Below are 57,671 nucleotides of genomic sequence, written 5' to 3' on the forward strand. Positions count from 1 at the left end.
CTTACCCGACTAAATAAGCTATCCATATGGACAGCTTATTATATTTTTTTGCTTAGCGTGTTTTATTTCAAAAATACTGGCGTTACCTCAAGAAATGGATGGAAAATAAAAATCATTGGAATCGAAAGCTTTTAAAATCTCATTCCTAATTTGAAATGTAAAAATAATGAAATAGTATGGTAGCGGGAAGAAAGTAGTAAAATTAAGCATCCGAGTAGGAGTATAGAGTGTTAACATGTTACAATACAGCTAAGAACACGCAATAAAGGAGAGTTTTTTACGTGAAGATTAAAGCAATTGAACCGACGCCAAGTCCAAATACAATGAAAGTTATTTTGAATGAAGTATTACCATCAGGAGCGCGTAATAATTATACAAATGAAAATAAAGAACAAGCACCAGTACAAGTGCAAGAAATTTTGAAAATTGAAGGCATTAAAGGTGTGTATCATGTAGCAGACTTTTTAGCAGTGGAGCGAAATGCAAAGTATGACTGGAAAGTTTTATTACAACAAGTTCGTGCTGTTTTTGGCGAAGAAGTAGTGGAAGAAAGTGAAGAACAACAACTTGCTCATTTTGGGGAAGTGAAAGTGTTTGTTCAAATGTTCTTTACTATTCCAATGCAAGTAAAGTTAACAGATGGAACATCGGAAGAACGTGTTGGCTTACCAGAGCGTTTTAAAGAATCAATTATGAAGGTACAAATGTCTGCACCAAACGTTGTAAAAGAGCGAAAATGGGTAGAACAAAGTACACGTTACGGTAATTTTGAAGAAATCGGGAAAGAAGTAGTAGAAGAGATTGTTGCTGCTTATTCAGAAGAACGTGTAAATGAAACGGTTAAAGAATTATTAAACCAGGCAGGTGCTGTTGAAGTAACGATTCAAAAGCGTGAGCCATATAAAGTAACAGAAGAGATGATGAAAGATGCTGACTGGAAAAACCGTTTTGCAGCATTAGAACAAATGGATCCTGCTGAAGAAGATATTCCAGTGTTGAAGATGGCGTTAGATGATGAAAAAGTTTCGATTCGTCGTTTAGCAACAGCGTATTTAGGTATGGTAAAAGGTGATGGAGTATTGCCATTATTATATAAGGCGTTATTAGATCGTTCAGTAAGTGTTCGCCGTACAGCAGGCGATTGTTTATCAGACGTAGGTGATCCAGCAGCGATGTTCGTTATGATTAAATCTCTGAAAGATTCAAGTAAATTAGTACGCTGGCGTGCAGCGATGTTCTTATTTGAGCTTGGAGATGAAAGTGCGATTCCAGCATTAAAAGCAGCGCAAGATGATCCAGAGTTTGAAGTAGCGATGCAAGCGCGTCTAGCATTAGAGCGTATTGAAGGCGGAGAAGAAGCAAAAGGTTCTGTATGGAAACAAATGACGGAGTCTCGTAAAGGGGAATAATGTATGATTGTTTTCTATGATAGTTGGTGTCCGATGTGTACGGCGGTTGCAGAACGTACGAAAAAATTAGATAAAAAAGGTAAGATGAAATTTGTTTCATTTCGAGATGAAGATGTAGTTGAGAAGTATGAGCTTTCTCAAGAACTACAAAGTAAGATGGAACAAAGAATGTATATTTTTAAAAATAATAAATGGTATGACGGCATTCAGAGCATAGATGTATTAGCAAAGGCCGTTCCATCTTATTGGTTTGCCGTTCCTTTTATAAAGCTATCTATCGTACTTGGTTTTGGAAGTAAAGTATACGATTATATCGCTAACAATAGAAAACTTGTCCCAGTTGGACATTGTCGCGGTGGGGTTTGTGAAATCCCTACAAAAAAATGAAATCATCGTAATCTTTCTTTTGCACCTAGTAATAGAGCGTGATATGATGAATTTGGAATGAAAGTTGAAGGAGAGATTACAAGATGTCAAATGCTTATGAAGAATACATGCGCCAAATGGTAATCCCAATGCGCCAAGAGTTAGTGCGTTCTGGGTTTGAAGAGTTAACTACAGAAGAAGCTGTAACAGAATTTATGGAAAATACATCAGGTACAACTTTAGTAGTTGTAAATTCTGTTTGTGGCTGTGCAGCTGGTTTAGCACGTCCATCAGCAGGTCAAGCGGTTGTTCGTGCTGAAAAACAACCTGATCATCTTGTAACTGTATTCGCAGGTCAAGATAAAGATGCTACTGCAAAAATGCGTGAATATTTCGGAGAAATTCCGCCATCTTCACCATCAATGGCATTATTAAAAGGAAAAGAAGTTGTTCACTTCATTCACCGTCATGAAATTGAAGGTGCAACTATGGACGAAATTATTACGAACTTAGAGCAAGCTTTCGAAAAGAATTGCTAAAAGAAGGGGGAGAGTAAATCTCCCTCTTTTCTTTATATAGAGGTGAAACAATGATAGTAACAACAGCAGGAAGAACAAATAAAGAAATGGCAGCATATGCAAAAAAGGTAGCGGAAGAATTAAATCGTTCTTTCATTATGCGTAATGATATACCAGTACATAAACTGCATGAGCAGTATGAAGAAGATGTACTTGTCGTAGGAAAGAATCGATTAGCTATTTATCCGAAAGGTACGGAAGAATCGTTTTTCTTTCATCCGAACTCAGCAATGTTTCGTGTGAAAAGATTAATGCGCGGAGAACACGATCCGTTTGTGCAAGCTGCTAAATTAGAGAGCGGAATGACAGTATTAGATTGTACGCTCGGTATGGCATCAGATAGTATTGTAGCTAGTTATGTTGTCGGTGAAAGTGGAAACGTAACAGGACTTGAAGGCAATGAATACATGGCTTATATCATGAGAAATGGTTTGAAAACATGGTCTTCATCTGTTTCTGAAATTGATGAAGCAATGCAAAGAATCCAAGTAAAGCAAACGGAGCATTTTTCATTTTTAGCGCAATGTGAAGACGATAGTTACGATGTCGTTTACCTTGATCCTATGTTTGAAGAAACTGTCATAGAATCTGACGGAATTAAAGGATTAAAACACTTCGCTTTGTATCATGATATTACTGATGAAACAATTGCGGAGGCGAAGCGAGTGGCGAGAAAGCGTGTCGTATTAAAAGATCATTTCCGTAGTTCTAGATTTGAAAAACACAATTTTCACGTATACAAAAGAAAAAGTGCTAAGTTTCACTTTGGTGTAATTGACCCTTGCTAATTGTTTGAAAAGATGTATAATAAGCAATAATTAATTAAATTTACTGTCTGTGATGAAGAGAGTAGTCTTTTTTAGAAGGAAAGCGAGCTGGGGATGGTGTGAGCCTAGTACGGAAGAAAAAGATGAAGCGCACTTCGGAGATGCTTCTTGAACGAATAGTAGAGAAAGCCGAGGCCCCCTGTCCTCGTTATAAACGGGAAAGTGGTTCGTAACGAACAACAAGGGTGGTACCACGGGTTAAAACTCGTCTCTTTTTTAGAGACGAGTTTTTTGTGTTTTAAAAAATAAGGAGGTTATATCATGGATTATAAAACGCAGTTTGCGAAAAGTTTATTCAATATTTTTACGAGTGAATTAACGCAAAATCAAATTTTAGATTTAATCGAAACACCGAAACAAGATGAATTTGGAGATGCAGCGTTCCCATGCTTTTTACTAACAAAACAGTATAAAAAGTCACCAGCTATTATCGCAAAGGAAGTTGCTGAAAAATTAAATGATCCGTTCTTTACGAAAGTAGAAGCTGTTGGTCCTTATGTAAATGTATTTTTTAATCGTGAAACTGTAAGTGATGCAGTATTAAAAACGGTTTTAGCTAAGAAAGAAGAGTACGGTCAAAACCACTTTGGATGTGAAAAAACGGTAGTTATCGATTATTCCTCTCCTAATATCGCAAAACCTTTTTCGATGGGGCATTTACGTTCTACAATGATAGGGAATTCGCTGAAACATATCGCTGAAAAATGTGGCTATGAAGTTGTAGGAATCAATTATATTGGAGATTGGGGAACACAGTTTGGAAAGTTAATTACCGCATATAAAAAATGGGGAAATGAAGCAGTAGTTAAAGAGGATCCAATACGTGAATTATTTAAACTATATGTTCAGTTTCATGTAGAAGTAAAAGAGAATGAAGAACTAGAAGAAAAAGGTCGTGCTTGGTTTAAAAAACTAGAAGAAGGTGATGAAGAAGCGGTAGAGCTTTGGAATTGGTTCCGTCACGAGTCCCTTAAAGAATTTTCTCGCATTTATGAACTTCTCGGTGTAGAATTTACTAATTTTCAAGGAGAAGCTTTTTATAATAACTTAATGGAAGATTTTATTGGGATTTTAGAAGAACATGAGTTGCTTGAAGAATCAGAAGGCGCATTAGTCGTTAATTTAGAAGAAGAAGGAATGCCGCCTTGTTTAATTAGAAAATCAGATGGTGCGACGATTTATGCAACCCGTGACTTAACAGCAGCTTTATATCGTCAAAACACTTATGGGTTTGATAAAGCGCTATATGTTGTTGGCCCAGAACAAAGCTTACATTTCAATCAATTTTTCACTGTATTAAAAAAAATTGGCTATACTTGGGTTGATGGTATGGAACACGTACCGTTTGGCTTCATTTTAAAAGACGGCAAGAAAATGTCGACACGTAAAGGAAGAGTTATTCTACTCGAAGAAGTACTTGAAGAAGCAATCGAACTTGCAAAACAAAATATTGAAGAGAAAAATCCAAACTTAAAACAGAAAGAAGAAGTAGCAAAGCAAGTTGGTGTTGGTGCAGTCATCTTCCATGATTTAAAAAATGAGCGTATGCATAATATCGAATTCTCATTAGAAAATATGCTGAAATTTGAGGGAGAAACAGGACCGTATGTACAGTACACACATGCACGTGCTTGCTCTATTTTAAGAAAAGAAAGTGTAGAATTTGAAACGTGTACGTTTACCTTAAAAGATGATCATAGCTGGAGCGTTGTAAAATTACTTAATAAATTCCCACAAGTAATTGAAGTAGCCTTCAACAAAAATGAGCCATCGGTTATTTCGAAATACGTATTAGATGTAGCACAATCGTTTAATAAATATTATGGAAATGTGCGTATATTAGAAGAGAGTGAAGAGAAAGACAGTAGACTCGCATTAGCTTATGCTGTGACGGTTGTATTAAAAGAAGGATTACGTTTACTTGGGGTGGAGGCTCCTGAGGAGATGTAGCATAAAAGGTGTATGTATCATTACAGATATGTACGCCTTTTTTATTTTGTATAGGAACGGTGTAAGCGGTAATTTCACTTTATTAAAACTAATTTTTGAGAGAATTATTTAAAGTGTAGGAATGTTTTTGTTAAATGGAGAATTGTAAAGTGTGTATATAAAAGGAGGCGTTAGACGTTGGAAACATACGATTGGAACAGTAAACTAGCGTATTTAAAAAACACGAGAGATTTATATTACAATAATGATTATGTAAGCTTTCTAGTGAATTCAGTTTGGAAGATTTCTGAGCCAGTACATATTGTTGATTATGGCTGTGGATATGGTTATTTAGGGTTAGTTTTGTTGCCGTTACTTCCAGTTGGATCAAAGTATACAGGCATCGATAGCGGAGCAGCATTAATAGCTGAAGCAAGAGAGTTGTTTCGTTCACTTCCATATGAATCAGAATTTATGGAGGGGGATGCTACAGAAATTGAATTGAACAATAAATATGATATAGCAATCTGCCATGCTTTCTTATTACATATGACTACTCCAGAAACGATGCTACAAAAAATGATACATTCAATTAAAAAGGGAGGTAAAATAATTTGTTTTGAACCGCATTGGATGTCAAATATGTCTTCCTATGTATTAAATGGAGAGAATCAATCAGAAATCATCCAGTTAGGTGTCTTGCAGAAATTATTTGAAAGTGACATGAAGAGAAACGATAAAGACGGTAATATCGGCATGAAAATACCAGTGTATTTAAGTGAATTAGGTGTGAAAAATATTGAGTGTAGAGTGAGCGATAAAGTGAATTTTTTAGATTCAAATATGCATTACAATGATAAAAACAATTTGTATCAATCATTAAAAGAAGAGGGGATTGCGGGAAATCCGGGGAATAAACAGCAATTTATAGAACGTTTAATGGTAAGAGGATTAACATATGAGGAAGCGTTAGTACAATATGATGCAGAACTGCGGTTTTTTAACGCATTTCATATACACTCTTCATTAGTGTACGCTCCTAATATGAAAATTACATTTGGTGATATAGAATGTTAAAAAGTGTGATATGAGGATTGTCGTGTAATTTCGGTAAATCGATATCCACCATCTAATCGTGGATATAATTTCATGTATGGATTTTAGCTTCTAAAAGATAAAATCTTCATGTTACGTTATTTCATATAATCAAACAAAATCTGGAGAAAAACAATTAGTTTTACTATATTTTATTATAAATTTGAATAATATTAATTAATACCAGCGATTATAGGAGATTTTAGTTGAATACATACAATATGATGTGTAAAATCTAAGCAAGTAGCAGTATAAATATAAATTCGAGGTGAATGCATGCTAGATTTTAAGCAGTTAGAAGCGTGTTTGAAAGATAAGAGATTTGTAGATGGATTACAGGAAATAAATAATGAAATTTCATATATAAAAGAAACGAATACTTTATCCTATGTGAAGAATTGGCTTGCTAATATTCCTTCACATAAGGAGTTTGATATATTAATTCGCCTTACTGATGAAGGGCTTATGCACCAATATAGTTCATTCCTCATTCGCTACGCTTATAAAAAATTCCCAAATTTGAGAACGCTCTCTTTATATTGTGATGAGTTAATTGATGAGCGGAAAATTCTTGAAGCAGAGCAGTTGTTAAAATCTTCTTTAGAAGAGTTAGATAAAGAAGAAATAGATGCAGATTTTTTAGCGAAAACATATTTTACGTTAGTACGATGTCTTTTAGAAATGAAACGAATCGAAGAAGCGTTAATGTATATGCAAAAAGCAGAGGAGTACAGTACACGCGCAGTCTTTGATAAATGGGGCTACGTTTATATGCATACAGGTGAATGGGAGAAAGCGGAAGAGCAATTTATTGCTGGTAAGCAGCATGAAGATTGTGAAGAGTTATCTACCTATTTATTATCACAATTGTATGCGAATAAAGGGGAACAAAAACGTGCGCTACAGTTAATTGATGATGCAATTGTAAAGTTCCCACAAGTACCATATTTTCATTTTGAGAAGGTAAAGTATTTATTAGATTTAGAGCAATATGAAGAGATGTTAGCGGTAATAGATAACATAAATACGCAGCTGCCATATCATGCTTATAACACTTACTTTGTACATTTACGTGCAGAAGCGCTTTATAAAATGAATAAATTTGCAGATTTACAAAGGCTATTAAAAGAAGAAAAGAGTTTAAAAGAGTCTTTATATCATAATTTAGAAAAAAATCCAGATGGAAAAAAGGTTCACTTGCCGATAGTTCCAGTTGTACAAAAGGATAATTATTGTGTTCCGACAAGTTTAGAAATGATGTTGCGTATATGGGGAGAGAAACGTACACAAGATGAAATAGCAGAGTTTATTTTTGATATGGCAGGATCGAAATTTTCAGATACTGTTTCTTATTTAGAGGAATTAGGTTATGAATATCGTTATTTTAAAGGGAATGAAGAGAATTATAAGAGACTACTGGGCGAAGGAGTTCCTGTTTTATTAAGTATAGATATTGAGCATGCTTCACATGTACAAGTGCTATCTGGATATGATGATACATTGCAAGCTTTCTATGTTCAAGATCCAAACTTTATAGAGCCAGTTCTTGTGGAATATAGTAAATTGCAAGAGAAATATCGTTATACAGGATGTTTAGCAATCACGTTTGTTCCGAAAGAAAAGAAGGAGCAACTAGCATTTCTAAGTGAGGAAGAAAATCGTTATTTTAAATCTATTTTTTCTCTTACGGATCATTTAGATGAACATGATAAAGAGGGAATTAGTAACTTAGTACAATTTTTAAAAGAAACAATCGATAATTCAAATACGTGGTTATATACGATAAAGCACTTAGATGTTGAAGTAGATAAAGAATTTATTTTATATTGTATCGAAAAGTTAATGGAAAAGTTTCCGAACTCGGATTTTGTTAAATTGCATGGTGCACAGTGTTTTATTCGTCTTCAGGAAGTAGAGAAAGCGGAGCAAATGCTGACAAGTGTTGAGAAGAAAAATAATCGTGCTTTATATCATTTGATAAATGGAAGATATGCTTTTGAGCAGGAAAGGTATATAGAAGCAATTTCAAGTTTTCGTTCATCATTACAGTTAGACGCAGATCAGCCGATTGCTTGGAGTTTTCTCGCTTTATCCTATATGTATATCGATCAATCTGAAAAAGCATTGCAGTACTCTCAAGTTGCGTTAGAGCGTAGTCCTGAAAGATTCACTTTAACGAATCACGGTTTAATATTAATAGATTTAGAAAGATATGAAGAAGCATATGAAATCTTTAATGACTTGTTAAAAGAGTATAAATATGAGGCGCATGTATGGTATGAACGAGCGAGATGTGCACATCAATTAGGAAAATTATATTTAGCAATAAAAGGGCTTAAAGTAGCGATTCATTTGGATAGTAATGCACCTTACATTTATACGAAACTTTCGGAAATATACGAATCTGATTTGAAGGATGAGGAAAGTACGAAAGAAATTTTATTAAACGGTATTGAGAATTGTGATGATAAAGCACCTCTTTACGTAAAATTAGGTGACTATCATTTTCAAAATGATAGCTTGAAAGAAGCAGAAGTATTGTATAAGCGTGCTTTAGAAGAAAATGATGAGGATGTTTATTCTCACTTCGGACTTACACAAGTTTATATGGCAAGAGAACAATACAAGGAAGCAAAAGAATATATTCATGGTCTTGAAAAACAAATTGAAAAGAGCCAAGATTTCCTCATGAATGCAGGAATGGTGTTATGGGATGCTGAACTTGAACTTGGTGGAAATGAAGAAGGGTTTAAAGTAGCACTGTCTAAGTTAGAAAATGGTATAAAGAAAAGCGATTATAATGTAGCAAGTGCGTTAGATGAATATGTCAATCGAATTAAAGGAACGGTGTTTGTACAACGAGGTATAGCGTATTTAAGAACGTTACAAAAGGAAAGAAATGAAGTAAGTGAGTATGGTTGTTATACAGGTATTTTATATGAATCTATCGGGCAGTACGACCAAGCGATGAAAAGATACAATAAGGCAATAGAACAAAAGAAAACGGCATTACCATATTACCGAATTGGTGAATCACTTATGGCACTCGGGCAATTGGCAGAAGCAAAACAGGCGTATGAAACATGCTTAGAGCTTGATGGAAATTTCATAGGTGTACATTTACAACTTGCAGAAATATACGAAAAAGAAGGCAATAGTTCAAAAGAACAACATCATATGGTTCAGGCGATGAAAGAAGAGCCGGTGCATATTAATATGGAATATTTGGCACAGCTTTCAGTAGATATGAATCTTCAGGAAGAGCTTCTTATGGAATTGGAACAATTAACGGATGAAGTACCTGAAATATGGCGATTAGATGCGATTGCATATGTGCATGGTGCGATGAATGAAATAGATAAAGAACAGGCACGAATTGAAGAAGCGCTACAATTAGATGAAGGTCATACAGAAGTTTTATATCATTATGCAAAAGTATTAGTGAAACAAAGAAATGTAAAAGCAATTGAAGTTGCAATGAAAGTAATACAAAAAGATTTTGATAATGAACGTATATTTGATGTTTATGTAAAAGCGGTAGAGCAACATAAAAAATTGTCTAGCATACGAGATTTTCTTCATACATTAAAGGTGAAAAAAGCAGAAAGAAGTACAGCATTCATGTATGCTGCAGCTGCGGTTACGGAAATATGGATTGAACGTCAGTTGCATGAACAGCCGAAACGATCTATCATTACGAGAGCTTTTTATCGTATGAAAAATCGTGCGAGAGAAATTTCAATGGTTACTATGATAATTGATTTATATGAAATCTCTTTAAAGTTAAATCCGAAAAATAGTATGGCAGCACAGCGATTTGCGCTATTTTACGAGAATGTAGAGATGAATAAAGAAGCAATAGAGATTCTGCACACGTCACTAGAAAATAAATGGGATTATGAAGTAGCGAAGCAACTTGTAAATCTTTTCATTGAGTGTGAGGAAGATGAGATGTTAAGAGATGCTTTGGAATTAACGAAGCAAATGGTTCGAGAACTACCGGATGATTACGATACTCTTCTTTTACAAGCACAAGTATTCTTTAAAGCTGGGGAAGAAGGAAAAGCAGAAAAGATTTATTTACAATTAACGGAGAAAACACCGTTTGTAAGTAGAGGATTCCTTGCTTTAGGAGAAATGTACCAAAGCCAAGGGAAGTTTGAAGAAGCAATTCATGTATTAGAAGGTGCTTCTATACATCATCCAAATGAAACGGAAATTCTGCTGTCTTTAGCATCTTCGTATCACGGAATTGGTCAAACGATAAAGGCAGAACAAATAACGAGTGAAGTATTAACAATTGATTCGAGTCATTTGTTAGCAAGATATGATCATGCTTGTTATTTAGCGATGTTAAACAGAAATGAAGAGGCGAAAGAAGAGCTTTCGATTGTACTTCGTGAGGATGAATCGGGATTTTTTGCTGAACTTATCGAGGAAGATAAAGATTTAGCAGGATTACGGGAATTTGAAAAGTAATAGTATATGTATTTAAATAGTGAAAAAAGGGTATAAATGAAAATATATTTCGAATTAGTTGACAATTAGTTACCAAATGGCATAGAATAGCTGTTAACAAAGTATACAAATCTGAAGACGAGAAAGAGTAAAATAGTGAGCTGTTCTCCAGAGAGCCGGTATATTGCTGAAAGCCGGTGTGCAGACGTTATTTGAAAATCATCTCCGAGGAGCCGAGGCTGAAAGTGAGTAAGCTCGGACGGATGTCTACCGTTACAAAGAACACGTATGATAGTACGTTGCTAAGTGCTATTAGTGAAAAAAGCTAATAGAATTAGGGTGGTATCGCGGGTAAACCCGTCCCTACTTTATAGGGATGGGTTTTTTGTGTGCTTTAAAATATTCAAAGGAGTGATTGTATATGGAAAAAGTAGATGTAAAAGAATCAGCTGTAGGAAGAGAAACGCGAATTCGCAAACAGTGGAACGAACAAAATATTTTCGAACAATCAATTCAGAATCGAGAAGGCGCACAGTCTTTCGTGTTTTATGAAGGACCACCAACGGCGAACGGACTACCGCATGTAGGTCATGCACTTGGACGAACAATTAAAGATTTAGTAGCAAGATATAAAACGATGGCTGGTTATAAAGTGTTAAGAAAAGCGGGATGGGATACACATGGTTTACCTGTAGAATTAGGCGTTGAGAAGCAACTTGGTATTTCTGGTAAACATGAAATTGAAGAATATGGTATTGAACCATTTATTCAAAAGTGTAAAGAGAGTGTATTCACATATGAGAAGCAGTGGCGTGAATTTACTGAAAGTATTGGTTATTGGGTAGATATGGATGATCCATATGTTACTTTAGAGAATCCATATATCGAAAGTGTATGGCATATTTTAGGGACGATTCATGAAAAAGGATTGTTATATAAAGGGCATAGAGTTTCGCCATACTGTCCAAGCTGCCAAACTTCATTGAGCTCACATGAGGTTGCACAAGGGTATAAAACAGTAAAAGATTTAAGTGCAACAGTGAAGTTTAAAGTGAAAGATAGTGAAAATGAGTATTTCTTAGGCTGGACAACAACGCCTTGGACACTTCCAGCAAATGTTGCGCTTGCTGTACATCCAAATATGGAATATGTTAAAGCAAAACAAGAAGGTCATGTATACATTGTTGCGAAAGAACGTGTACAAGAAGTATTAAAAGAAAACTATGAAGTATTATCTGTTCATAAAGGCGAAGAATTATTAAATACATCTTATACAGCGCCATTTCCGATGAAAGAAGTTACCAATGGTTACCGCGTTATCGCAGCAGATTTTGTAACGGCAGATAGTGGTACAGGACTTGTCCATATTGCTCCAGCATATGGAGAGGACGATTATAGAGTTGTTCAAAGTGAAGGATTGTCATTTTTACATGTTGTAGATGAAAAAGGTGAGTATACAGAAGCGGTACCATTTTTGAAAGGTAAATTTGTAAAAGATTGTGACGTTGACATTGTTCGTTATTTAGCGAAAGAAGGTTTACTATACCATAAAGAAAAATATGAACATAGCTATCCACATTGCTGGCGTTGTGATTCACCACTACTTTATTATGCAGGAGAAAGTTGGTTAATCCGAACAACGGCAATTAAGGATACATTTTTACAAAATAATGATTCAGTTACTTGGTATCCGGATCACATGAAACATGGACGCTTTGGTAAGTTTTTAGAAAATATGGTGGACTGGAATATTAGCCGAAATAGATATTGGGGAACGCCATTAAACGTATGGGAATGTGAAAGTTGTGATCATCAGTTTGCGCCGAAAAGCATTGCCGAATTAAGAAAGCATAGTACGAAAGAAACACCGGAAGATTTAGAATTGCATAAGCCTTATGTAGATGAAGTGCAAGTCTGCTGCGAAAAATGCGGAGGCACAATGAATCGTACACCAGAAGTAATTGATGTTTGGTTTGATAGTGGTTCCATGCCATTTGCACAATATCATTACCCATTTGAAAATAAAGAGTTATTTGAAGAGCAGTTTCCAGCTGATGTTATTGCAGAAGGAATTGATCAAACACGCGGCTGGTTTTATAGTTTATTAGCAGTATCAGCACTATATACAGGAAAAGTACCGTATAAACGAGTGTTATCACTAGGGCATGTTTTAGATGAAGAAGGGCAGAAAATGTCTAAAAGTAAAGGGAATGCACTAGACCCAGTTGATTTAGTAGATAAGTTTGGTGCAGATGCGCTAAGATGGGCTTTACTCGTTGATAGTGCCCCGTGGAATGCGAAGCGTTTTTCTGAAAGAACAGTACTGGAAGCGAAATCTAAATTTGTAGATACATTAGTCAATGTGTATAGCTTCTACGTTTTATATGCAAATTTAGATGAGTATAATCCGAAAGAAACGTATGATGTAAAGCGTACGAAATTAGACGAATGGGTATTATCAAGATTGCATAGTACAACGAAAAAAGTGAGAACTGCACTTGATGATTATCAATTTACGAATGCAGCTCGTGAAATTGCAGCACTTGTAGATGAAGTGAGTAACTGGTATGTAAGGCGCTCACGTAATCGTTTCTGGGAATCTGGTATGAACGCTGAGAAAGCTGCTGCGTATGAGACACTTCATGAAGTACTTGTAACAATTAGTAAATTAATTGCACCATTCACACCGTTTGTCGCGGAAGACATTCATCTTAATTTAGAAGGAAGTAGCGTTCATTTAGCTGATTATCCAGTTGTAAATGAATCACTACTTCAACCGAAATTAGAAGCGGAAATGGATGCTGTTTTACAAGTTGTTGAACTTGGAAGAAGTAACCGTAATCAGCATTCTTTAAAAGTAAAACAGCCGCTAGCAGAACTTGTATTACTTGAGCATAACGAGAATGATATGGATTGGGAATCTTATCGTGATATCGTTATGGATGAGTTAAATGTAAAAGCGTTCCATGTTGAACTCGATGAAACAAAATACACATCATATCAATTGAAGCTCAATTTTAAAACAGCAGGGCCGAAATTCGGTAAAAATGTGAATGCAGTGAATGGTTGGCTAAAACAATTATCACAAGAAGAAGTACAAAACTTTGTATCAACAGAAAGAGCAGTTTACGAAGCAACACCAGGAGAAGAAGTAGTTGTAACTGCTGAAGATGTGTTAGTTGAGAAAGTTGCAAAATCAGGATTCTCTAATACGACTAACGGACAATATACAGTTATGTTAGATACGAATGTAACGGAAGAATTGTTACAAGAAGGAGTAGCGCGTGAATTCATTCGTGCGGTTCAAGAATATCGTAAACAGTTGAATTTACCAGTTAATTTACGAGTCGATGTTATTCTCGATACAGAAGAAGAACTACAACGAACGTTAACGAACCATAAAGATTTATTGGAAGAAAACTTACTCGTTAAACAGTTTACATTTGGTCACTTAACGAACGAAGACGATGAACTTTCTTTAGGTGAAACAAAACTTAGAATTAAATTAAGTGCAGCTAATTAAAGAAAAAAGGAAGTTGGAATGATTCCAACTTCCTTTTTCGTATGGAGGTAAATTAACTAGCTAATTTCCTCATAATCCATTCAATAGGTCCTCTAGAAAATTTCTTTCTCCATAATACGCTAAATAAAATACTGAAAATGAAAAATGCAGTAGCAAATAATAAAACGAAAAGTAGTGTTTGATGTTCCATTCTATTGAATAGAATTAATGCTCCAATACCGATAAATACATGACTTACATAATGAGTTAATGTTAATTGTCCTGTTTGTACAATGGAAGTAACAAACCAATTATTTTCATATTTTTCAGCGATATAGAGGCAAATTATTAATATAGCAATAGCAGATCCTGTTGCAGATAAAATGTACAATACATTTGGTAAAATGGGTCCTGTATTAAACAAAAAGGTAGCAGCTTCTTTGCCGATGTATGGAATAAAGAAGTTTGTAAGTCCTTTTGATAAAAGTTCTGTCAATATTGTGATTGTAATACCTAGTAAGAGTAATCTTTCTTTAATTTTTTTATTATGAAGATCTAATCTGCCAATTATCATACCGATTAAGAAGAACGAAAACCAAGGGAAAAAAGGGTGATAACCATTAAAGAATAGATTGCGAAGAAAACCGTTTACTGTCCAGAAGTCTACATAGTTTATAAATGGAGTAGGGCCTTCCCAACCTTCGAAGGTATTGAAAGTAAGTTGAAGAGATTGTGCGATGAGTAGGATAATGATAGAAAGTGAGAGTAATAGTTTTTTTCGTACTGTAATGAGTAAGGCAGCAACGAAAAGGTAAACACCATAGTAGTGTAATATATCCCCAGTCCACTCCATTACGTATAAAAGTAATCCTAAAATAAATAAGAATAGTGCCCGTTTCCATATGATCTTTCGGCTATTAGAAATTTTTATTTTTTCATTACTAGCAACAGAGGATCTAGTCATTAAAGATATGCCAATTCCAGCAAGTATAACAAACAAGGCAGAAGCTCTACCTTCAAAAAGTGACATGAAGGTTATTAAAAATGGGGGACCATTTCCTTCTGCACCTGTTATCACCATAAAATTAACAAGCAGCATACCAAACATCGCCAAGGCCCTAGCAAAGTCTAAGCCGATAATTCGTTTTTTAGTATTCAATTCAATCCCTTCTTTCAAAAATACTGTTTACAGCTTCCATCCATATTTGTTTATAATCTATATCCACATGTAACATCATAAAATTCCCGACATTATCAAGCACTAATGCTAACATATGAGCTTTTGAAACTAGATTTTTATTTTCAATCAATTGAAGCTCATTTGCTTTTGTAAGGATTGATTCAAATCCTTGTAAATATTCTGTTTGCACAGTTAGTAATCGATCTTTGTACATATCATTTCTTGAAGATAGTAATACATATTCTTGCAACACACGATTAAAATAAGGATCGTTCTGCTGTTCATCAATTATTTTGAATCCAATTTCAATACATTTTTTAATAAAATTTTCTTTCGTAAACTCTTCTGTATGGAAGAAGGAAGAAAACTGCATCGCAGCACATAATTCTGTGAAAATACATTCGATTAATGCATCTTTAGATTTAAAGTAATAATAAATGGACGGTTTAGCAATTCCGACTTCTTCAGCAATCATTGAATAGGTCGTTTTGGCAATACCATTTTCGGCAAACAGTCGATAGCTTGCTTCCATAATTGAAGAGAGTGTTTCTTCACTTTTGCTCATAATAAAGCCTCCTAAAAAAAGGTTATATACATCGTATCATTCATTAATATTTTTTTCAACCTACCGTTAGGTAAAAAACAACCTATTTTTTTACACAGTATTTTAAAAGTCTTAAAGGTAAAGGAATTGATGTTGAAATATATTTCTAAAGTATTGTGTTCACTTTACACATAAATATTGAGAAAATTTCACTCACTCTAAATGGAAAGGTAATAGAATTATTCATAGAGAAATACTCGTAGATTCAATTTTTATCCCTCCATTTTGTGGGGAGTGATTGCCGAGTGGTAACGGGATAAGGTTGAGCTACTTTATTAGGGGGAGTGGTTCTATGTTTAATAAAAAAATGGTGGCAATGGCGATGACTGTGCCATTAGTAATGGGGACGATTTCTACGGTTTCGGCGTTGGAAAAACAACAGCAAGTAAAGCTAGAAGCTTATTCGCCGCAGAAAAAAGCAACTGAATATTTAAAAGAAAATGCATCGCAGTATGGATTGAAAACAGACCTTTCAGACTTGCAATATATTTCTACAACAGAAACGTCAGTAGCTTCATATGTTAGATTCCAACAAGTAGTAAATGGTGCACCCGTATTTTCAAAACAAATTACGGTTACTCTTAACGGAGAGGGAAAAGGGGTACTTGCTGTTTCTGATTATCAGTCTGTTACAGGTGTGAAGGAAATCACGACAAAAATTAGTGAAAAAGATGCAATACAAAAATCAATGGCGTATGTTGGAGAAGCAAGCGAGCAAAACTTATGGGCTCCTACAGAGAAAGAGTTCGGATATATTATTGAAGAGGGAATTGCTCGTCCAGTATATAAAGTTGTAGTCCATTCTAATAATCCATTTGGTGCATGGGAAACATTTATTGATGCAGAAAATGGAAAACTAATTAAAAAGGTTGATATAAACCGAAAAGCTGAAGGGTCAGGGAAAGTATTTTTACCTAACCCGGTCGTATCTAGCGGTAGTAAAGTAGGATTAAAAGATAATAATGATGCAGATTCAGCAGCCCTAACGAACCAATTGAAGACTGTTACGTTAAAAGGTTTAGATGGAACAGGATTTTTAATTGGCGAGTATGTAACGATTTCTTCAAAAGCAAAAACAAAATCTGCAAACTTACAATTTAACTATACACGTGCAAATGATAGCTTTGAAGATGTGATGTCTTATTATCATATCGATACATTACAGCGTTATATTCAAGGGTTGGGTTTTAAAAATATTAATAACCGTTCGATAAAAGTGAATGTTAATGGTACAACTGATGATAACTCATTCTATTCTCCATCAACGAAAGCTTTAACTTTTGGTACTGGCGGAGTAGATGACGCGGAAGATGCTGGCATTATCGCACATGAATACGGGCATTCGATTCAAGATAATCAAGTACCTGGTTTTGGTAGCTCAGAAGAAGGCGGAGCAATGGGAGAAGGATTTGGTGACTTCTTAGGCGCTACTTACGAAGATGCAGTATCGACTACGGGATACGGAAAAGCATGTGTTGGAGAATGGGATGCAACAGCTTATTCTAGTTCAGATCCAACATGCTTACGCCGATTAGATAATAACAAAGTATATCCGAAAGATATAACGAATGAAGTGCATGATGATGGTGAAATTTGGGCACAAGGCCAATACGAGATGGCAAACGCATTTGGACGTGATGTAGCAACGAAAATTATTTTACAATCGCACTGGTCATTAACACCAAACTCTAAATTCAGTGATGGAGCAAAAGCGATTAAGCAAGCAGATGCTCTTTTATATGGTGGACAACATGCTGCTGATATTGATCGCATTTGGGCAGCGAGAGGAATTAGTACGAATTAATATAAAAAGTCGTGGCATTCATAAGCCACGACTTTTTAATTTGCTTATGAACTGGTACTAGTAAATAAAGCTATATCAATGATAGTGTGAATATATCCGTATTCCCTTTACTTTTTAGCTTCTTTAAAAACAAAATGCTCTTTAAATTTTCTAGATTCAACTTTTTGACCATTCCGCATCGAGCGGAATGGGTGTTCTTGCCACGTAATAATAACATCAACCTCATCTGCTTTTGTAGCAACAGGTAAATTAGCGTGTTCAAATCCAGCTTTTCCGCTTGCTAAACGACTTTCCTTTAAGGAAAAGAGTTCATATTTTGTTTTTGTCTTGGGCTCGTTGCGGAAGACTTCAACTTGTACATTATACACTTCATTTTTCCCAAGATTTTTCACGGAGAAGAAATAGTTTTGAAATTCATCTTTTTTAGCTTGAAGCATATTCTTGTTTGTTTTTTTCGGTTTATCAATATTCACTTGCCATTGATCAGAGTTTTGAGAGATTGGTAAAGATTTTGGTGAATAGGCGTACGTTTCGTTTACTACAATGAGGCAAAACAAAAGGAGAAAGAAACTAATTGCTTTTTGCATATACACACCTCGCTTTAAATTTGTTTATTAATATGCGTGAAAAATACAGTTTTTATGTAATAAAATGGAAAAGGTGATAATTTGATTCAAATACAATTAAATAAACTGGAAGAGGTAGTAAATGGTGAAGGATTACAAGAATCATTTCATTATATAGAGATGCAAGGCGTCTGTATTGACTCTAAAAAAATTAAGAAAGGGAATTTGTTTGTTCCAATTATTAGGGTGAAAGATGGGCACGATTATGTAAAAGAAGCGATGGAAAAAGGTGCGGCTGCTTCTTTATGGAAAAAGTCTTACGGTGATCCTCCAAAAGGAATACCGCTAATTTTTGTAGATGACACATTACTTGCACTGCAAAAATTAGCACAATATTACCGAAAGACAAGTAATGTGAAAGTTATCGGAATTACTGGTAGTAATGGAAAGACCACCGTAAAAGATATAATAGGCACGATTTTAAGTACAACTTATCGTGTGTATAAAACGAGGGGGAATTTAAATAGTCAAATCGGTTTGCCACTAACGATTTTAGAAATGAAACAGGATACAGAGTTTTTAATACTTGAAATGGGAATGAGCGAAACGGGACAAATTCGAAACTTGTCACAAATAGCACAGCCGGATGTAGCGATTATTACAATGATTGGGCAGTCTCATTTAGAAATGCTTGGATCAAGAGAAGAGATTGCAAAGGCTAAATTAGAAATGATATATGGATTAAAAGATGAAGGACTGTTCTTATATAATGGTGATGAGCCATTGCTTTCCAAAAATAATAATATGCTAGGTATAAAATGTAAGTCGTTTGGTGAAAAAGATACAAATGATTTGTTCCCAGTAAACGTGCAATTAGATGAACATGGTGTTCATTTTACATTAAATAATTTAACAAAAGTCCAGTATGATGTTCCTTTACATGGAAAACATAATATTTTAAATGCAATCGTTGGAATAGCCGTAGGACAATTTTATAAAGTTCCTACAGAAAAAATACAAAAAGCATTGCAGCAAATAAATATTACTCATATGCGCTTTCAATTTCTAACTGCTAAAACAGGTTTTACGATTATTAACGATGCATGGAATGCCAGTCCATCTTCTATGAAGGCTGCAATTGAAACGTTACAGAAATTAAATGCTTATGAGAAAAAAATTATAGTAGTTGGGGATATGTTAGAGTTGGGGAAGGAAACTGAAACGTATCATAGAGAAATTGGTAAAATGTTAAATCAAGAGAGCATTCAATATGTATTTACGTATGGAGGGTTAGCTGAAATAGTAGCAGAAGAAGCAATGAAGACATATGCTACAGGACAAGTGCAGTCATATAATAATAAAACAAAAATAGCAGAGGAAGTATTGAAAATTATAACGAAAAAAGATGTTGTATTATTGAAAGGTTCACGTGGAATGGCTTTAGAGGAGATTGTACAAAAGTGGATATAAAAAATCAGAATATACTTAAAAAAAGACTTGCGTTTTACAAAATAAGGAGTTAGAATACTCTGTAAATATAAAAAGTGAGGATCAGGAAAAGTACATGATGCAAAGGTCTACAGAGAGCAGCCGGTTGCTGGGAAGGTTGCGATACCGCATGATGGAAAGACACCTGTGAGTGTTGCTTTGAACGTGATAATTAGTAAAAGCAAACGGTACCTACCGTTATCAGGGCTAAGATGGTCAGTATGACAATTTGGGTGGTACCGCGGAAAAAAATCCGTCCCTATTTATAGGGGCGGATTTTTGTATTCTTTGAAAGGGGGTGAGTGACCGTGGATGATGACGATGACAACAATAACGTAAATAAATATAAAATTACTGGAGGGAAAAATAATGGATTCAATAATGAAGCGTTCACTCATAAAAGAATGTACAAAGCAAAGTGGAAAGGTTGTATTACTTCAAGGATGGGTAAAAAAAATTCGGCACCTTGGAAATGTTAGTTTTTTATTATTACGGGACAGAACAGGAGTAATTCAATGTGTATTAGAAAATGAATTGGCCGGATATAAAGTTGATGTAGAAAGTGTTGTCCATGTAATCGGTGAAATAGTCGAGACGACGAAAACGGAATTGGGTGTTGAAGTACTTGCTCATGAAGTGAAAGTAATAAACGGTGCAGAACCACTTCCGTTTGAAATAAATAAAAAGAAGTTACAAGTGGGCTTAGATCAATTATTGAATGAGCGGGTACTCTCATTAAGACATGAGCGAACTGCAGCGATTTTTAAAGTGAAATCTACACTCGTTCAGAGCTTTAGTGAATTTCTAATAGAGAACGATTTCACACGTATATTTACGCCGAAAATTGTTTCGCAAGGGGCAGAAGGAGGAGCAAATGTTTTTAAGCTTCCATACTTCCAAAAAGAAGCTTATTTAGCACAATCACCACAGTTCTACAAACAAATGATGGTAGCGGGTGGGTTAGAACGAGTTTTTGAAATTGCACCTGTATATAGAGCGGAACATCATAATTCTTCCCGTCATTTGAATGAATATATATCGTTAGACGTAGAACTTGGTTTTATTCATGATTTTTATGAAGTGATGCAACTAGAAACGGATGTTTTACGATATATGTTTCAACAAGTAGCAAAAAAATGTGAAATAGAACTACAACTATTACAAATAGAAGTACCTGTTATTACTGAAATACCTAAAATTACATTGTTAGAAGCACAAGAAATTTTGAAAAGTAAGTATCGTAAAGAATCTCCTGTAGGGGATTTAGATACAGAAGGTGAAAAGTTACTAGGGAAATATGTAAAGGAAACATATAATAGTGAATTTGTTTTCATTACACATTATCCGAAAGAAGCGAGACCGATGTATACGATGCAAAATAAAGAGAATCCAGCTATTACTGATTCATTCGACTTATTATATAAAGGGTTAGAAATAACGTCAGGGGCACAGCGAATTCATAATTATGAAATGTTACTCGCTTCGTTTAAAGAAAAAGGATTACACCCAGAGAAATTTCAATCTTATTTAAATACATTCCGATACGGTTGTCCTCCGCATGGAGGTTTCGGAATTGGGTTAGAAAGGATTGTATATAAACTATTAGAATTAACAAATGTACGAGAGGCGAGTGCTTTTCCGAGAGATTGTACTCGTCTTATACCGTAAAACGAATCTTCGCGATTATCGCGAAGATTCGTTTATGCGGGATTGGTTCAACTAATAATCAGTGGGGATGAAGAAACCCCCCACTGATTAAAGTTTCACTTTATTGTTACAGTTAGTTTGAAAAGGGAAAAATATCGACTCTTTCTTTCCTTTTTTCTTTTGCTAATAAACTTAGTAAAAGTGAATTATCAATATGAACCATTTCATTTTTTAATGGGTTTTGCATTCCAGATAACATCATATATACAGCTAAAGTAACGATAGTAAAAAAATAAAACAGGGCCGAATGAATCCTTTTCGACAAAAAAATCAATATATCCCTTGACAGTTACAAATATAACCGATATACTTCATATTAATTTCAAAAGAAAATATATTCTAAATATTAAAATGTGTTGAATAGGAGTAGTAAGGTCGTATATTTGTACAGAGAGCTATGGGTTGGTGTGACATAGTCAAATGACATCCTGAACTCGCCTAGGAGCAGTAAGGTGGAACGGAATTACATTCTTAGTAAATCTTAACGGTTAACCTTCGATATTAGGTTTGTAATCAAACGATTACTACTAAGGTGGATTCATAATGGAATCAATAAGGGTGGTACCGCGTTAAGTAAATGGCTTAGCGTCTCTTTATATAGAGATGCTAGGCCATTTTTTTATTATATGGAAGAAGAAATGGAGGGTTTATTTAGATAGGTTTATAAAATTTATTTATTAATATAAAAAGATTTAATTAGGAGGAAAATGAGATGAAACAGACGGAGCAATGGACTTCGAAATTAGGTTTTATAATGGCGGCAGCAGGATCTGCAATTGGACTTGGTGCGATATGGAAGTTTCCTTATATCGCTGGGAAGAGTGGGGGAGGAGCGTTCTTTTTAATCTTTATATTATTTACTGTTTTAATTGGACTACCGCTACTTATAGCTGAATTTATGATTGGACGCAGTACGCAGAAACAAGCAGTTGGAGCATTTAAAAGCATCGCACCAAATACAGGATGGCACTGGATAGGACGCCTTGGCGTTGGAACGTGTTTTATACTACTTTCGTTTTATAGTGTTGTAGGTGGATGGGTATTAATTTATTTATTCAGAGGAATAACTGGACAACTGATTACTCCAGGACAAAATTACGGTGCGTTATTTACTGAAACAATTGGGAATCCCACTTGGGCTATTATGGGACATCTCGCTTTTATGTTCATTACGATATGGGTTGTATCAAAAGGTGTACAAAACGGAATTGAAAAAGCAAGTAAATATATGTTGCCAGCGTTGTTCGTTTTATTTGTCGCTCTTATTATTCGTTCGTTAACACTTGATGATGCAATGAAAGGTGTGAAGTTTTTCTTACAACCAGATTTCTCAAAGATTACTTCAGAAAGTATTTTGTTCGCAATGGGGCAATCATTCTTTGCGATTAGTATCGGGATTTCAATTATGGTTACGTATAGTTCCTATTTAAATAAAAAAGAAAGTTTACCAAAATCAGCAATAACAATTGTTGGATTGAATTTATTTGTTTCTTTATTTGCAGGTCTTGCTATTTTCCCAGCGGTATTCTCATTAGGAATGGAACCAACAGAAGGGCCTGGACTATTATTTATCGTATTACCATCAGTATTTAGTCAAATTCCACTTGGTGGATTGTTCTTAACAGTATTTCTTGCGCTATTTACATTTGCAACATTAACATCAGCGTTTTCTCTACTAGAGACTGTTGTTTCAGCATTAGCAAATGGTGAACAAGAAAAAAGAAATAAGCTATCATGGATTATCGGTTTCTGCATTTTCTTAGTAGGCATACCATCTGCGTTATCATTTGGAGTATGGAGTGATATTACGATTTTTGGAAAGAATATTTTTGATGCAGTAGATTTCTTATCTAGTAATATATTAATGCCACTTGGAGCGCTATTTATTAGTATTTTCGTATCATTCAAGATGGAAAAGAAAGTATTAGAAGCAGAGTTTTTTGTGGGTGGAAATTATGGAAAGAAAGTATTTACTTGTTGGGCATTTTTACTTCGATTTGTAGCACCACTTGCAATAATTATCGTCTTTTTAAATGTAATAGGGATTATTTAACATTAAATGTTATAATATTCAGTGAAATGAGGTGGTGATTATAAAGGGGAATTTGATAGAAGCAGGGAAATACATGAATATTAGAGGGAAAAAGCTATACGTTGAAACGCATGGAAATCCTAAAAATAAAGCAGTTTTATACTTGCATGGTGGACCAGGAGAAAGTTGCTATGATTTTTCATTTCATCAAGCAGAAAGATTAAAAAATTCCTTATATGTGATTATGATAGATCAAAGAGGAGTTTGTCGTTCAGAAGTAATTTCCGAAGAAGAACCTTTTGAACTAATGGATTTAGTTGAAGACGCTGAAGAACTAAGAAAAGCATTACAAATTGAGAAATGGTCTGTAATTGGACATTCTTTCGGTGGATATGTAGCGTTGTTATATGCGTCGATATATCCAAGTTCAATAGAGAAAATAATATTTGAAGGGCCAACTTTCGACTTTGCATTAACAAGTAGAGCTTTGCTACAAAAGACAGGGTATTTATTAAAAAAGTATGAAAAAGAAGAAGTAGCAGAAGAGTGCATCGCTTATTCATCTAGCGATGCTAGTTCAGAAGAGTTGTTAGAAGCTTATATAAGGTTAAGCGCTGAATTAGAAGAAAAAAGATTGGAGATTTACAATTATAAGGAAGATGAAACAGACTATAGTTTATATAGTGATGAAGAGTGGGAAGTATTTTCCAATCGCTCCAAAATTCATTTTGATAGATTAAAATTAGAGGGCGCATGTCATATGTCATTACTATCTAAAATAAGAAATGTACAGAATCCAATGTTATTAATTGTGGGAAAACAAGATGTAGTAACGTGTGAAAAACAAATTGCAACATTTAATAAAGATGCTCAAAATGGTAAGTGTATCGTATTTGAAGAGAGTGGTCATTCACCTCATTATGAGGAAGCAGATAGATTTGCAGAAACAGTCATGCATTTTTTGAAATGAAGAAAAGGGTGCTTCTATAAATGAGAAGCACCCTTTCTAAATTTCTGGATAAACGATTGTTATGTTAGGCCATTTATTTTGCCAATTCTTTTTTATAACTCTATTTTTGTATATATGTATACGTTCTTTTGTTTCAAGAAAATGAGCTGTCGGTTTCACTTGTAATGCAAGTACATCTTCGATTCCGCATGGAGATGTTAATATAATATTGTTTTGTTCATCTAATGTAACTCCTAATGCCGTTGCTGTTTCAGGAAATTTAGAAATAGCATCAACAGAAGAAGAATATGGCGGCATGCTATTCATTACATGCATACGAGCTTGATTTTTTACTGACCAAGGGATAGTGGCATCCATATTCATTAGTTTCGTTTCTAATAACTTTTCATATGTTTCGTCTTTATGCAGACAATCGTAATAAATAACATCTACATCAGGCGTATCTGTTCTTATTTCGTAGTCATGTAAAGTATCCCAAATTTTAGAACGAACAAAGCCGGCACAAACCCACCAATCAGATAGCTCTAGTGATTTTGCTATTTGTAATACATTCATCATCCATTCGTCGTTTTCTATTAAGCGAATGATATCTAGTTCTGTTTGTACAGTCATTTGTTATCTCACCTGCTTTTTTTAGAGAGTGAATTTAATTCATAAGCTTTATAATCCATGTGATCCAGTAAGCACCTGGTATGAATAACAGTTGAGCTAGTAATGTACCAAAAAGTCTAGAAATCATTAGCCAAGCATACATTTTACTCATTGCTTCAGCACCTTCTTCTGATTGAAGAGCTCGCTCTGTTAAAAGAGCAATACGTGGATCTAGTAGCACTGTTAATAAAATAGTAGCAAAACCATTAATAAGACCAGAAGCTGTAGTGGCTTTTGTTGCGAAAGCTGGAATTAAAAAAGAAGCATATAGTGCGGAAAGAACCCCCGCTGTATAAATTGCAGTAGCGAACATGTTAATAAGCATTATACGCTTTGGAATACCGCCGATACGCAGTCTATGAATCATTTCTAACTTTGGAAAGCGGACATATTTTTTTGTGTACTTTAATTTTTGAATGTTATTCGTTTTCATCATTCGAATGAAAGAACCGTCTGTTTCAAAGTTTTGAATGACATATCCAAATAGTTTTGTCAAAGTTGGATACAGTATAATCGCAAGCAATGTACCGATAGAAGCAGATAATAGTACAAGACGTATAATATGCTCTAAATCAATAGAAGGATCTAGTTTTGCTTCGTCCACAATCCCGCCAAGTAAAAAGGCTTGTAGTAAGTTTGACGTTCTTGAAATGAGTAATACGATTCCTACGACGGATAATGCGACAGCAATCTTCTTTAAACGAACCCCCGCTAATCGAATACTATATGAGCTTGTTTCAACTGCGTGGATGACAATTGTGAAAGCCATTATAAAGATTAATGTAATTGACATTTGTTTCACCAGTTTCTATTAAAATAATTGTAACTTTTTCACTTTATCATATCTATCGTATTTTGTAACTGAAAGTATATGACATAGGAAAAATGATTTTTCAGAAAAGTGAATAATGATAGTATAATAGAGGGGGAAGTAGGAAAAGACGTTATCAGTTACTTATAGAATAAAATGAGTGGGGGAATGAAATATGTATAAAACATTTCTATTTGATTTAGATGGAACCTTAACGGATCCGAAAGAAGGGATTGTAAATTCAGTTTTGTACGCGTTAAAAAAAATAGAAATTGAAGAAGTACATGTAAGTGAGTTAGATTCATTTATAGGTCCTCCTATTCAGCAATCATTCATAGAGAGATATAATATGAGTGAAGGAGAGGTTGAACGTGCAGTTTTTTACTTCCGTGAGTATTTAAAGCAGCGTGGATTGTTTGAAAATAATGTATACGAGGGGATTCCGAAGCTCTTGCAACAATTAAAAAGTTCAGGGAATCGTATATTTGTAGCAACTTCAAAGCCTACTGTATTTGCGAAACAAGTACTAGAACATTTTCAATTAACGAATTATTTCGAAGATATCATTGGAAGTAATTTAGATGGTACAAGAATAAAAAAAGAAGAAATAATTGCTCATATTTTACAAACAAATGAAGAACTAAATAAAGAAGAAATGATAATGATTGGTGATAGAAAGCACGATATAATAGGTGCACATCAGAATGAAATTGCTTCAATCGGTGTTTTATATGGCTATGGCTGTGAAAAAGAACTGACTGAAGTTAGTGCGACTCACATAGCGAAAGATGTTGAGGAACTGCATCATTTTTGTGTAGAAAAAAATTTAATACAGCAGTAAATATAGATTCTAGCAATCCCTTTATAACGTATGACGATGAATTCGTTTCTGTTTAAAGGGATTTTTCATATGTAATCGAATACTTATAATTAGACATTTTTAGCATAAAAAATTTGTATGAATAAGAGGAGGGATGTCAGAATCAAAAGATTAGTAGAGTTTTATCAATAAAAGTTAGAATTTTCTGTCTAAAGGAGGGGTAAAATTGGAGTTAGTTATTATATTATTAGCACTGAGTTTACTTATGTTCGTAGCATATAGAGGTTTTTCTGTTATTTTATTCGCACCGATATTTGCATTATTTGCAGTATTTTTGACAGAACCTAGTTATGTATTACCTTTCTTTTCTAATATCTTTATGGAGAAAATGGTTGGATTTATAAAGTTATATTTCCCTGTGTTTTTACTAGGAGCAATATTTGGAAAAGTAGTAGAGATGTCAGGAATTGCGGATTCTATTGCAAAAACGATTATAGAGTTAGTTGGTGAAAAACGTACTATATTAGCGATTGTATTAATGGGTGCTATTTTAACGTATAGTGGTGTTAGTGTGTATGTAGTAGTGTTTGCCGTATATCCCTTCGCAGCTAAATTGTTTCGACAAGCTAATATTCCAAAGCGTCTCATCCCTGGAACGATTGTTCTTGGGGCAGTAACGTTTACAATGGATGCTCTCCCTGGATCACCACAAATTCAAAATGTAATACCTACAACATTTTTTAAAACGGATATTTATGCTGCACCGATACTTGGGATTGTAGGAGCAATTTTTGTTCTTACATTAGGTTTACTATATTTAGAGAGTAGACGTAAGAAGGCAAAAGCGGCAGGTGAAGGATATTTTGGTTTTAATGATGGAAATACTGAAATGGCAGCATCTTTGCAAGTAGAACAAAAAAACATGCCATTAATTAATAGCATTGAAATCACAAGAGCACAACAACTTATTGCTTTTATCCCACTTATTTTAGTAGGTGTAATGAATAAAGTTTTTACTATTATGATACCGAAGTGGTATCCAAGCGGTTTTGATTTTTCTGCAATCGGCATGAAAGCATTTGGAAAAGTAGAATTAAGTGCAGTAGTAGGAATTTGGTCTGTAGAATTGGCACTTATTATAGGGATCTTAACAACGTTATTATTATATTGGAAACGAGTAGTAACAGGTTTCCAAGCTGGATTGAATACAAGTATTGGTGGAGCGCTACTTGCAACAATGAATACAGGAGCTGAGTTTGGATTCGGTGGTGTCATAGCAGCACTTCCAGGCTTCGCAATTATGAGAGATGGCATCTCTGCTACTTTCACAAATCCGTTAGTGAATGGTGCAGTAACGACGAATATTTTAGCTGGAATTACAGGATCTGCATCAGGAGGAATGGGGATCGTTTTAAGTGCGATGGGAGATAAGTTTATTGCAGCGGCCAATCAATTTGATATTCCATTAGAAGTTATGCACCGTATCGTATCAATGGCATCAGGAGGAATGGACACACTGCCACATAACGGTGCAATTATTACTATCCTTACAGTGACAGGATTAACTCATAAACAATCCTATAAAGATATATTTGCTATTACAATTTTGAAAACGGTTGCTGTATTTTTAGTTATCGCATTCTATACTTTAACAGGACTCTATTAACAATTCGAATCGTAAAGATTTATCAAATCAATAATTTATATCATAAAATATTAATTAGGGTAAGAAGGGGTGGAGTACTTGCAAGAAGTTGCTGAGTTTCGTATGCCGAAGTCTGTATTATATGGAAGAAATTCGCTTGAAAAACTGGGGGAACAATCAAAAAAGTTAGGGAAAAAAGCTTTTATAGTTACTGATACAATAATGGAGAAATTAGGTTATGTTGAAAGTTGTATAAAACAACTAAATAAGAAAGGTATTACTGTCAGTACATATAATAAAGTAAATGCTGAGCCTACAAATATACATGTGTTAGAAGCGCTATCTCTTTGTAAAGAAGAAAAGTGTGATTTTATTATCGGTATTGGTGGTGGAAGTTGTATTGATGCTGCGAAAGCAGTAGCGGTTTTATATACAAATGGTGGAGAAGTTGAGGATTACGTCCAAAAGGATATTGAACTAGAAAACAATCCACTACCACTTATTGCAATTCCAACAACCTCTGGCACTGGATCGGAAGTTACAAGTGTAGCAGTAATTACGAATAAAAAAACAGATGTAAAAATGATGATGAAGCATCCTAGTTTTATACCGCAAGTAGCAATTATAGATCCGGTTTTGACAAGTTCGGTACCACCGCAAATTACGGCAGCAACAGGAATAGATGCATTATGCCATGCGATTGAAGCGTATATTTCTAAAGTTTCACAACCACTTACAGATGTACTTGCTCTTTCAGCTATTGAAAGTATTATGAAATATTTACGTATAGTATATGAAGATGGACATAATATGGAGGCAAGAGAAGCGATGATGATTGCTTCCTTACAAGCTGGAATTGCATTTTCTAATGCATCAGTTACATTAGTTCATGGAATGTCAAGGCCAGTGGGAGCGTTATTTCATGTACCACATGGAATATCAAATGCCATACTATTACCTACAGTGTTAGAGTTTACAAAAACAAGTGCAGTGAAAAGGTTAGCAAAAATTGGACGTAGTTTAAATAAGGATTTGTATTCGGATTCTGATGAGGAAGTAGCAGATTACACACTTGGGGAAATAAAAAAACTTTGCTTTGATCTTCGTATTCCAAATTTAAAAGAATACGGAATCGATGAAATTGAATTTGAAAATGCTATTTCTAAAATGGCATCAGATGCAATTGAAAGTGGTAGCCCAGGAAATAATCCACGAGTACCTTCGTATGATGAAATTAAACAGTTGTATCGAGAATGTTTTAATTATCAATATGAAGAATCTATAAAAATATCAGATTATTGATTTCTGAATATTCTATAAAAATTTCCTTGGAAATGAATGTAGAATAAATCTTTATTATTGATATCTAATTTAGTTAAAACAAGACTTTATATTCCAAACTTAAAGTCTTGTTTTATTATGTATAATGTACATAATAAAACGTTGTTATTAGTTTTATAAAAATAGTTTAGGTAGGTGTTTATATGAAAACAATAGGTCTTATAGGTGGTATGAGCTGGGAATCAACTTCTGAATATTATCGAATTATTAATGAAGAAATAAAAGAGAGATTAGGAGGGCTGCATTCAGCAAAATGTATGATTAATAGTGTGGACTTTGAAGAGATTGAAAGATTCCAGTCTAGAGGAGATTGGAATGGAGCAGGTGAAGTTTTAGCGAATGCGGCGTATTCATTACAGAAGGGAGGAGCAGACTTTATAATCATTTGTACAAATACAATGCACAAGGTTATTGAAAAAATAAAGAAAAAAATTGATATTCCAATATTACATATTGCTGATGCAACTGCAAATGAAATTAATAGAAAAGGTATTCAAACGGTGGGACTACTTGGAACAAAATATACGATGGAGCAAGATTTCTATAAGTCACGTATTGAAGAGCATGATATAAAAGTAATAGTACCATCAGGAACAAATAGAGAAAAAGTAAACGAAGTAATATATACAGAATTATGTTTAGGAAAAATAGTATTTCAATCTAGAGAATATTATAAAAGGGTTATAGAAGAATTAGTACAAGAAGGAGCACAAGGAATTATATTAGGTTGCACGGAAATAGGTTTATTAATAAAGCAAGAAAACGTATCAGTCCCGATATTTGATACGACTCATATACATGCAATTGAAGCAGTCAAGTTAGCTTTAGATAAATAAATCATAATTATATTATGTAAACTTAATTCGTATATCTGGAAAACATTCAGAAAATATTTTATAATGTAAGTGGTTACATTTAAGGAGGAATGCGTATGTTTTCAGTTCAACCAATCGCATTTGTACATAATGAAAGAAAGGAAATAAAAGATGATAAATGGGGAGAAGTAAGATCCCGTATAACTTTAACTGAAATGTATGGAGAAGAAAGTATACAAGGGATTGAAGATTTTTCTCATATTGAAGTTGTTTTTTATTTTCATAAAGTAACTGACGAGCAAATTCAGTATTTTGCTAGACATCCTAGAAATAATAATGATTATCCTAAAGTAGGTATTTTTGCACAGCGCGGGAAAAATCGCCCGAATCGTATAGGTATAACAATTGTAAAGCTGATTAAAAGAGAAGGTAAATCAATTATCGTTGAGGGGTTAGATGCTATTGATGGCACTCCTATATTGGATATAAAACCAATAATGAAAGAGTTTATGCCGAAAGAAGAAGTACACCAGCCAAAATGGGCAACGGATATAATGAGACAGTATTGGAAGGGGAATGGAGTAAAATGAGAATATATGAGGCAACAATTGCAGATTTAAATGGACTAGCATCAGTTTTTAATAACTATCGCATGTTTTATAGGCAGGATTCCGATTTAGAAGGAGCAAAAGTATTTTTACAAAATCGAATTGAGAGAAAAGAGTCCGTTATTTTCGTGGCAGTTGAAGACGGTGAATATATTGGGTTCACGCAACTATACCCATCATTTTCTTCTATTTCAATGAAAGAATTATGGATTTTAAATGATCTATTTGTACAAGCGACTAAGCGTGGAGCAGGAACGGGTAAAAAATTGTTAGAAGCTGCGAAAGAATACGCATTAGAAAATGGTGCAAAAGGTGTAAAATTACAAACAGAGATTGATAATTTATCAGCACAGCGATTATACGCTGAAAATGGTTATTTGAGAGATAATCGTTATTTCCATTACGAATTAACGTTTTAAAAAATAAAAAATAAAAGAGACGTTTTCATTTTGAAAATGTCTCTTTTATTTTTTTATTATAGTTGATTTAAAACCCAGTTTGTTGCATCTTCAAAGTTATCTGCAATATAGTTGGGTTCAATATGTGCCCATTTGTCTCGGTACGTATGCAAAGCATCATACCCAGCGCCTGTTCGGACTAGAATCGTTGTTGCGTTTACTTTTGCTCCTGCAACAATATCAGTCCACCGATCACCAACTACAGCACATTGTGTTAAATCAAGCCCGTGTTTTTCTGCTGCTTTCATAAGCATGCCTGGACTTGGTTTACGGCATTCACAACCATCACCGTGTTTGTGGGGACATACGTATATATCATCAAAACCGAAACTTTCTAGCTCTTGTACAAAATCCGCTTCAGTCGCTATTCCATCTGCGATACCAGGTTGATTTGTGAAAGAGAAAATCTTTATATTTTTAGCTTTTAGCTTTTGCAAGGCTGCTTTTGTAAAAGGAAATAATGTAAAGGATCCTGGATAGTGTATTGTAGTGTCACCACCAATTGTACCGTCACGATCAATGAAAATTGCTTTAATGTTTGTCATAGTTATAGTCCCTTCAATTTATTCCGTATTAACGGGCAGTAAGACCCCCACCTCAAAATTCAGCGAAAGCAAAGCAGTTAAGTGGGCGATCAACTGCCCGTAAAAGCCCGATTGGTTCAACTAATAATCAGTGGGGGATGAACAAAACCCCACTGATTAAGGTTTTACTTTATAAGTAGTTTAAAAATGTTTTACAAATCGGTAGCCATTTACTTCATATCCTAATTTTTTGTAAAAAGGATGAGCTTCTACTCTTTTTGTTCCACTAACTAGCCATGTGCCAATGCAATTCTGCTTCTTTGCTAATTGTTCTGCATAATCCATTAACACTTGTCCTATACCTTTCCGCCGTATTGTAGAATCAACGCTAATAATTGAAATCTCTCCATAACGAGTTACATCTTCTAAATTTTCGCGTATACGAAATCCAAGTAATCCAAATATAGTTTCTTCTTCCTCGTAAACATATAAAAAATCAAAAGGACTCATTTGTACGAATTGCAATCGGTTGTTCATATCTTCATAGGAAATAGAGGAACCTTTTAATTCTTTCGTTAAAGAACAAAGTGCATCTATATCATCTATCGTAGCTTCACGAATTTGAAAAGACATATTATCCACTCCAATAAAATGTAATCAAACATTTAATATTCTGTTAAAAAATGTTTTTTCCTGCTATGAAAATAAATATTTTATAATGATATATAGATAGTTATATGTTATTCTTGTCCTGGATTGTATTGGGAATGGAAAGAAGGGGAATGTATGTTAGAAGTAAATATTCGCTCGGCTGGATATGAAATAGGTGAAAAAACAATTCATGATATTGCTTTTTCCATTGAAAAGGGTGAATTAGTTGCTCTTATTGGCGCAAATGGTGCTGGGAAGAGTACGACGATTAAAACGATACTCGGATTACTTGTAAATATGGACGGTGAAATATCATTCGGTGAAAAGAAAAGCCCGTATGCATACGTACCAGAACATCCAACATACTATGATTACTTGACGCTCTGGGAACATATTGAATTATTAATGGCAGCTCGTGGAAGTGAAATGGGAAGCTGGGAAGAACGAGCGGAGCAATTATTACATACTTTTCGAATGTATAAGCATAAACACGAGTATTTATCAAAGTTTTCAAAAGGTATGAAACAAAAATCGATGCTAATATTGGCGTTTTTAACTGAGCCAGATTTTTATATAATTGACGAACCTTTTATCGGTTTAGATCCAGTAGCTACGAAAGAGTTTTTAAATTATTTATATAAAGAAAAAGAGCGCGGGGCAGGAATTTTACTTTGTACGCACGTATTAGATACTGCTGAAAAAATTTGTGAAAGATTTTTACTCATTTCACAAGGTACATTAGTCGCAGATGGACATTTAGAGTCTATCCAAACGCTAGCGGAAATGCCGGGTAGTTCATTATTAGACTGTTTTGATGTAATTGTAAGGCGTGAACAACATGATTAAACAACAATTTTATAAGAGATTACGCCATGAACTCCAGAGGAAATGGAAGTCTATACGTTCGGTAGCAGATTGGACAGTTGCATTATATATTATTATTCCAGCATTTATATTTATGGGAATCTATTATCGGTCGCTATGGATGGGGAATTTATCGATGGAAGAGACGATTTATTTCGGATTAGGATTACTCGTATTTTATCTAATAACATATACGAGAGGAGTTCGTTCGTTTTTTGAACAAGCGGATAGTTTATTTTTAATTTCATATCCAAATCATATGCGAAAATTAGTCCAGTACGGCATGATGTACACATGTATTCGAATAGCGATAACGAATGTAATAGTAGTTGTTATTATGTTACCAGTGTTGATGAAAAGTATCGGAGTAACAGAGATACAAGTCGTATTATTTTTTGTATTCTTTACTGTGTTTCGATTTATGCTGTCGTTGTTGACGAGGTTTATACATATACGTGTCGGGAAACGATGGGTTTTATGGATTATAAAAAATGTAATATTTTCTATGAGCTTATCCTTTTTTGGAATTAGTCTATTTTTAATTTATAAAAATCCATTTTATTCAATTCTATTTATCGGTCTAGTAATTTTCTTAAGTATTGTATTAGTAAAAGAGAAGATGAATTATAAAAGTTCCTTTTTTAAAGAAGTTGAGAAAGAAAAAGAGGAAAGCATGCGCTGGACGAGCGGAATTATGCAAGTTGGTGGTCATGCGGCTAAACCGAGTAGTTCGAATAAAAAACCGTGGATGTTCCCACGTTCTAAAAGACTATTAGGGAAAAAAGCTGATGCTCGTATTGTCGAATCTTTTTTGAAAGAGTTTTTCCGAACAAGTACTGCACGAATATTTTATATTCAAATTGTATGTATGAGTACTGCCAGTATAATCATGACTCCAAGGTGGATTGCAGCTATTGTTCTTGTATTTGCTGTAGTTGCAATTTCTCGCTATGCACGTGATTATTGGAATGAATTTACGAAAAAAATGTTTCTTCATTTATATTGTGAAGAAGGAAAATTACTTTTGCTAAGGTGGAAGGCAGATCGTTATTTACTACTACCAGCAATACTCTTGTATGGAATAGTTATACTTGCCGAGTTTTATTTATTGCCAGCTGTGATTGGTGGATTTGTTTTTATTTTATTAATTGTATGGATTGTATTTTTACCATTAAAAAAGAGCCATTGACGGCTCTTTTTCTAGTCTGTAACACATTGATAAATAAAATATACTAAAACGAGTATGCTTGCGGCGGAATACATGACATCTAAAGTCATTCAAGTGCCTCCTCAATATTGTGGTATTAATATTGTATGAAATCTTACAATTTCATATTCAAGTGAAAAATATGTGAACGTTAACAAAATTGTAAAGTGCAAAAATTATAATCATTTTGTATAATAGAAGAAACCACCGTTATATAAAAAATAATGAGTGAAAGGGGAGGGAACATAAATGCCAAATTGGTTTAGAAAAACCTTAGTCGCATTAATTACCGTATTTACATTTGGTTTAGTGACGCCTCCTTCCATATTGCTTGATAATGCCAAAGCTGCGGACAAGCCTACGAGCACAGCTGGGCAACAAAATTTGGAGAGTACGTCCTATACATATGAAGAAACGAATGACAGGTTAACCACCGATACTTTTATTACTTATGCGATGCAAGAAGCAGAAAAACAGTCGATGCAAAAGTTTGGTACTAAAATTGGCCCAGTAATTGAAGATGAATTTAAAGATGTAATATTACCGAAGATTGAAGAGGCAATTGCTGAACTTGCCAATGATGTACCAGAGGAGTCATTGCAATCATTAGCGATTTCTCAAAGACCAGCTGGTGGAAATAATGAAAAGATTTTTCACGTCTACGATACGAAAACAGGAAATGACTTATTGCGTTTTCATGTAAGAAGAGATCATCCACCGCAAGATGGTTATTATTTTAATTTCCACTATCATCGTTTTGATGATGGATACTCTGGACATCATGAGTTAGGTAATATTTATTGGAATACGAATGTACCGCCAAAATGGCTTTCTTAAAAAGAACAAGAGAAAATCTTGTTCTTTTTTTATGTTTATAGAAGGGTAAGACAACTATGGTGTTGAATATGATAGGTTTAGAAAAAAGCAGCAAAGGGAGTATGGGAATGCAAAAATATATTGTTTTTGACTTTGATGGCACATTAGTAGATTCACAAAATATATTTGTACCAATTTACAATCAACTTGCTGAAAAACACGGATATAAAGCGGTAAGGGAAGAAGAAATTGAGTATTTACGTAAATTAACGATGCCAGAGAGATGTAAACAACTCGATGTACCACTGTACAAACTACCGATATTAGCGTTAGAGTTTTATAAATTATATCAGCCTGCTATAAAAGATCTCGTTTTATTCCATGGAATGAAGGATGTATTAGATGAACTACATAAAAAAGGATACGGTATTGCAGTCATATCATCTAACTCAGAAGAGCATATTCGAGCATTTTTACAAAAGAATGATATAGAAAATATACAAGAAGTGTATTGTTCTAAAAATTTGTTCGGTAAAGACAAGATGATAAAAAGATTTTTAAAATCGAAAAAAATAACTGAAAAAGATATGTTATATGTCGGTGATGAACAGCGAGACGTAGCAGCATGTAAAAAGGCTGGGGTAAACGTAATTTGGGTATCTTGGGGATATGATGTTATTGAAACAGTGAAAAAAGATGCACCAGATTATATGGTTCATACGCCGATGGAAATTGTGCAAGTCGTACAAGGAGCGTATTCTTAATATGAATACACTTCGAGCAGGTTTTCATCATATTGAATTTTGGGTAGCAAATTTAGAGGAATCTATTTCTTTTTATGATAAGTTATTTGCCATAATTGGGTGGAGAAAGTTAAACGAAGTAGCATATAGCACAGGAGAAAGTGAAATATATTTTAAAGAAGTAGATGAGGAGTTTGTAAAGACTTTAGGACCAAGAAATATTTGTTACCCAGCTATTAAAAGAGAAGTTGTTGACGAGGTAGCAGAGTTTCTTCCTAGTACGAAAGTGAAGGTAATACGTGGTCCTATTGAAATGAACCATTATTCAGATGATTACTATACAATCGACTTTTACGATCCGAATGGATTTATTGTCGAGGTTGCGTATACACCGAATGTAGAAATGTAAGGGGAATAGATATGAAGACAATTACAGCATGGCAAAAAAATATACAAATCGTAAAAGATGCAGCAAATATTGAAGAAATTTCTAAAGGTTTCTCACCTGATAAGAAATATATTATTACGAATGCGGATAATGAAAAATATTTATTACGGATAGGCGATATAAAAGAGTATGAAAGAAAGAAAATAGAGTTTCAAATTTTAAATGAAATGCAAAACCGTAGTGTGCAAGCACAAAAACCAATTGAAATGGGTTTGTTGGCAGAAGAAGGTGAATGCTATAGTATTTTTTCGTATTTAGAAGGGGAAGATGCGAAGAAGCTATTGCCTACGTATTCACCCAAAGAACAATATGATATTGGTATAGAGGCAGGAAAAGATTTAGCAAAAATGCATACACTTGAAGCTCCTAAGAATATACTTCCGTGGTATGAAAGGGCCATGAAAAAACATCGGAAATACTTAGAGGCATACAAAACATGCGGAATTAAAATTGAAAATGATGATAAAATTATTAAGTTTATAGATGAAAATGAAATGTATGTAAAGAACCGCCCAAATCGATTTCAACACGATGATTTTCATTTAGAAAATATAATTGTACGGGATGGGAAATATGTAGGTATAGTTGATTTTAATGGTTATGACTGGGGCGATCCACTGCATGATTTCGTGAAAATTGCACTATTTGCAAGAGACATTAGTATTCCGTATTCAATCGGACAAATAGAAGGATACTTTAATGAGAGAATACCAGAGGGGTTCTGGAAATTATATGCGGTGTATGTTGGCATGACAGTTTTCTCATCAGTTGTCTGGACATTACGAGCAGCACCGCATATGTTGGATGATACGTTAGAACGTCTTCATATTGTATTGGAAGATCATAAAAACTTTGAATTATCGAAGCCGATTTGGTTTCAACCAGATAAGATGGATATGAAATAGAAAAGGTAGGTGTGATTCGCACCTACCTTTATTTTTTACCATTCTTCATTTTGAAGTAGTTGTAATGCTAATTTTAAATCCACATCTTCTTGTATATGTTGCGGAGTCCACGGGATATGTATATGTGGTTGTATACCAATTCCAGACATTCCTTCGCCTTTATCTATAATAGAAAGCCGTGAAGTAGGGTAGTAAAGAGCGAAAGTATCAGCCCATTCCATTACTGCTAAATTAGAATAATCATTTAAACCAGCAGTAGGACGACCTATTACTTTTGCTTTCAATGATTTTTTTGCAACTTCTACAAAAGAATCACCAGAACTTCCGCATGTAACATCTGTTAATATAACTACTCTACTAGGTGATTTTTGTCCGTGTATTTTTAATGATTGAAGTTCATTTGGTAACCCAGAAGTATCAAATGTAACAAAGCCTTTTTTATAATTCTTTTTTAAATCTTGAATAAACATATCAGTAAATAATTTTGAAAGTTTATCTAATGAATCATAATCTTCTGTTTCGAAGTCTTTCATTCTTAAATGAAAGTTTCGTTCTGTATGATTTAATTGCATTGTATCTGAAGAATCGAAAAGAGAAATCTCTTTGTCTTCAAATAAGTAAGGAAGTAGGGTGAAAAATGCATCATCACTTCCGCCACGATTCAATCGGACATCTATAATTAAGTTTGGAAAAGAATCCAACTCGTTTTTGTATGAGTCGATTAATTGATTAATAGCTGCAGCATTTGTAAAGTCAGTTAAAGTAAGTAAGAGTGTATCTTCATTATATTTTTCTAATGAATAGGTAGGTGTGTATTTGCTTTGTTTATACTTTTGTAAAGTAATAGTTTGAGTCAATCCATTTTCATCTATAAGTGTACAATTTGATGATTTTAATAAAACGTATTCCCATTGTTCACGCTCATATGTATTCTCATTTACATACTTTTTATATTTTATTAATAGTTCAGGAACTTTCATGTTATCTAATGCAACGATAGTTTGTCCTTTTTTTACTCTATTTTCTTGTGAGTTGGATGTAATATATAGGTGATCTTCGTATCTTTTCACTTGAAAACCGACACTGTTAAGAGGTTGATCGTTAGAGAACATTTTGAAAAACATATGATTGTCTTTAAAGTCTAATAAGTAATCACGTACAATTTCAGTGAATTGTACTGGCGGTAAATCTCCTTGCTTCTCTAGTTTTTCAATTGTTTGTAAATATGTAGTAGGATCATCCCATTCTTTTTTATCAATACAACCGGAATAATCGTGATGAGTAATCGAAACAACTTCCTTGAAGATTTCTGTGTACAAAGCTTTTCCTCCTTATAGTTTAAATAGTTAAATAAAAGGATTCTTTGTTCTATACGTAAAATCCTTTATTTGGATGAGGATTTTAATACAAAAATAGAGGGAAGTATATCCTCCCTCTATTAAAATAGTTATTTAATTTTCTTAAATGTAAGCGGCTGAGTACTTAACGTAGCTGGTACATGTAACTGAAGGGATGGGAATTCACCATTCACATTCATTTCATAAGAGAATAATAAACTCATTTTCATTTGGAATAAGTCAACTTTTGCGGAGAAGACGTCGTAATGATGATGCCCTAATTGAATATCCATCTCCATAAATTGTACATATAACGAATTATCCCGTTTATATACTTGTAGTGTTCCATAAGCAGGATGTTCAAAAGTACCAGTGTAGTCATCTAATTGGTGAGAAGGTGTAGTCCCTTTTATTTGTTCAGGAAGAGATTCAGTTGCTTCTTTCATCATTTCCTTCATTTTTTCAGTATCTTCTACAGCTCGTTTATGCCAATCGATGCCTTCTAATTCAAGCAATTCGTCATAAATTTGATTAGCAAGATAAGTAGGCAGTAATGTGCCTCCAGCATTCGTTAAAATGACAAGGCCGATGTTTTCTGATGGTATGAATGAAACAAGCGCTGAAAATCCATCGATATTACCGCCATGATGAATCACTTTTTTGCCACGATAAGCGCTAATAAACCAACCAAGGCCGTAACTATTTAGTGGAGATTCAGGAAGTGATAAAACTGGTTGATCTGGAATTGAATTGTGTGGTGTATACATTTGTTGTAATAATTCAAGAGAAATTAATTCATGCTCTCCAAATTTCCCTTGTTTTAAGTGAAGAAGGACCCAATTGGCCATATCTTCAATTGTAGAATTAATACACCCAGCAGCGCCGACCGTATCGATGTTGCGGAATGGAACTTCTTTTATTTCACCGTCATTTTCGATGTAAGGTAAAGCATAATCATCTGTAGTTTGTGAATCTGTAACAGAGAAGTTTGTATGCTTCATATTTAAAGGTTCTAAAATATGTTCTGTAGCGTATTGCTCCCAGGTTTGATTTGTAATGTTTTCAACAATGTAGCTAATTGTCGCATACATTAAGTTGTTATATAAAAATGCAGTCCGGAACGGTGCATCAAGTGGTAAATGTTCTATTTTTTCAACGAGATCTTTTCGGGATAAGGAAGAACTGTACCAAAGAGCATCATGACGACTCACTCCAGTGCGATGAGATGCTAAATCTCGTCCTGTAATTTGTGAGCTAGCAAGTAGTTCAGATAAAGAGAAGTTAGGTATATAAGACTGAATAGGAGTATCCCAATTAAACTTTTTTTGCTGTGCTAACAAGCTTAATGAAAGCGTGCCAAAAGCTTTCGTTGAGGAACCGATTGCGAACCGAGTATTCGGTGTAACAGCCTCTTTTGTTTCTATATTACGATAGCCGAAACCTTCTGAAATAATAATTTCACCCTCTTTTATAACAGCTACAGCAGCACCAGGAACGTTTAAATCCTTCATCATTTTTTCAACCGTTGTTTGTAAAGAAGTCATAACAGGTGTTTCAATTTTAGACATACTTCTAACCTCCAAATATAAAATTTTCCCTACCGCACTATACTTTCGGTAATAGAAAATGAAAACCTTTTTAAATATGGAAAGTTAATAATTTTGTAAGGATGAATGAAATTATTATTTATTTAGAATTTTATTTTTATTATAATTAATCTAAATAAAAAAGAGATGGTGATGAAGTGTGCTGACAATAAAGAAATTGCTTTGTGATAATAAAAATAATCCGATAGGTATAGATTCAAAAGTTGTTAAAATTAGCTGGCAACTTGAGTCAAATAACAAAAATGTAAAACAACGTGCTTATCACTTACAAGTTGCAACTGATAAAGATTTCGAAACGATAGTATTTAACTCACAGAAAGTAGAAACAGATCAAAGCTTGCATATACCGATTGATTTATTTCCATATAGAGCTGAGACACGTTATTTTTACAGAGTAAAGGTGTGGGATAACTATGAAGAAGAAACACCTTGGTCAAACGTCGCATTTTGGGAAACTGGATTACAAGGATATGACAATTGGAGAGGAAACTGGATTGCTGCGAAAAAAGAGCGAACACAAGTTATGTCTTTTAATAAAAGTTTTTCTATTAAAAAAGTAGTTAAAAAAGCACGCTTATATATCACTAGTTTAGGACTATATGAGGCTTCTATTAATAGAGAGCGTGTTGGAGATTGTTACTTTACTCCTGGATGGACAAGTTATGATAAGAGAGTATTGTATCAAACGTATGATATAACGCATTTATTAAAGATTGGCCAAAATGATATTTCTACTCTGGTAGGTAACGGCTGGTATAAGGGGCCGATTACTATGCATCATGTACGTAATTATTACGGGGAAAGACGTGCGATAATTGCTCAATTACATATAACGTATGAAGATGGAACAGAAGAAGAAATTGTAACTGACGAAACATGGAAGGTAACTCCAAGCTCTATTTTATATTCGGAAATTTATGAAGGTGAGGTTTACGATGCTAGGTTAGAAGAAAGTGGTCAAGAGGTAGAGCACGTTGAAGTAATTGAGCATTCTAAACAAATAATTGTTGCACAAGAAAATGAATCAATTCGTAAAATGAAAATGATAAAACCGATTTCTATTTCAAAACTACCGGATCACGAATGGCTCATTGATATGGGGCAAAATATGGTAGGATGGGTGCGCTTTACAGTCCATCATGTTTATAGTGGCCAAAAGATAGAATTGAATCATGCTGAAATGTTAAATAAAGATGGTAGTTTGTATACTGGAAATCTCCGAAAAGCAAAACAAAAAATAGTGTATATAGCAAAAGGAGAGGCGGAGGAAAAATTTGATCCTCATTTTACATATCAAGGCTTCAGATATGTGAAAATAAGTGGATTAACGCAGCCACCTCAAATAGCAGATTTTGAAGGGATTGTATTACATACGGATATGGAAAAAGCGACCGAATTTGAAACGTCTAATCCATTAATCAATCAACTTCATCATAATGTGGAGTGGTCTCAAAGAGGGAACTTCTTTGATGTGCCAACAGATTGTCCGCAGCGAGACGATCGACTTGGATGGACAGGAGATGCACAAATGTTCATTGGGACGGCTACACAAATTATGAATGTTCAATCGTTCTTTAAAAAGTGGCTCCAAGATTTATCATTAGACCAAAATGTTAACGGAGCTGTGCCTTTAGTTATTCCAGATGCGTTTGGGAAAAGAGCGGATTTTGATTTAGATACTTCTGGCGGTTGGGGCGATGCAGCAATTATTTGTCCATGGGTTCACTATTTACATTACGGAGATGTATCGATTTTAAAAGAGCAATATGACAGTATGAAGAAGTATATAGATTACATACGTTCACAGGGTGAGAATGAGTATTTATGGGATACAGGCTATCATTTAGGGGATTGGCTTGCATTAGATACGAAACCCAATGTATATGAAGGTGGAACAGATAAGCATTTTATTGCAACGGCTTTTTATGCATATTCAACATCGCTTGTACAAAAAATCGCTGAGATTTTAGGTGAAAAAACAGATGCTAAGTTTTATAAAGAGTTACATGGAAATATTGTTCAAGCTTTTCAAAATGAATTCGTTACACCAAATGGTAGGTTAATTTCAAATACCCAAACAGCGCACATATTAGTACTTCTTTTTGAACTAGTGAATGATAATAGGAAGGAGAAAGTATTCAATCGCTTAATTGGGCTTTTAAAAGAAAATAAAAATCATTTAACTACTGGTTTTATAGGAACACCGTACTTAAATTTAATTTTAAGTAAGTTTCAACGTCATGACCTTGCTTGTAAGCTTCTATTTCATGAAGATTATCCATCCTGGTTATATCAAGTGAAAAAAGGGGCTACAACAATTTGGGAACATTGGGATGGCGTAAAAGAAGATGGAACACTTTGGAATGATAATATGAATTCTTATAATCATTACGCATATGGTTCTGTCGTTGAATGGATATATCGATATATTATTGGATTAGAAGTGGATGAAACAAAGCCTGCATATAAACATTTTTATGTAAGACCACATTTTGATTCGAATTTAGAATGGATTAAAGTGAAGCGGGAAACAACTTATGGAGAAATTAAGATTGAGTGGCGTGTAGAAAAAGAACAAGCATTTTTACACGTTTCCGTACCACCTAATGCGAATGCTACATTACGAATAGACGACACGAATTGGAAAGCAGAACATAACCTCGAAAAGGATTTTGGATCAGGCGATTATAAATTTACATTTTGTAAAATATATTGAAATAGAATTCTGTTTATATAGAAATATTTTTTATTCATTAGGATTATTAAATTCACTGTTTTTCATGTTATGATAAATTTCATATAAGATTGAAAGAAGGTTTTTCTACATATGAAACATGCTGAAAATGAATACTTAAATTTATGCCGCCATGTAATGGAACATGGTACGAAGAAAGAAGATCGTACAGGGACAGGAACTGTATCTGTATTTGGATATCAAATGCGTTTTGATCTGAGTAAAGGATTTCCTTTATTAACGACAAAAAGAGTACCATTTCGCCTTGTAGCAAGTGAATTACTTTGGTTTATGAAAGGTGATACAAATATTCGCTATTTATTGCAGCATAATAATAACATTTGGAATGAATGGGCGTTTAAGAGCTGGGTAGAAAGTGATGAGTATACTGGTCCTGACATGACTGATTTTGGTCTTCGCTCACAACAAGATGAAGAATTTAAAGTACAGTACGATGAGCAAATGGAATTGTTTAAAAAGAACGTTTTAGAAGATGATGATTTCTCAAATAAATATGGTTATTTAGGAGACGTATACGGAAAGCAATGGCGTGCTTGGAAAACGACAGCTGGTGAGACACTTGATCAATTAAAAGATGTAATTGAAATGATTAAAAAAACACCAGACTCACGCCGCTTAATCGTCTCTGCTTGGAATCCTGAAGACGTACCGAGTATGGCATTACCGCCTTGTCATACGTTATTCCAATTTTATGTAGCGGATGGGAAACTTTCTTGTCAGCTATATCAAAGAAGTGGTGACATATTCCTTGGAATTCCATTTAACATTGCAAGCTATTCACTGCTAACACATTTAATTGCACATGAATGTGGTCTTGAAGTAGGAGAATTCGTTCATACAATTGGTGATGCACATATTTATACAAACCATTTTGAACAAGTAGAAAAGCAATTGGCACGTGAACCACGTCCATTCCCGAAACTTACATTAAATCCAGATGTGAAATCTGTGTTCGATTTTGAAATGGAAGATTTAACGATTGAAGGATATGATCCACATCCAGCAATTAAAGCACCGGTTGCAGTATAATTGTAGAGGAGATGAAAAGATGATTGTTTCATTTATGGTTGCAATGGACGAAAATAGAGTAATTGGTAAAGATAATAACTTACCTTGGCGTTTACCGAGTGAATTACAATACGTGAAGAAAACGACGATGGGTCACCCGCTTATTATGGGAAGAAAAAACTATGAAGCGATTGGTAGACCGCTTCCTGGAAGACGTAATATCATTGTAACTCGCAATGAAGGGTACCACGTTGAAGGATGTGAAGTTGTTCATTCTGTAGAAGAAGTATTCGAACTATGTAAAAATGAAGAAGAGATTTTTATTTTTGGTGGAGCGCAAATTTACGATCTCTTTTTACCTTATGTAGACAAGTTATATATAACAAAAATCCATCATGCATTTGAAGGAGATACATTCTTCCCAGAAGTGGATATGACAAATTGGAAAGAGACTTTTGTAGAAAAAGGCTTAACGGATGAAAAAAATCCGTATACGTATTATTACCACATATATGAGAAACAACAATAATAAAAAGATTGATGTGAGAATTCGCATCAATCTTTTTATTTGTATTCAATAATATAAGTTTATAGATGAGATTTGATAGTGCTATAATGGTAGGTAGCATGTGAAAAATGCTAAAATTTTCAAAAGTACTAATATAGAAAGAGGAGGAGAATCGATTGAGAAAGATATGGGGGATTCTTTTTCTTTGCTTAACATTCATGTTAGTCGGATGCGGTAAAGAAGAAAAACCACAAGAAGCGTTTGATACATATGTAAAAGCATGGAATAAACAAAAATTTGCAGATATGTATGATCAACTATCAAAAAATGCAAAAAAAGATATTTCAAAGCAAGAGTTTACTGAGAAATATGAAAAAATTTATTCTGGTATCGAAGTGAAAGACTTAAAGGTAGAAACAGGGGAAGTAAAAGAAGATAAAAAAGATGAAGGCCCTGTTCCATTTAAAGTAAGTATGGATACAGTTGGTGGTAAAATCACATTTGGTAATGAAGCAAAAATGGTGAAAGAAAAAGATGGAGATAAGGAATCTTGGAAAATAGATTGGACTCCTGACTTTATATTCCCAGGTATGACGAAAGATAGTAAAGTGCGTATGCAAACGACGCAACCAAAACGTGGAGAAATATATGACCGTAACGGTAAATATCTTGCGGTAAATGGTAAAGCTTCTGAAATTGGATTGATTCCTGAAAAGTTAGGCGATACTGCTCCCCAAACGAAAGAGACAGTAGCAAAGTTATTAAATATGTCTGTAGAAGAAATTGATCAAAAATTAGCTGCTAAATGGGTAAAACCAGGATATCTCGTACCAATTGGAATTTTACCTGATGGCGCAACGCAAAATACGTACATTGATTTACCAGGTGTTGCAACAAAACCTGTAAATGTTCGTTCATATCCATTAGGAGAAGCGGCAGCACATCTTACTGGTTATATTGGAAAAGTGAATGCTGAAGATTTAAAAACGCTTCAAAAGAAAGGCTATCAAGCTGATGATCCAGTCGGTAAAGCTGGTTTAGAGCAAGTATTAGAGGAAAAGCTACGCGGTAAAAAAGGTGGCCGTGTCTTTGTAGAAGATGCACAAGGAAAAGAAATTAAAAACTTAGCAAAAACAGATGCTGTGGATGGAGAAAACGTAACTTTAACTATTGATAGCGCTGTTCAAGATAAAATTTATAATGAAATGAAGGGCGAAGCTGGTTCAAGCGCAGCAATCAATCCAAAGACTGGAGAAACAATGGCACTTGTGAGCACTCCAGCATATAACCCAAATACCCTCACAAGAGGGGCATCAAAAGCGCAACGTGATGCGGTAAATAATGATCCGAAAAAGCCAATGACGAATCGATTTACACAATTATCAGTACCAGGTTCTGTATTTAAACCTATTACAGCTGCAATTGGTCTTGAAACGAAAACGATTGATCCAAAAGAAGAGTTGAAAATTGAAGGATTAAAATGGACAAAAGATTCTTCTTGGGGCAATTATTATGTAACGCGCGTGAAAGATGCAAATCCGATTGATTTTGATAAGGCGATGAAATACTCGGATAATATTTACTTCGCACAAGAAGCTTTGAAAATCGGAAAAGACAAGTTTATGAGTGAAGCAAAAAAATTCGGATTCGATGAGAAACTACCAATTGAATATGGATTCCCTGCTTCTAAAATTGCAAATGACGGCATTAAAAATGATATTCAAATGGCAGATACAGGATATGGACAAGGACAAGTATTAATGACTCCTCTTCATTTAGCTTTAACGTATGCGCCAATTGTAAATGATGGTACGATTCCATCACCGTATATTATTAAAACAGATAAACAACCAAAAGCTTGGAAAGAAAATGTAATTTCTAAAGGAAATCAGGATATATTAAAAACTGCTATGACGAAAGTAATTAATGATCCGGATGGTACAGGGAAAATTGCTAAAATTGATGGAATGACTCTTGCTGGAAAAACAGGTACAGCGGAATTAAAAGTATCTAAAGAGGCCGAAGGAAAAGAACTAGGCTGGTTCGCTGCATTTGATTTAAATTCACCAGACATGGTCATTACAATGATGATTGAAGATGTAAAAGGTCGAGGCGGAAGTAACATTCCAGCTGAAAAAGTGAAACATGTTTTTCAAAAATAATATGTAATAAAAGGCTGTGTCTATAATTTATAGACACAGCCTTTTTGTATGGGGATTCTTAATATCTATATACTAAATTTTAAAGAAACAAAATAAATCATTAACTTACGAAAAAAAAGTAGCTATTTTTTATTGACATAACATATAGCTTTTTGTATTATACTTACATAAGGTAAGTTATTTACTTTCGAAATATAAATCTCAAATTAAAGATAATATGAAAAAAGGGAGAGAATACAATGACAAAAGTACTATTTATCACAGCAAATCCAAATTCAGCAGAAGGTTCTTTCGGAATGGCAGTAGGGGAATCTTTCATCGAGGCTTATAAAAACGAGCACCCACAAGACGAAGTTGTAACAATTGATTTATTCAATACTACTGTACCAGCAATCGATGCAGATGTATTTGCTGCTTGGGGTAAATTTGCAGCAGGTGAAGGCTTTGAAACTTTAACTGAAGTTCAACAACAAAAAGTAGCAGCAATGAACACAAACTTAGAAACATTTATGAATGCAGATCGTTATGTATTCGTAACTCCAATGTGGAACTTTAGCTACCCACCAGTAGTAAAAGCATACTTAGATAACTTAGCAATCGCAGGTAAAACATTCAAATATACTGAAAACGGTCCAGTTGGCTTATTAGAAGGCAAAAAAGCACTTCACATTCAAGCTACAGGTGGCGTGTATTCTGAAGGAGCATACGCAGCTGTAGACTTCGGTCGCAATCACTTAAAAACAGTATTAGGATTTATCGGTGTAAATGATACTGAATATATTGCAGTTGAAGGTATGAATGCAAACCCTGAAAAAGCACCAGAAATTAAAGAAGCAGCAATTGCTAATGCTCGTGAATTAGCAAAACGTTTCTAATTATAGAATGTTTAAAAAGTCCAAACACTTGCTGTTTGGACTTTTTTTCTTCTTTTTCCTTCGTTTGTCTAGTATAATGAAGGTCGGAATGATAATAGGTGGGGGTTCTGTATGATTCAAACGTTTTTTAAAATCTTTTATTTAATTTTAATCGTAATTGCGATTACACCGAGAATGTGGCGTCTTAAAAGACAAGTAAATACGATGGCGCCAAAAGAAAAAGATAATGCTGTGTACAAAACGACAAATTGGTTTGGTAAGAAAATGGTACGTGTAGCTGGGGGGACAATAGAAGTTAAAGGACTTGAAAATGTTCCGAAAGACAAGCCGGTACTAGTTGTAAGTAATCATCAAAGTAATATGGATATCCCTGTTTTACTAGGTTACTTAAATAAACCAATTGGATTCGTATCAAAAGCAGAGATTAAAAAGTTCCCGGTTGTACCAACTTGGATGGAACTTATGAATTGTGTATTTATGGATCGTAGCGATCGTCGTCAATCTCTTAAAGCAATTAAAGATGGAATCGAGCTATTAAAGAATGGACATTCTATCGTGATTTTCCCAGAAGGGACAAGAAGTAAGGGTGGCGAAATTGGAGAGTTTAAGGCTGGGAGTTTTCACCTTGCAGTAAAATCTGGTGTAGCAATTTTACCTGTAACGTTAGATGGTACATATAAGATGTTTGAAGCGAATGGAAATCGTATGAAGCCAGCTCATGCAACAGTAACAATTTCTAAGCCGATTACACCTGAAGATTATGCAAATATGGATATTAAAGAATTAACGAAGCATACACAGGATGTTATCGCATCACAATTACATAAGTAATAAAAAAGGTTTCAGCTTATACAGTAAGCTGAAACCTTTTTTTATTATGCTGTAGGTAATACATAAAAAAGTACACAGAAGAACATCATTGCACTACCGCCTAAAACGAAAAGATGCCAAATAGCATGATTGAAAGGTAGCTTTTCCCAGAGAAAGAAGATTGCCCCGACAGAATATAAAATTCCACCTGCTAAAAGTAGTGAAAAACCATGTCCAGTTAGATTTTCATAAAGTGGTTTAATGGCAACGATTATGAGCCAACCCATAATGATGTAACATAAAGTTGATGCCTTTATAAAGCGACGTACAAAGAAGATTTTGAAGACGATACCTCCGATTGCAAGTGTCCATATAATAGCAAGTAACGTCCATCCTAATGGGCCACGAAGTGTAATAAGTAGAAAAGGAGTATACGTGCCAGCAATCAATAAGTAAATGGCTGAATGATCTAAAATAGTAAATATTTTTTCTACTTTAGGATGATGAATGCTATGTAACAATGTTGAAAACAAGTACAGTAAGAACATGCTTACACCATAAACCGTAAATGCAACTACAGCAGATGCGGTACCGTGCTTAGAGGCATGAATAATCAATATAATTAAGGCAGGGATGCTTAAAATGGCACCGATACCATGTGTAATTGCGTTTGCAATTTCTTCTTTTACAAATTGTGTCATTCGTGTCATTTTTTCAGTCATAATGCCAATCCTTTCTACTATCATAAAGTGAAATTTTAATCAGTGGGGGGTCATCACCCATTGCTTATTAGCCCTCACCAATCGGGCTTTAACGGACAGTTGATCCCCACCTAACTTCTTTGCTTGCACTGAATTTTGAGGTGGTGGTTCTTACTGCCCGTTAAAGCGGGATAAAATAATATGTCGTTTCCCTTACCATATCATACACAAGGGCAATAGAAAATGAAATTTGTATAATTGATTATATTTTTGAATTTTTTTGACAAAAGGCAATGGTTTTGTTGACGTTTTCAAACTTTTTTGACAAAATAAAATTATGCAATAGTAGGACAAGGAAACTACTAATAAAGGGGATGGGGAAATGTTTTCAAATATTGGCTTTCCAGGGTTAATTTTAATTTTAGTAGCCGTACTCATTTTATTTGGACCTAAAAAATTGCCGGAAATCGGGAAGGCTTTAGGGGAAACGTTAAAAGAGTTTAAAAAATCAACGAAAGAATTGACAGATGACGCATTTCAAGAGAAGGAAAAGAAAGAAAAAATGTAATGTATTTTTCTTGTAATGGATAAATAAAGTGTGGTGAACGAGATGGAAGATCGGGAAATGAGCGTAGTAGAACATATTGTTGAGCTTCGAAAAAGAGTAATATATACGGTGTTATCCTTTGTACTATTTTTAATTATTGGATTTACTTTTACAAAGGATATTTATTTTTGGCTTGTAAAAGATTTACCAATGAAATTAACTGTTCTCGGTCCAAGTGACGTATTGTGGATTTTTTTCTCGATTGCTACAGTATTTGCTATCGTTTGTACAATTCCTTTTGCTGCTATACAAATTTGGTTATTTGTAAAACCGGGTTTACATCCAAATGAACAAAAGATGACAATAATGTATATACCGGTATTGTCAATATTATTTATCGCAGGTTTATGTTTTGGATATTTTATTGTAATGCCGTTTCTATTTCACTTTTTAACTACGATAGGTAATGAAATGTTTAATACGATGTTTACGACAGAAAAGTATTTTCATTTTGTACTTAATTTAACAGTTCCATTTGCTGTGATTTTTGAATTACCTGTCGTTGTAATGTTTTTAACGAGTATTGGAATACTTACAGCGGAATTTCTAATAAAAATTAGAAGGTATGCTTACGTAGCTTTGATTATCATTGCATCTTGCATATCACCGCCGGATTTTTTATCGCATAGTTTAGTTGCGGTACCGCTTATTTGTATTTATGAAGTAAGTATCGCGTTATCAAAGGTTGTTAGTAAACGAAAAAAGAAAAGAGAAGAAATGCAGTCGAAAAGTGCCTCGTTATAAAGGCACTTTTTTATTTATTTGTTATACTATAGCTATAAACGTATACAATATATAGAAGAAAAAAATTATAGAATCTCCAAAATTTAGACAAACTTTGCGCTTTTAGAAGTTTATACTGAATGTATTAAACAATTGATGGATAATGAGATTCCCGTCTCAGGGCTCAGGGATATTTAAGGCGGGAAGGTGGATTAGGTGGAGATGAATAGAATATAAATCTTCTAACCATAAGGACTATAGAAATCATATAAGTCTGCTTTTACTCCACTTTAAACAACGTATTACAGCGCAAAGTAGAGGGAATTCAAAAATCCAATGAAAAAGAGGATTGATATTGTGATTACGAAAAGTTTTTATTTCACTCATTCAACAGGGGATTGTATAAAAATATTCGAAATCCCTGTCCTACAGGCACAGCATCCATTATCGTTTCTAATTCAGTCTCGTCTTCAATTATTTATCGCAAAAATTCAGAAACAAAAGCATCCAAGATTTTCATATTCTTTCCGTGAATATTTACAAAATTGTTTGAAGTGGAATGATTATTTAAATGTATATAAAACAAATACTCTTGAAAAAAATGCATGATATAGAGTAGAGACAGGGTTAAGAGCTCTGTCTTTTTCATTTTAGATATAAAAATATAATTAATTTGATGAAATTTCGTTCCAAATTGTTGAAAGCAATGGGAATACTAGTATAATAACAAGGAGAGCGTATTGGAAAGGGAAGAATATAATATGCAAAAAATTAAAATTGTAACAGATTCAACGGCAGATTTATCACAAGAGGTAATTGAGAAGTATGACATTCATGTTTTACCATTATCAATCTCTGTAAATGGACAAACATATTTAGATCGCGTTGATCTACAACCAGATGAATTTATTGAAGAAATGCTTAAATCAGAGGAACTACCAAAAACATCGCAACCAGCAATGGGTACATTTGTAGAAATGTATGACAAGTTAGGTGAAGATGGAAGTGAAGTACTTTCCATTCATATGACAAGTGGAATGAGTGGTACTGTAGCAACTGCAAATAGTGCTGCATCAATGACCGATACAAAAGTAACAGTTGTTGATTCTCAATTTATTACACATGCTTTAGCATATCAAGTAATTGAAGCTTCAAAAATGGCAAATGAAGGACGCTCACTAGAAGAAATTTTAAAACGTGTAGAAGAAGTGAGAAAGAATACTCGTTTATATGTAGTAGTAGATACATTAGAAAACTTAGTGAAGGGTGGACGTATCGGTAAAGGAAAAGCGTTTATCGGTTCGCTACTTAATATAAAGCCAATTGCTAGCTTAGAAGATGGTGTTTATAACCCAGTAACGAAAGTGCGCAGTCAAGGCCAAATTGTAAAAACATTAACTAAGTTATTTGAGGAAGATACGGCTGGAAAAGTTGTAAAAGCTGTTGCGATTCCGCATGCGAAAGCAATTCCTTTAGCTGAAAGTGTAAAAACAGCGGTTGAAAAAGTGAGTGGATTTGCTCATTCAGAAATTTTTTATACAACACCTATTATTAGTACTCATACAGGTCCGGGTGCAATCGGATTTATGTATTTAGCAGAGTAATAAAAAAGCTACTTGAAAATATATTTCAAGTAGCTTTTTTATCCCGCATCAACGGACAGTAAGACTCCCTACATAAAGAAAAGAAGTTAGGTGTGAGATCAACTGTCCGTAAATGCCCGATTGGTGAAGGCTAATAATCAGCCGGGGATGAACACCCCCCCACTGATTAAAGTTTCACTTTATGTGAATAGAAAGTAAGAAATAAGTAGGGCTATACAAGCACTACCGCTAATGATATAGCGAGTCTGTAAATATTCATTCATAGAAAACACCCTTTATCCCGCTATTTGCGAGCAGTAACACTCCGGAGGTTAGGTGGGAGCCTTACTGCCTGTAAATGCCCGATTGGTGAAGGCTAATGATCAGTGCGGGCTGAAGAAACCCACTGATTAAAGTTTCACTTTATGATTTTCTATAGTATATGTTGGATATAGAAAATAAGTAGTGGCGTTACACTTGTAAAGTTTCAATTATTTCATTTACTTGCTTATCGTTTGTTGTGCTATTATAAGTAAAAGTTTGGCCTAAAAAGAGTACATGTAGTTGTTCCCACGGTAGCATACGTAAATTCCAATTATTTCGAAGGCGCGTTACTGCCTCGCGAGGTGTTTCATCGGCGAGTGCAAAAGCACCATAATGCATCGGTATAAAATGTGTAGCGTTTAAATCTAAATAAGCCTGCACTGCTTCTTCTGGTGAAACATGAGACACTTTCATAAACCATTCTGGTTCATAAGCGCCAATTGGCATAAGAGCAATATCAATTAAAAAGCGTTTACCAATTTCTTTGAAACCTTGGAAATAGCCACTGTCGCCACAAAAATATATGGTTTCCAAAGTCGTTTCATTATCAATAACCCATCCGCCCCAGTGAGACGTATTCATATCAAATAAGGATCTTCTCGTCCAGTGCTGAGCAGGTACGAAATGAAAAGAAACGTCGTTAATTGTCGTACTTTCCCACCATTTATACTCTTCTACATGTGTAATTTTCTTACGCGTAAATAATTTTTTTAACCCAATAGGTACAAGATATAGAACATCATCATTCAATTGACGAAGAGTTGAAAAATCTAAATGATCATAATGACCATGCGAAATAAGGACAATATCAATTTTAGGTAGTTCTTCTATAGAAAGTCCAGGTTCTGTAAGTCGTGGAACTAGCTTTAATTTATTAGCCCATACTGGATCCGTTAATATATTCAGCCCATTCGTTTGGATAAGAAAAGTGGAATGCCCAATCCATGTGACAGTCGTTTTTTCAACATTACTTTGTAAAAATGAACTTTGTTTAACAGGTGATTGTTCTACTAGGAAAGAAAAGTCTTTTTTGTTTTGCTTTCGTTCTTTACGCCATCGTAAGAAAGAACGAATTGATTTTTTTGTACTAACATTATCCATATTTTCATAGCGCTTTGCCATGAACATCACCTCATTTAAAATCGTTGTATTTGTATTGTACCGAAATGTTGTTAAGGAATACAGTGTATAACATGGATTAATGTTTAAGTAATTGTTAAAAAATAGGGGGAGTTATTTACAAAATTAACAATGAAATTAGTTTCACAAATACTATTTAGTGAAATAATAGTGGAAAAATATTTTTTGTCTAGTAATTGGCTTGAAATAAAGAAGTAACATACGTAAATTCGTACGATTTCGTGAACAAATGCAGTAAACAATTTTCTCGTAGTGTTAACTTTTGTTATGATGAACATAACCTATTTAAATTTAGGATAGAGAAAAGAGGTTTATAAATGAAGCGTTATCAAAAAATAATTGGTCTTATGGTTGTATTTTGTCTCTTTGTACTTGCAGGATGTAGTGGATCAGGTTCAAAGCTTCGTAAACCATTAAATTGGGATTTAGAAACTTTCCAATTCACAAATCAAGATGGAAAACAATTTGGTACAAAAGATTTAAAAGGGAAAGTATGGGTTGCAGATTTTATGTTTACAAATTGTCAAACAGTTTGTCCACCAATGACTGCAAACATGGCGAAATTACAAAAGATGGCAAAGGAAGAAAAATTAGACATTCAGTTTGTTTCGTTTAGTGTAGATCCAGACCTTGATAAGCCAGAAAACCTGAAAGCGTTTATTCAAAAATTCACACAAGATACTAGTAACTGGAATTTATTGACGGGTTATTCGTTAGAAGATATTACGAAGTTTGCAAAAGATAATTTCCAATCGCTTGTAGATAAGCCAGAGAACGGTCAAGTAATGCATGGTACATCATTTTATTTAATCGATCAAAATGGGAAAGTAATGAAAAAGTATAGTGGTATTAGTAATACGCCATACGAAGACATTATACGTGATATGAAGCGATTAGTAGATTAAAAATAAGGGTGCATAGCACCCTTATTTTTTTTGCATTAGTCTATAGATAAAATGTCATGTTGCTGAGGAAGTTTCGGTGCCCGAATTTCTAATACACCGTTTTGATAGGAAGCTTTCGCTGCTTTTTTATTAATTGAATAGGGTAATTTAATTAATCTTGATGCTTCTGAAACGGAACGTTCTCGGCGATAATAGTTATGGGATGTTTGTTCTTCTGCCTCTTCAAGTAACTCTTCTTTTACAGAGACTTTTAAGTATTCACTTTGTATTTCAATTTGAATTTGTTCTTTTTGTATACCTGGTAGTTCAGCTGTAACAACGAGTTCTTCTCCAACTTCATATAAATCTACAGGGAATGTTAATAAACGGTTTCCCTTTTGGAAAAAATGATTTAAATCAGCGATTACACTGCGAAGAGGTGTTTGCTCGAAGAAATCATCAATTTGCTTTAAATAATTTCGAACTGGTGGGCGAGAAGAATCTTTTTTTTCTTCACTCATGATATTCCCTCCTAGAAATCAATTTGCAATATCATATGACAAAAGCGGAGAAAGGTGAGTGCCTAGTTTTCATGTTTTCATAAAAAAATGTTAAAAATGTGAAATGGAGTGATTTTTTTATAGTTTTTGGTCGCCATATTCAGTTGATTATGCTAGTATAAATAGGGTTGATATAGTAGTATAGAAACAGAATGAAAACCGAAAGAGGGTAAGAAGTATGTGTGGTTTTGTAGGATGTTTATGTGAAAACCCTAGAGAGTTTTCAGAAACAGAAAAACATCAATTTGAAAATATGAACACGATGATTTTCCACCGCGGTCCAGATGACGAAGGATATTTTCGTGATGAACATGTACAATTTGGCTTCCGCCGTTTAAGTATCATTGACTTAGAGGCAGGACATCAGCCACTAACTTATGAAAATGATCGATATGTAATTATTTTTAATGGTGAAATTTACAATTATGTAGAATTACGTGAAATGTTACTTGAAAAAGGTGCAACGTTTGCAACGCAATCTGATACAGAAGTTATCATTGCATTGTATGCACATATGAAAGAAAAATGTGTAGATTACCTTCGTGGTATGTTTGCATTTATGATTTGGGATCGTGAAGAGAAGAAACTTTTCGGTGCACGTGACCACTTCGGTATTAAACCTTTATACATCGCACAACAAGGTGATACTACATTCTTCGCATCTGAGAAGAAAAGTATTATGCATGTGATGGAAGATAAAGGCGTTAATCCAACGTCACTACAACATTACTTTACGTACCAATATGGTCCAGAGCCAGAAACATTAACAATTGATGTTAATAAAATCGAGCCTGGTCATTATTTCGTAAAAGAAGTTGGTAAAGAGATGGAAATCCATCGCTACTGGAAACCTTATTTCAATGCTTCAAGCGCAACGAAAGAGGAGCATATCCAAGCAATTCGTGATGTGTTATATGATTCAGTAAAAGTGCATATGCGCAGTGATGTACCAGTAGGTTCATTCTTATCTGGTGGTATCGATTCATCTATTATCGCTTCTATCGCAAGAGAAATGAATCCAAATCTTTTAACATTCTCTATTGGTTTTGAACAACGTGGCTTCAGTGAAGTTGATGTTGCCAAAGAAACTGCTGAGAAATTAGGCGTTAAAAACCATAACGTATTCATTTCAGCGAAAGAGTTTATGGATGAGTTCCCAAAAATCATTTGGCATATGGATGATCCTTTAGCAGATCCAGCAGCTGTACCATTGTACTTCGTTGCAAAAGAAGCACGTAAGCATGTAACAGTTGTCCTTTCAGGTGAAGGTGCAGACGAGCTATTTGGTGGTTATAACATTTATCGTGAGCCAAACTCACTAAAAATGTTCTCTTACATTCCTAGCCCAGGCAAGAGCGTTCTAAAAGCATTAAGTGGTGCTCTTAAAGAAGGCTTTAAAGGCAAGAGCTTCCTAGAGCGTGGATGTACGCCAATTGAAGAGCGTTACTATGGAAACGCGAAAATCTTCCGTGAAGAAGAGAAAGTTGAATTAATGAAGTATTACAATGAAAGTGTTAACTATATGGATATCACGAAACCATTGTATAACGAAATTAAAGATTATGATGATGTAAGCAAAATGCAGTACATTGACATGTTCACATGGTTACGCGGTGACATTTTATTAAAAGCTGATAAGATGACAATGGCAAACTCATTAGAACTTCGTGTACCGTTCTTAGATAAAGAAGTATTCGATGTTGCATCTAAAATTCCAACTGAATTTAAGATTGCTAACGGAACTACGAAAGCTATTTTACGTGAAGCAGCACGCGGAATCGTTCCAGATCACGTATTAGATCGTAAAAAGCTTGGATTCCCAGTACCAATTCGTCACTGGTTAAAAGACGAAATGCATGATTGGGCTATAAATATTATAAACGAGAGTAAAACAGAGCATTTAATCGACAAACAGTACGTATTAAACTTACTGGAAGCACATTGTGCAGATAAAGGCGATTATAGCCGTAAAATTTGGACTGTACTTGCGTTTATGGTATGGCATCAAATTTATGTTGAGCATAAATACGATACGAATAAGTTCCATGAAGAAACAAAACGTGCGTATAGCTTAGTTTAATTAGAAAAACCTTAAGATCGCATACGGTCTTAAGGTTTTTTTCATAAATAGGAAGTATTATTGATACAATAATAGTAAAAGGATGGACAACATATGATTACGTTTGAGAAAGTTACTGTAGAAAATGAAAGCGTTGTTAAAGAAATGTTTAGATCGCATAGTTTAGGTGAGAAAAAGGTACAGTA

Annotated in this window: 50 protein-coding genes and 4 other annotated features (1 of these 54 running past the window's edge); of the genes, 38 read left to right on the forward strand and 12 right to left on the reverse strand. The window is 34.3% G+C overall.

Annotated elements, in window-relative coordinates; genetic code table 11:
- The first annotated feature begins 281 nt into the window (after positions 1–281).
- The 8 genes from COK05_RS07485 to ileS all read left to right on the forward strand — a co-directional run bounded on the left by COK05_RS07485 (position 282) and on the right by ileS (position 14,185).
- The gene (locus COK05_RS07485; RefSeq protein WP_098612075.1) at positions 282–1,409 is read left to right on the forward strand and encodes a conserved virulence factor C family protein; all 1,128 of its coding nucleotides are present in this window, start codon (positions 282–284) and stop codon (positions 1,407–1,409) included.
- Between the two features lie 3 nt (positions 1,410–1,412).
- Positions 1,413–1,796, forward strand: coding sequence for a thiol-disulfide oxidoreductase DCC family protein (locus COK05_RS07490; protein WP_098612076.1), 384 nt, complete (start codon positions 1,413–1,415; stop codon positions 1,794–1,796).
- Between the two features lie 83 nt (positions 1,797–1,879).
- Positions 1,880–2,314, forward strand: coding sequence for a BrxA/BrxB family bacilliredoxin (locus COK05_RS07495; protein ID WP_000063706.1), 435 nt, complete (start codon positions 1,880–1,882; stop codon positions 2,312–2,314).
- Positions 2,315–2,364: 50 nt separating this feature from the next.
- On the forward strand, positions 2,365–3,141 hold the full coding sequence (locus COK05_RS07500) for a class I SAM-dependent methyltransferase (RefSeq protein ID WP_098612077.1): 777 nt from the start codon (positions 2,365–2,367) through the stop codon (positions 3,139–3,141).
- Between the two features lie 40 nt (positions 3,142–3,181).
- Positions 3,182–3,396: a binding site (T-box leader), on the forward strand.
- Positions 3,397–3,441: 45 nt separating this feature from the next.
- Positions 3,442–5,130 carry an arginine--tRNA ligase gene (argS, locus tag COK05_RS07505; RefSeq protein ID WP_098612078.1) on the forward strand — a complete coding sequence of 563 codons (1,689 nt, stop codon included), beginning with the start codon at positions 3,442–3,444 and terminating at the stop codon, positions 5,128–5,130.
- A gap of 177 nt (positions 5,131–5,307) precedes the next feature.
- On the forward strand, positions 5,308–6,186 hold the full coding sequence (locus COK05_RS07510) for a class I SAM-dependent methyltransferase (protein WP_098612079.1): 879 nt from the start codon (positions 5,308–5,310) through the stop codon (positions 6,184–6,186).
- Positions 6,187–6,480: 294 nt separating this feature from the next.
- Positions 6,481–10,683 carry a bacteriocin-processing peptidase family protein gene (locus COK05_RS07515; RefSeq protein ID WP_098612080.1) on the forward strand — a complete coding sequence of 1,401 codons (4,203 nt, stop codon included), beginning with the start codon at positions 6,481–6,483 and terminating at the stop codon, positions 10,681–10,683.
- Between the two features lie 105 nt (positions 10,684–10,788).
- Positions 10,789–11,030: a binding site (T-box leader), on the forward strand.
- Between the two features lie 53 nt (positions 11,031–11,083).
- A complete protein-coding gene (gene ileS, locus COK05_RS07520) occupies positions 11,084–14,185 on the forward strand; it encodes an isoleucine--tRNA ligase (protein ID WP_098612081.1) in 3,102 nt (1,033 codons plus the stop codon).
- A gap of 52 nt (positions 14,186–14,237) precedes the next feature.
- Here the strand turns inward: ileS and COK05_RS07525 are convergent, their stop codons facing one another.
- Together COK05_RS07525 and COK05_RS07530 are read right to left on the reverse strand one after the other, a co-directional pair.
- Positions 14,238–15,323: a DUF418 domain-containing protein gene (locus COK05_RS07525; protein WP_141538943.1), complete on the reverse strand. Its 1,086-nt coding sequence runs from the start codon at positions 15,321–15,323 to the stop codon at positions 14,238–14,240.
- Position 15,324: 1 nt separating this feature from the next.
- Positions 15,325–15,909, reverse strand: coding sequence for a TetR/AcrR family transcriptional regulator (locus tag COK05_RS07530; protein ID WP_098612083.1), 585 nt, complete (start codon positions 15,907–15,909; stop codon positions 15,325–15,327).
- Between the two features lie 331 nt (positions 15,910–16,240).
- On the opposite strand from COK05_RS07530, the gene COK05_RS07535 reads away from it, so the two are divergent.
- Entirely contained in the window at positions 16,241–17,752 is a 1,512-nt protein-coding gene (locus COK05_RS07535) for a M36 family metallopeptidase (RefSeq protein WP_098612084.1), read from the forward strand.
- A 107-nt stretch (positions 17,753–17,859) separates the two neighbouring features.
- On the opposite strand, the gene COK05_RS07540 is transcribed toward COK05_RS07535, so the two are convergent.
- Positions 17,860–18,339, reverse strand: a complete 480-nt coding sequence (locus COK05_RS07540) for a hypothetical protein (RefSeq protein ID WP_098612085.1) — start codon at positions 18,337–18,339, stop codon at positions 17,860–17,862.
- An 81-nt stretch (positions 18,340–18,420) separates the two neighbouring features.
- Here COK05_RS07540 and COK05_RS07545 point away from each other — a divergent pair, with 81 nt between their 5' ends.
- From COK05_RS07545 to COK05_RS07570, 4 genes are all read left to right on the forward strand, one after another.
- Positions 18,421–19,788, forward strand: coding sequence for a UDP-N-acetylmuramoyl-tripeptide--D-alanyl-D-alanine ligase (locus tag COK05_RS07545; RefSeq protein ID WP_098612086.1), 1,368 nt, complete (start codon positions 18,421–18,423; stop codon positions 19,786–19,788).
- A 68-nt stretch (positions 19,789–19,856) separates the two neighbouring features.
- Positions 19,857–20,070: a binding site (T-box leader), on the forward strand.
- A 105-nt stretch (positions 20,071–20,175) separates the two neighbouring features.
- On the forward strand, positions 20,176–21,474 hold the full coding sequence (gene aspS / locus COK05_RS07555) for an aspartate--tRNA(Asn) ligase (protein ID WP_098612087.1): 1,299 nt from the start codon (positions 20,176–20,178) through the stop codon (positions 21,472–21,474).
- Between the two features lie 386 nt (positions 21,475–21,860).
- Positions 21,861–22,109: a binding site (T-box leader), on the forward strand.
- Between the two features lie 116 nt (positions 22,110–22,225).
- On the forward strand, positions 22,226–23,566 hold the full coding sequence (locus tag COK05_RS07565) for a sodium-dependent transporter (RefSeq protein WP_098612088.1): 1,341 nt from the start codon (positions 22,226–22,228) through the stop codon (positions 23,564–23,566).
- Positions 23,567–23,639: 73 nt separating this feature from the next.
- The gene (locus COK05_RS07570; RefSeq protein WP_098612137.1) at positions 23,640–24,515 is read left to right on the forward strand and encodes an alpha/beta fold hydrolase; all 876 of its coding nucleotides are present in this window, start codon (positions 23,640–23,642) and stop codon (positions 24,513–24,515) included.
- Between the two features lie 36 nt (positions 24,516–24,551).
- On the opposite strand, the gene COK05_RS07575 is transcribed toward COK05_RS07570, so the two are convergent.
- Both COK05_RS07575 and COK05_RS07580 read right to left on the reverse strand, forming a co-directional pair.
- Entirely contained in the window at positions 24,552–25,127 is a 576-nt protein-coding gene (locus COK05_RS07575; protein ID WP_098612089.1) for a nucleotidyltransferase family protein, read from the reverse strand.
- A gap of 34 nt (positions 25,128–25,161) precedes the next feature.
- Positions 25,162–25,959 carry a lipid II flippase Amj family protein gene (locus tag COK05_RS07580; RefSeq protein ID WP_000028911.1) on the reverse strand — a complete coding sequence of 266 codons (798 nt, stop codon included), beginning with the start codon at positions 25,957–25,959 and terminating at the stop codon, positions 25,162–25,164.
- A 193-nt stretch (positions 25,960–26,152) separates the two neighbouring features.
- Between COK05_RS07580 and COK05_RS07585 the strand changes: the two genes are divergently transcribed.
- The 6 genes from COK05_RS07585 to COK05_RS07610 all read left to right on the forward strand — a co-directional run bounded on the left by COK05_RS07585 (position 26,153) and on the right by COK05_RS07610 (position 31,625).
- Complete coding sequence (locus tag COK05_RS07585; protein WP_098612090.1) at positions 26,153–26,818, forward strand: HAD family hydrolase; 666 nt, start codon at positions 26,153–26,155, stop codon at positions 26,816–26,818.
- A 205-nt stretch (positions 26,819–27,023) separates the two neighbouring features.
- The gene (locus COK05_RS07590; RefSeq protein WP_098612091.1) at positions 27,024–28,463 is read left to right on the forward strand and encodes a GntP family permease; all 1,440 of its coding nucleotides are present in this window, start codon (positions 27,024–27,026) and stop codon (positions 28,461–28,463) included.
- A gap of 78 nt (positions 28,464–28,541) precedes the next feature.
- Entirely contained in the window at positions 28,542–29,744 is a 1,203-nt protein-coding gene (locus tag COK05_RS07595; protein ID WP_098612092.1) for an iron-containing alcohol dehydrogenase, read from the forward strand.
- Positions 29,745–29,926: 182 nt separating this feature from the next.
- The gene (locus COK05_RS07600; protein ID WP_098612093.1) at positions 29,927–30,619 is read left to right on the forward strand and encodes an aspartate/glutamate racemase family protein; all 693 of its coding nucleotides are present in this window, start codon (positions 29,927–29,929) and stop codon (positions 30,617–30,619) included.
- 95 nt (positions 30,620–30,714) lie between these two features.
- Positions 30,715–31,188 (forward strand): tRNA (N6-threonylcarbamoyladenosine(37)-N6)-methyltransferase TrmO, encoded by a 474-nt coding sequence (gene tsaA, locus COK05_RS07605; RefSeq protein WP_098612094.1) that lies wholly within the window; start codon positions 30,715–30,717, stop codon positions 31,186–31,188.
- Positions 31,185–31,625 (forward strand): GNAT family N-acetyltransferase, encoded by a 441-nt coding sequence (locus tag COK05_RS07610; protein WP_098612095.1) that lies wholly within the window; start codon positions 31,185–31,187, stop codon positions 31,623–31,625. Before tsaA ends, COK05_RS07610 begins: the two co-directional genes overlap by 4 nt.
- Before the next feature lie 56 nt (positions 31,626–31,681).
- Here the strand turns inward: COK05_RS07610 and COK05_RS07615 are convergent, their stop codons facing one another.
- Both COK05_RS07615 and COK05_RS07620 read right to left on the reverse strand, forming a co-directional pair.
- The gene (locus tag COK05_RS07615; RefSeq protein ID WP_098612096.1) at positions 31,682–32,209 is read right to left on the reverse strand and encodes an HAD-IIIA family hydrolase; all 528 of its coding nucleotides are present in this window, start codon (positions 32,207–32,209) and stop codon (positions 31,682–31,684) included.
- Positions 32,210–32,389: 180 nt separating this feature from the next.
- Positions 32,390–32,821, reverse strand: a complete 432-nt coding sequence (locus COK05_RS07620; protein ID WP_098612097.1) for a GNAT family N-acetyltransferase — start codon at positions 32,819–32,821, stop codon at positions 32,390–32,392.
- A 153-nt stretch (positions 32,822–32,974) separates the two neighbouring features.
- Here COK05_RS07620 and COK05_RS07625 point away from each other — a divergent pair, with 153 nt between their 5' ends.
- The 6 genes from COK05_RS07625 to COK05_RS07650 all read left to right on the forward strand — a co-directional run bounded on the left by COK05_RS07625 (position 32,975) and on the right by COK05_RS07650 (position 37,822).
- The gene (locus tag COK05_RS07625; RefSeq protein ID WP_098612098.1) at positions 32,975–33,685 is read left to right on the forward strand and encodes an ABC transporter ATP-binding protein; all 711 of its coding nucleotides are present in this window, start codon (positions 32,975–32,977) and stop codon (positions 33,683–33,685) included.
- The gene (locus COK05_RS07630; protein ID WP_098612099.1) at positions 33,678–34,892 is read left to right on the forward strand and encodes an ABC transporter permease; all 1,215 of its coding nucleotides are present in this window, start codon (positions 33,678–33,680) and stop codon (positions 34,890–34,892) included. The genes COK05_RS07625 and COK05_RS07630 overlap by 8 nt, the downstream gene beginning before the upstream one ends.
- A 267-nt stretch (positions 34,893–35,159) precedes the next feature.
- On the forward strand, positions 35,160–35,747 hold the full coding sequence (locus COK05_RS07635; protein ID WP_098612100.1) for a YpjP family protein: 588 nt from the start codon (positions 35,160–35,162) through the stop codon (positions 35,745–35,747).
- Between the two features lie 107 nt (positions 35,748–35,854).
- Positions 35,855–36,490 (forward strand): HAD family hydrolase, encoded by a 636-nt coding sequence (locus COK05_RS07640; RefSeq protein ID WP_141538944.1) that lies wholly within the window; start codon positions 35,855–35,857, stop codon positions 36,488–36,490.
- A gap of 1 nt (position 36,491) precedes the next feature.
- Positions 36,492–36,878, forward strand: coding sequence for a VOC family protein (locus COK05_RS07645; protein WP_098612101.1), 387 nt, complete (start codon positions 36,492–36,494; stop codon positions 36,876–36,878).
- 11 nt (positions 36,879–36,889) lie between these two features.
- On the forward strand, positions 36,890–37,822 hold the full coding sequence (locus COK05_RS07650) for an aminoglycoside phosphotransferase family protein (RefSeq protein WP_098612102.1): 933 nt from the start codon (positions 36,890–36,892) through the stop codon (positions 37,820–37,822).
- A 35-nt stretch (positions 37,823–37,857) separates the two neighbouring features.
- On the opposite strand, the gene COK05_RS07655 is transcribed toward COK05_RS07650, so the two are convergent.
- Both COK05_RS07655 and COK05_RS07660 read right to left on the reverse strand, forming a co-directional pair.
- The gene (locus tag COK05_RS07655; RefSeq protein ID WP_098612103.1) at positions 37,858–39,141 is read right to left on the reverse strand and encodes a S41 family peptidase; all 1,284 of its coding nucleotides are present in this window, start codon (positions 39,139–39,141) and stop codon (positions 37,858–37,860) included.
- Positions 39,142–39,269: 128 nt separating this feature from the next.
- Positions 39,270–40,727 carry a serine hydrolase gene (locus tag COK05_RS07660; RefSeq protein WP_098612104.1) on the reverse strand — a complete coding sequence of 486 codons (1,458 nt, stop codon included), beginning with the start codon at positions 40,725–40,727 and terminating at the stop codon, positions 39,270–39,272.
- Between the two features lie 178 nt (positions 40,728–40,905).
- Between COK05_RS07660 and COK05_RS07665 the strand changes: the two genes are divergently transcribed.
- The 6 genes from COK05_RS07665 to COK05_RS07690 all read left to right on the forward strand — a co-directional run bounded on the left by COK05_RS07665 (position 40,906) and on the right by COK05_RS07690 (position 48,905).
- Complete coding sequence (locus COK05_RS07665) at positions 40,906–43,482, forward strand: alpha-L-rhamnosidase (protein WP_098612105.1); 2,577 nt, start codon at positions 40,906–40,908, stop codon at positions 43,480–43,482.
- 111 nt (positions 43,483–43,593) lie between these two features.
- On the forward strand, positions 43,594–44,550 hold the full coding sequence (locus COK05_RS07670; protein WP_000679600.1) for a thymidylate synthase: 957 nt from the start codon (positions 43,594–43,596) through the stop codon (positions 44,548–44,550).
- Positions 44,551–44,569: 19 nt separating this feature from the next.
- Entirely contained in the window at positions 44,570–45,058 is a 489-nt protein-coding gene (locus tag COK05_RS07675; protein WP_098612106.1) for a dihydrofolate reductase, read from the forward strand.
- Between the two features lie 155 nt (positions 45,059–45,213).
- Positions 45,214–47,199 (forward strand): penicillin-binding protein 3, encoded by a 1,986-nt coding sequence (gene pbpC / locus COK05_RS07680; protein ID WP_098612107.1) that lies wholly within the window; start codon positions 45,214–45,216, stop codon positions 47,197–47,199.
- Between the two features lie 239 nt (positions 47,200–47,438).
- Positions 47,439–48,074 carry an FMN-dependent NADH-azoreductase gene (locus COK05_RS07685; RefSeq protein ID WP_098612108.1) on the forward strand — a complete coding sequence of 212 codons (636 nt, stop codon included), beginning with the start codon at positions 47,439–47,441 and terminating at the stop codon, positions 48,072–48,074.
- Between the two features lie 111 nt (positions 48,075–48,185).
- The gene (locus COK05_RS07690) at positions 48,186–48,905 is read left to right on the forward strand and encodes a lysophospholipid acyltransferase family protein (RefSeq protein WP_098612109.1); all 720 of its coding nucleotides are present in this window, start codon (positions 48,186–48,188) and stop codon (positions 48,903–48,905) included.
- A gap of 44 nt (positions 48,906–48,949) precedes the next feature.
- Here the strand turns inward: COK05_RS07690 and trhA are convergent, their stop codons facing one another.
- On the reverse strand, positions 48,950–49,606 hold the full coding sequence (gene trhA / locus COK05_RS07695) for a PAQR family membrane homeostasis protein TrhA (RefSeq protein WP_000136889.1): 657 nt from the start codon (positions 49,604–49,606) through the stop codon (positions 48,950–48,952).
- Between the two features lie 361 nt (positions 49,607–49,967).
- Here trhA and COK05_RS07705 point away from each other — a divergent pair, with 361 nt between their 5' ends.
- The 4 genes from COK05_RS07705 to COK05_RS07725 all read left to right on the forward strand — a co-directional run bounded on the left by COK05_RS07705 (position 49,968) and on the right by COK05_RS07725 (position 52,519).
- Positions 49,968–50,153: a twin-arginine translocase TatA/TatE family subunit gene (locus COK05_RS07705; protein WP_000492443.1), complete on the forward strand. Its 186-nt coding sequence runs from the start codon at positions 49,968–49,970 to the stop codon at positions 50,151–50,153.
- A 42-nt stretch (positions 50,154–50,195) separates the two neighbouring features.
- On the forward strand, positions 50,196–50,936 hold the full coding sequence (gene tatC / locus COK05_RS07710) for a twin-arginine translocase subunit TatC (RefSeq protein ID WP_000390119.1): 741 nt from the start codon (positions 50,196–50,198) through the stop codon (positions 50,934–50,936).
- A gap of 336 nt (positions 50,937–51,272) precedes the next feature.
- A complete protein-coding gene (locus COK05_RS07720; protein WP_000629012.1) occupies positions 51,273–51,524 on the forward strand; it encodes a DUF2535 family protein in 252 nt (83 codons plus the stop codon).
- Between the two features lie 152 nt (positions 51,525–51,676).
- Positions 51,677–52,519, forward strand: a complete 843-nt coding sequence (locus COK05_RS07725) for a DegV family protein (protein ID WP_098612139.1) — start codon at positions 51,677–51,679, stop codon at positions 52,517–52,519.
- A 450-nt stretch (positions 52,520–52,969) separates the two neighbouring features.
- Here COK05_RS07725 and COK05_RS07730 read toward each other — a convergent pair whose 3' ends face one another.
- Complete coding sequence (locus tag COK05_RS07730) at positions 52,970–53,944, reverse strand: MBL fold metallo-hydrolase (RefSeq protein WP_098612110.1); 975 nt, start codon at positions 53,942–53,944, stop codon at positions 52,970–52,972.
- A gap of 335 nt (positions 53,945–54,279) precedes the next feature.
- Here COK05_RS07730 and COK05_RS07735 point away from each other — a divergent pair, with 335 nt between their 5' ends.
- Positions 54,280–54,867, forward strand: coding sequence for an SCO family protein (locus tag COK05_RS07735; RefSeq protein WP_098612111.1), 588 nt, complete (start codon positions 54,280–54,282; stop codon positions 54,865–54,867).
- A 35-nt stretch (positions 54,868–54,902) separates the two neighbouring features.
- Here the strand turns inward: COK05_RS07735 and COK05_RS07740 are convergent, their stop codons facing one another.
- Positions 54,903–55,367: an Hsp20/alpha crystallin family protein gene (locus COK05_RS07740; protein WP_098612112.1), complete on the reverse strand. Its 465-nt coding sequence runs from the start codon at positions 55,365–55,367 to the stop codon at positions 54,903–54,905.
- 217 nt (positions 55,368–55,584) lie between these two features.
- On the opposite strand from COK05_RS07740, the gene asnB reads away from it, so the two are divergent.
- Complete coding sequence (gene asnB, locus COK05_RS07745; RefSeq protein WP_000333823.1) at positions 55,585–57,486, forward strand: asparagine synthase (glutamine-hydrolyzing); 1,902 nt, start codon at positions 55,585–55,587, stop codon at positions 57,484–57,486.
- A gap of 93 nt (positions 57,487–57,579) precedes the next feature.
- Positions 57,580–57,671: the start of a GNAT family N-acetyltransferase gene (locus COK05_RS07750; protein WP_098612113.1), read on the forward strand. 268 nt of this gene lie beyond the right edge of the window; only the first 92 of its 360 coding nucleotides appear in the window; its start codon is at positions 57,580–57,582; its stop codon lies off the right edge, out of view.

The organism is Bacillus cereus (assembly GCF_002567495.1).
GTDB lineage: Bacteria > Bacillota > Bacilli > Bacillales > Bacillaceae_G > Bacillus_A > Bacillus_A cereus_AQ.

What these genes read in the sequence shown, in the direction of transcription:
- COK05_RS07705 (WP_000492443.1), top strand. Translation starts at nt 49,968, where the DNA reads ATGTTTTCAAATATTGGCTTTCCAGGGTTAATTTTAATTTTAGTAGCC.
- COK05_RS07725 (WP_098612139.1), top strand. Translation starts at nt 51,677, where the DNA reads ATGCAAAAAATTAAAATTGTAACAGATTCAACGGCAGATTTATCACAA.
- COK05_RS07600 (WP_098612093.1), top strand. Translation starts at nt 29,927, where the DNA reads ATGAAAACAATAGGTCTTATAGGTGGTATGAGCTGGGAATCAACTTCT.
- COK05_RS07540 (WP_098612085.1), bottom strand. Translation starts at nt 18,339, where the DNA reads ATGCAAAAAGCAATTAGTTTCTTTCTCCTTTTGTTTTGCCTCATTGTA.
- COK05_RS07615 (WP_098612096.1), bottom strand. Translation starts at nt 32,209, where the DNA reads ATGACAAACATTAAAGCAATTTTCATTGATCGTGACGGTACAATTGGT.
- COK05_RS07515 (WP_098612080.1), top strand. Translation starts at nt 6,481, where the DNA reads ATGCTAGATTTTAAGCAGTTAGAAGCGTGTTTGAAAGATAAGAGATTT.
- COK05_RS07635 (WP_098612100.1), top strand. Translation starts at nt 35,160, where the DNA reads ATGCCAAATTGGTTTAGAAAAACCTTAGTCGCATTAATTACCGTATTT.
- COK05_RS07565 (WP_098612088.1), top strand. Translation starts at nt 22,226, where the DNA reads ATGAAACAGACGGAGCAATGGACTTCGAAATTAGGTTTTATAATGGCG.
- aspS (WP_098612087.1), top strand. Translation starts at nt 20,176, where the DNA reads ATGGATTCAATAATGAAGCGTTCACTCATAAAAGAATGTACAAAGCAA.
- COK05_RS07645 (WP_098612101.1), top strand. Translation starts at nt 36,492, where the DNA reads ATGAATACACTTCGAGCAGGTTTTCATCATATTGAATTTTGGGTAGCA.
- COK05_RS07640 (WP_141538944.1), top strand. Translation starts at nt 35,855, where the DNA reads ATGCAAAAATATATTGTTTTTGACTTTGATGGCACATTAGTAGATTCA.
- COK05_RS07620 (WP_098612097.1), bottom strand. Translation starts at nt 32,821, where the DNA reads ATGTCTTTTCAAATTCGTGAAGCTACGATAGATGATATAGATGCACTT.
- tatC (WP_000390119.1), top strand. Translation starts at nt 50,196, where the DNA reads ATGGAAGATCGGGAAATGAGCGTAGTAGAACATATTGTTGAGCTTCGA.
- argS (WP_098612078.1), top strand. Translation starts at nt 3,442, where the DNA reads ATGGATTATAAAACGCAGTTTGCGAAAAGTTTATTCAATATTTTTACG.
- COK05_RS07625 (WP_098612098.1), top strand. Translation starts at nt 32,975, where the DNA reads ATGTTAGAAGTAAATATTCGCTCGGCTGGATATGAAATAGGTGAAAAA.
- COK05_RS07610 (WP_098612095.1), top strand. Translation starts at nt 31,185, where the DNA reads ATGAGAATATATGAGGCAACAATTGCAGATTTAAATGGACTAGCATCA.
- COK05_RS07535 (WP_098612084.1), top strand. Translation starts at nt 16,241, where the DNA reads ATGTTTAATAAAAAAATGGTGGCAATGGCGATGACTGTGCCATTAGTA.
- COK05_RS07580 (WP_000028911.1), bottom strand. Translation starts at nt 25,959, where the DNA reads ATGTCAATTACATTAATCTTTATAATGGCTTTCACAATTGTCATCCAC.
- COK05_RS07495 (WP_000063706.1), top strand. Translation starts at nt 1,880, where the DNA reads ATGTCAAATGCTTATGAAGAATACATGCGCCAAATGGTAATCCCAATG.
- COK05_RS07685 (WP_098612108.1), top strand. Translation starts at nt 47,439, where the DNA reads ATGACAAAAGTACTATTTATCACAGCAAATCCAAATTCAGCAGAAGGT.
- COK05_RS07630 (WP_098612099.1), top strand. Translation starts at nt 33,678, where the DNA reads ATGATTAAACAACAATTTTATAAGAGATTACGCCATGAACTCCAGAGG.
- COK05_RS07670 (WP_000679600.1), top strand. Translation starts at nt 43,594, where the DNA reads ATGAAACATGCTGAAAATGAATACTTAAATTTATGCCGCCATGTAATG.
- COK05_RS07490 (WP_098612076.1), top strand. Translation starts at nt 1,413, where the DNA reads ATGATTGTTTTCTATGATAGTTGGTGTCCGATGTGTACGGCGGTTGCA.
- COK05_RS07735 (WP_098612111.1), top strand. Translation starts at nt 54,280, where the DNA reads ATGAAGCGTTATCAAAAAATAATTGGTCTTATGGTTGTATTTTGTCTC.
- COK05_RS07740 (WP_098612112.1), bottom strand. Translation starts at nt 55,367, where the DNA reads ATGAGTGAAGAAAAAAAAGATTCTTCTCGCCCACCAGTTCGAAATTAT.
- ileS (WP_098612081.1), top strand. Translation starts at nt 11,084, where the DNA reads ATGGAAAAAGTAGATGTAAAAGAATCAGCTGTAGGAAGAGAAACGCGA.
- COK05_RS07500 (WP_098612077.1), top strand. Translation starts at nt 2,365, where the DNA reads ATGATAGTAACAACAGCAGGAAGAACAAATAAAGAAATGGCAGCATAT.
- COK05_RS07570 (WP_098612137.1), top strand. Translation starts at nt 23,640, where the DNA reads ATGAATATTAGAGGGAAAAAGCTATACGTTGAAACGCATGGAAATCCT.
- COK05_RS07585 (WP_098612090.1), top strand. Translation starts at nt 26,153, where the DNA reads ATGTATAAAACATTTCTATTTGATTTAGATGGAACCTTAACGGATCCG.
- trhA (WP_000136889.1), bottom strand. Translation starts at nt 49,606, where the DNA reads ATGACTGAAAAAATGACACGAATGACACAATTTGTAAAAGAAGAAATT.
- COK05_RS07575 (WP_098612089.1), bottom strand. Translation starts at nt 25,127, where the DNA reads ATGACTGTACAAACAGAACTAGATATCATTCGCTTAATAGAAAACGAC.
- COK05_RS07730 (WP_098612110.1), bottom strand. Translation starts at nt 53,944, where the DNA reads ATGGCAAAGCGCTATGAAAATATGGATAATGTTAGTACAAAAAAATCA.
- COK05_RS07660 (WP_098612104.1), bottom strand. Translation starts at nt 40,727, where the DNA reads ATGTCTAAAATTGAAACACCTGTTATGACTTCTTTACAAACAACGGTT.
- asnB (WP_000333823.1), top strand. Translation starts at nt 55,585, where the DNA reads ATGTGTGGTTTTGTAGGATGTTTATGTGAAAACCCTAGAGAGTTTTCA.
- COK05_RS07690 (WP_098612109.1), top strand. Translation starts at nt 48,186, where the DNA reads ATGATTCAAACGTTTTTTAAAATCTTTTATTTAATTTTAATCGTAATT.
- COK05_RS07530 (WP_098612083.1), bottom strand. Translation starts at nt 15,909, where the DNA reads ATGAGCAAAAGTGAAGAAACACTCTCTTCAATTATGGAAGCAAGCTAT.
- COK05_RS07675 (WP_098612106.1), top strand. Translation starts at nt 44,570, where the DNA reads ATGATTGTTTCATTTATGGTTGCAATGGACGAAAATAGAGTAATTGGT.
- COK05_RS07650 (WP_098612102.1), top strand. Translation starts at nt 36,890, where the DNA reads ATGAAGACAATTACAGCATGGCAAAAAAATATACAAATCGTAAAAGAT.
- tsaA (WP_098612094.1), top strand. Translation starts at nt 30,715, where the DNA reads ATGTTTTCAGTTCAACCAATCGCATTTGTACATAATGAAAGAAAGGAA.